The organism is Citreicoccus inhibens (assembly GCF_019039035.1).
GTDB classification, from domain to species: Bacteria; Myxococcota; Myxococcia; order Myxococcales; family Myxococcaceae; genus Citreicoccus; species Citreicoccus inhibens.
Window position 1 is genome coordinate 1 of record NZ_JAHNZT010000041.1, and the last position, 57,671, is coordinate 57,671.

Sequence of the window (57,671 nt, forward strand, 5' to 3'; positions counted from 1 at the left end):
GATGACCGTCGCTACCTCGACATGGCCTTGCTGACTTCAAACCCAGGCACCGCTGAATGATGCCGCCAAGGAGCTTTCCTCCCCCGTACCCCCTCCGAACCGACTACACACGATTCGGGACTTGACCTCAGAAGGCATGTATCGGACGAACGGGGCAATTCCCCCTGGATACCCGAAGTCGGCATAGATCTCCTCGACCTTCTGAAGGGGATCGGAGAATCGCGCCTTGGCGAAGAGCACCCAGGCCAAGGCCAAGTAGAGCCACTTGCCCTGGAGCTCATCGAGCGACTGGCTCGACTCACCGTTGGCGAGTGCCTCCACATGACAACAAGGCGACTCCCTCTTCTCCAAGCCCGCCAAATCGACGAGAGCCCGTGCAGGATTCTCCTCGCTCCCCAGTTGCTCCACCGCCATGTCGACAGGCAGCTCGAAAGCAATGAGCTCGTTGTCCATGCCGAAGAGGACCTCGCGCCAAGTCAGTCGCGTCCTCTCCCGAATGAAGCCATACGAAATGTTGAGCTTCACCAGATCCATGGAAGTCCTCAGACTACGGCAGAGCGTTGAGCGGATCACCAGTCCAGTCTTCGCACGAGGGTGAGCTCCCGTGCGTCACGTCCGACTGGCCTCGGCCAACGTCTCGGCGCTGAGCACTGCCTGCTCGCGGAACCGCAGGTCACGCAACACAACGCGCGTCAGGACCTCCACCACCCGTGCGGGCAGGTCCGTGACACGCACGGGAACCTCTGGCGCCGCGACCAATCGATAGGGGCCTCCGAAGAAATCGGAGTCGAATGCGAACAGGCCCCGCTCCGCCATGAGCCGCCACGAGTTCGTGTACTCGGACGTCAGCGAGGGGGCGAAGCGGGCTGTTGTGGTTGCCGGCGAAGCCTCCAGCGCCTCAATCGTGGCGCCGAAACTCTCCGCATCCGCCAAGAAGCCATCGGGGGCATAGCCACCCCCAGCGGTGCTGAAGAAGCCAACGTGGCCATCGGCGTCCACGGCGAGCCAGTCGTACTCCAGCCCACGAATATCGTCAGCAGTCTTCTGGGTCACGATGCGATTCACAAGTCGATCTTGATACAGAGAATGGAAACGAGAGCAAGGCCCTGCTCGCAGCGGCGCGTCATTAGCGCTTCGTCAATCGAGTCAGCATGGACTCACACGCAACGCGAAGCTGCGCCTCGACTCGCCCAAGATAGGCTTCTTTCAAGCGATCCACTTCTTTGAGCGCCTCCTTGTTCCATTGAGTTCGCACTTCTCCCAGAGGGATATCGTCCGTCTCCGATTCAATCGCGACAATCACCAGGAACTCCGCCGGGGCAATCCGCTCAAGTTCTCTAGCGTGTGCCACCAGAGTCCGACAGCCCTGGAGCAAGTCGAGTTGCCCGGCGAGCATGAGTCCGAGCGTCCTCTCAATCTGGGATGATGCCGTCGCCATGATTCCCCTCTTGGACTTCACCGTCAGCTCAACGACTCGCCCGCGCACTCACGAATGGAGGAGTTCGAGCACGCGATGTCGACTCCACTCTGGGAGCACGATAGCCAGTTCATAGGACCCAAGCGGCTTCCAATCTCCTGCCGCGAACGCGAGCAGGTCTACGTAAGATGAGAGTTCCTCCGACGTGAGCACGGGTAGGGCCTCATGGACCAAGACGATTCGACCTGGAGGGAGCCACGATAGATCTCGCAGACAGTCCGAGAGCGCATCCCAGTTCATGCCAAACCAGTCCGGCATCCGGAGCGCTTCCGCGAGGGCACGCATCAACTGCTCCTTGCCAACAATACCCAGCGGCACTCGACCGATGTGGCTCCCCTCCGGACGGAATTGACCTGGGTCGGCGACAAAGCAGAATTTCATGGGTTGCACAGTCATGGTGTCGCGAAGCTTCGCGGCGAGGCCGCTGACCGCCGAAGAGTCGGGCTCCGCGACCGTTGAGGCCGCAGACATTCCTCAAAAGGTTCAGCCTCTGTCGACCGGGTGCAGTACGAGATCGATGCTGTAATTCCCGGACCTGACCTCTTCAATGGATTTAACCCAGTCAGACCATAGAGCCGGATCCGCCGGCGATCCGTTAGACAGGAGCGCCATCGAGCCAAGCAGTCCGCCAAGCGCGTCGGGCCCCGTGAATTCGTAGAGACGCTCCAGGGAACGGCGCATCGAGGCATGCGCTTCGCGGACTGTGAGCATTTCCTCTGGGTTCATTTCGCGTCCAGGTGCTTGAGCGTCAGCAAGTGGTGTTCAAGTCCGAAACTTCGAACCGCTTCGTGTAGATGCGGATCTCGTCGCCGGTCGAATGGGTGAGAAGCTCAGTCCCAATGCGCAGCAGTGTGTCGCCCAAGTCAAAACCCACTAATTACGGAGAGTCGCAAGTCTTGAGCCCAACAGCGAAACCTTCGAACTCAATCACATCTCCGCTCTGCACTTCGATCTCAAGTCGCTTCCGCCCATTCTCTAGAGAAGAGAGACGAACTTCATTGATTGACACGCTTGGCCCCCAGGGCTGCTCACGGGGGCAGAGCAGGAGCGTCGTCCTCTGATCTGAATTTCGACACTACGCGAAGGGCGCTCGCTCAGCAACACTCGAACCAGCGTCTCACCCGATGCCCACTCAACTGTCACATTCAGAATCGTTGCAATCTGAAGACGCGGCAAATCGCTACTCGCAACATGCATGACATTACCCACGATGCGCGGAACTGATACCTGCGACGACGTTCCCTTCCATATCGCAAGCCAAGTAGCCACTTTTCCACAGACACTGCATGACACCGTGGAGGTCGGTGAGTATGAGCAACCACTCCACTCGCCGCTGATGCAGTTCTTCGTTCCCGTGCATTGGCCGGTTCCGCATGAGGCAGTCTGCCCATCCATGCAGGACGCCATCACATCCGCCGATAACCCCAGGGTGAAAGACAATACTGCCCGGACATTGAAAATGACCTGAAACCCAATCGTCGCATCACCGTATGACCTCCGGGACTCCCCCTCACCGGTTCTGACTCGAAAACGGCAGACGCTAGTGGCGGCATTCTCGGCTGTCCAGCAACCGCGAGCGAACTGCGATTTCCTCGCTGGCTATCCGCTGCGCAAAGGATTCCTTGAGTTTCCTTTGAAGGGCTTCTCTAGCGATGAGGCGTCCTGGTTGCGGTAGAGAGCCCCTACGGCACGGCAACTGCAAATCCTGAAGGACAGAGCAGGCACCGAGGCCAGGCGAGCACTAAGCGACCTCGAACCTCTCAGGTCTCTTTCTCAGGCGACCAGCTCAGCGTCTCCAGCCGCCGATGCTTCGCCTCGGCAGGAAGAGGAGCAACAGGAGGAAGGACAGTGCCCTTCCGATGGACCTCACGGACATGGGGCCGTGGCCCGCCATCCACAGCGCCCCGAGCCCTACCACCACGACCGTGCCCCACCTCACGCGTGGGTCCGGTATCAATGACAACAGCGCGGTCCCCACCGTGGTGTGCTCACCCATCCGACTCCACCGGGAACTCGCTCGCTCCTCCGCGCGCAGCTCGTCCAACATCCGACCGTAGCGCTCAGCCTCCTCGCGCCGCTCGGCGTCCGCTCGCGCCAGTCCTCCCGCTTGCGCCGACGCTCGCTCCGCCTCCCTCGCCTCTCGCTGCGCCTTCCACCGCTCCGTGTTCGCCGCCTGCTGCTCCGGTGAACCCAGGTCCGCGCCGCACACGCCGCACGTGGCGGCGAAGCGCCCGTTCTCGGACTCGCAACGCACGCACCTTGGAAAGTCCAGCGCCGGCTCCTCGTCCGTCAGCGCCAGCGGCTCCTGCCCCTTGAAGCGCTCCAGGTGAGCCTCCGGCACCCCCGTCTCTCCTGCTACCGCCTCTCGCTCCGACAGCGCCTCGAACCGGCCACTGCTCTCCAACGACGACGCCTGTGGCGCCCCTCGCTCGGGACGCTCGCGCTCCAGGTTCAGGAAGCGTGAGAGCCTCGACTTCATGAGCCGCCCTCACCCATGACTCCGTCCGACGCGGGCCGGGTCCTCCCTCGCGCCCAGTCCCTCAAGCGGTCGATCTCCGACTTCATCGTCACCGACAGCGGGAACGTCTCCTGGATGGCTCGCGCCAGGTGCCGCTGCTCCAGCTCCGTTCCCTCCGCGAAGGCTTCGTACAATCCGGCAATCACCGCCTGCTCTATCTCCGCGCCGCTGAAGCCCTCGGTCAGCTCCGCCAGCGCGTCCAATCCAAAGTTCGCGGGGTGCCGCTTCCGGCGCTCCAGGTGGATGCGGAAGATGTCTCGCCGCTCCGCCTGCTCAGGCAGGTCGATGAAGAAGATCTCGTCGAAGCGACCCTTGCGCAGCACCTCGGGCGGCAAGCCATCGATGCGGTTCGCCGTAGCCACCACGAACACCGGCGCGGTCTTCTCCTGGAGCCACGTGAGCAGCGTCCCAAACACTCGCGCGGACACCCCGCTGTCCGCCGTGCTCGACGACGCCACGCCCGACAATCCCTTCTCAATCTCATCCACCCACAGCACCACCGGCGCCACGCTCTCCGCCACGCGGATGGCCTTGCGCAGATTCTCCTCCGACGAGCCAATCAGCCCACTGAAGATTCTCCCCATGTCCAACCGCAAGAGCGGCAGGTTCCAGTGCGCCGACACCGCCTTCGCCGTGAGGCTCTTTCCACACCCCTGCACGCCCAACAGCAACAACCCCCGAGGCTCGGGCAACCCGAACTGCCTCGCGCGCTCTCCAAAGGCAGCCGTGCGCTGGCTCAACCACGCCTTCAGGTTCCGCAAGCCCCCCACGCTCCCCAGGCTCTCCTCCGGCGGGTAATACTCAAGCAACCCGCTCTTGCGAATCACCTGCCGTTTCTCGTCCTGGATGCGCTTGATGTCCTCGGGCCCCAGCTTCCCATCCGCGACGATGGCCTTCGCGAAGGCGTTCTCCGCCTCCGACAACGTCAATCCCAATGCCGCCTTGATGAGCTGATCCGCCGTCTCGCGCGACAGCTCCACCGTCGCCTTGTTGCCCTTGCGCACCAACGCGACAATCTCTTTCAAGAGCCGCAAGAGGTCGTGGTAGTCCGGCAGCGGCACGTCGACGACCGAGACTTCCTTCTCCAGCTCGACCGGGATGTTCAGCGTCGGCGACAGCAGGATGACCGTCGTGAAGGTGCTCTTGAGGAAGTGCGCCAGTTCGCGCAGCGCGCGCACCACGCTTCGGTCCTCGAGGTAGGCATGGAAGTCCTTGAGCACCACCAGCGCGGGCTCGTTCAGCTTCTCGATGGCCGCCAGCGCCTCATGCGGGTCTCGGGTCGCCTCGGGCTGCGCGGGGCTTCGCGCGCCGCCCATGTTGCGCAGCCCTCGCGTGACGGACCAATGGAAGACGGCCTTGCCATGCGAGCGCGCCAGGTCCGCCAGCACCGCCTCCACCCGGTGCTCCTCCCACGACACCAGGTAGAGCAACGGATAGCGGGCCCGGATGAGGATATCGAGCTCCTCCAGCCACGGCGCGGTGGCGGGAGGACGCGGAGCGGGAGCCATGGACACCATGCCCCTGGTATAGCCCGCCCCAGGGCTCCCCGCGTTCCGGGGAGGGTGTTCAAGAAGGCTTCAGCTCTGCAACCAGGGAAGCCGAGAACACGGTTTGACGCACCGCGCATGGCAACCGGTGCACATGCGGGGCGTCCAGTCGTCAACGGGCCGACGTTCGGACGAGCCACGGACTTCCCCACCCCTTCGCGCAGGGTGAGTCTTCGCGCTGCCCATATGCCCACGCGCAACCTCATCCTTCTCGTCGAAGACCATGCCGACAGCAGAGAGATGCTGGAGGAGTTCCTCACGCTCGAGGGCTTCAACGTGGAGGTCGCCTTCAATGGACTCCACGCATGGGAGCGATTGAGGCGCCCGCCTTACCCGGACGTCATGCTGCTCGACTTGATGATGCCGGTGATGAGCGGTTGGGAGCTGATGGAGCGCATCCTCCAGGAGCCGTCCCTGCGCCGCCTGCCCGTCATCGTCGTCTCCGGCGCGGGCGCCACCCGCCCCGCCCCCGACGGCATCCTCGCCTCCATCCCCAAGCCGCTGGACCTGGAGGAGCTGGTGCGCGCGCTGTCTCCCTTCCGGCCGCTGCGCGCGATGGAGGCGTCGTTCTGATACTCAGGACAACGACGAGGGAGGGAATGAGCCCGAGGACTCGGGCATGAGCAGCTCGGTCAATCGCAGCAATCCCTCGCGCTGCTCCAGCCGGTAGCGCACCCGGAAGCCCGAGGCCAGGACGGCCATGCCCGTCCAGCCCGGCTCCAGCGTCTCGCCCACGGGCAGCGTCACGGGGAGCGCCCCCAGCTCCGCTTGGAGTTGCTCCCGCATGGACGCGCTGAAGCCAGACAGCACCCGGAGCACCCGAGCATCGAGTTGGAGACGGAGGGCCATGGTCCGTCACAAGCTGCGCACCTCGGGGTGACTGAACAAGACGGTCCCGTCGTGCAGGGAACGCGTCGGCTTCCCATCCCCGCCGAGTCCAAGAAAGCCAGCAGTGTCCAGCAGCCAACGCTGGGGGTGGGGTTGTCCGTGACAAACCCTTGGCCGCCCCGGGGGGAAGCTGCTCTGCTCCACACAGACATGTCTGGCCAGCAGCATCTGCTCCTCGTCGAGGATGACCGCGAGTGGCGAGAGGGTGTGGGACACGTGGCCCGTGCCGCGGGCTTCTCGGTGTCCCTGGCGACCGACGGTGCCGAGGCGCTCGACTGGTTGGGACGCAATCCGCGCCACCATCATCCGGACCTCATCCTGATGGACATGGTGCCTCCACGCGTGGAGGGCTGGGCCTTGTATGGCCGGCTGCGCACGGACGCGGCGCTGCGCCACCTGCCGCTCATGTTGATGTCCTCCACCGAGGGCCCGCCCGACATGGCGCTGGGCGGCGTGGTGGGCATCCTGCGCCGTCCCGAGCGACCCGAGGCGCTGGCGGGCACGCTCTACCCGCACCTGAGAGACCTGCGCCTTCGCGAGCGCCCCGAGACGCCCGCCCCCTACGCGCTGCGCCTGCCAGATGAGAGTCTCTACGCGCTGCACGCCCTGCCCGCGCCCGTGCGGCACGCGGTGCGCCTGCACCTCTTGCGCGCCGCCGAGCTGGCCGCCACCGAGGCGCCCCGGACGTCCCACTGGCTCATGGCCCTCCCCAGCGCTCAGCCCTCCCTGTTGGTGACCGTGGAGGGGGTCCGCGTGGTGCTGGAAGTGGATGACGCCGCGCGCGCGCTCACCGCCAGCCTGGTCATCATCCCCTCACATCTGCGCGGCGCCTGAGGCGCTCGCCCCCGTCTCCAGCGAAGAAAAAGAGGGAAGAAAACGCCTGCTCACCGTTCCCCCCGGAACCAAGGAGTGGACCGAGCATGCGTTTGAACTGGAATCCCCGGCCCGGGCTGGGGAGGCTGTGTGCACTGGTGTGCGCACTGGCTGCCGTGGCCTGTGGCGACATGGGCGCGCCCGCCCCCGAAGAGACTCCCGACGACACGGTGATGGCCACGGCGCAGCCCTTGGCCTTCTCGTCACCCATGAGCTTCGACGAGCTGCGCGGCCTGCCCCTGGCGCCCTCGACGCTGGACATGACGGTGCAGGACCTGCTGCGCGTGCTGCCCTCGCCGCGCTTCGATGACCTGCGCGGCGTCCTCAGCACCAAGCACCAGCCCGCGGACAAGGTGCGCCTGGTGTCTGCCTATGCCCGGGACTACCCGGTCTTCCTCAAGGGCAATCAGGCCCTGCTGCCCAACGCGGACGGCGTGTTCGCCACGCAGTCCCCCGTCATCACCTGGGACACGCTGGGCGGCGGCGCGTGCAGCACCTCACACGCCTGCGCCAAGCTCTACGAGCCCACCACCGAGCTGCAGGACTACGCCGCCATCGTCATCGTCGCGCCCCGCGTGGAGCTGGCGGGTGCGGTGGAGACGGGCGGGACGAGCCTCATCATCGCGACGGGCGAGTTCGACTCGCATGACTTTCCGCTGCGCACCTCCCCGGGTGTCCGCGACGCGCTCCCGGACCCACCGGACGGCACCGTCGCCCCCTCGGGCCGCAATGGCCGCAACGCGGGCCAGTTCGTCCTCTACGCCAACGTGCTCCGCGGCGTGCGCGTCAACGCCACGGGTGAGAAGGGCGAGGACGGCAAGGATGGCAAGGATGGTCAGGCCTCCGGCATCACGACGACCCTCACCGGCAGCCCCGGCCCCACCCCCACGGTCACGTGCAAGCTGGGCTCGATGGTCAAGCTGCCCCAGAGCGGTGGCAATGGCGGCGCGGCCGGGCGCTCGGGCGACATCATCGTCCGGTACACCGGCATCGTCGGGCGTGGCCTGGTGCGCGAACCCCAGAAGTCCGCGTACGTCACGCCCGAGCAGTGCTTCACCGACTCCAACCTCCACTGCCAGAGCTTGAAGTGCCGGTGGAACCCCTCCATCGCGCTCTGCGACATGCTGACCGAGGCGGACAACGCCCAGTGCTCGGACGGCATCGACAACGACCACAACGGCTACACGGACTGCGACGACTACGCCTGCAGCAAGAACCCCCACGTCACGGTGTGCCCGGAGTCCTCCTGGTCGCAACTCCAGAAGGAGGTCTCCGCCGAGGCGTGCAGTGACGGCGTGGACAACGACGGCGACGGGAAGGTGGACTGCGCGGATCCGCAGTGCAGCGTGCGCTCCATCTGCCAGTCGAGCCACGTCGCCAACGGCGAGTTCTCCGAGCAGGCCTGCTCCAACGGCATCGACGATGACGGCGACGGCTACACGGACTGCCAGGACAACGGCTGCAAGGCTTCCGCGACCAACTGCGGCGGCTCGGGTGAGGGCGGCGAGGACAAGTGCGCCGACGGGCTCGACAACGACAACGACGGCCTGCCGGACTGCGAGGACCCGGGATGCTCCGGCACCGCCACGTGCAACCTCGGACCGGCCATCGCGTTCACCAGCGGCATGGAGGAGTCCACCGAGGCCGCCTGCCAGGATGGCCTGGACAACGACCTGGACGGCGACATCGATTGCGCGGACCGCGAGTGCCAGGTGAATCCGCGCGTCACCTCGTGCGGCAGCGAGCGCACGCTCCAGAACTGCACGGACGGCATCGACAACGACGGCGACGGGAAGGTGGACTGCGCCGACCCGGGCTGCGCGAACAACCCCTACGTGAAGGTGTGCGATGCCCAGTACTACCCCTTCCTCCAGGAGAGCACGACCGCCACGTGCACGGACGGCCTGGACAACGACGGGGACCACTACGTCGATTGCGCGGACTACCAGTGCCTCAACAATCCGCTGGTCGCCGTCAGCGCCTGCGGCATCCAGGAGAACACCTTCGCGGCGTGCAGCGACGGCGTGGACAACGACGGCGACGGGAAGGTGGACTGCGCGGACGACAACTGCGCCTACAACCCCTTCTACGGGGACCTGCTCTGCCGCTCGACGGTGCAGACAGGCCATGACGTGTCGCTGAGCTCGCCATACAACGGCCACTTCACGGACCTGGCCGCGGAGTTCATCAACCCCGCGCCCGCCGTCGGCCGCTACGGCAAGCGCGGCAACCGCGCGAGCATCACGGTGCCCGTCATCGTGCAGGAGGCCCCCACGGGCTCGTGCGAGTTCTATGACGACTACCTCTGTCAGCCGCACAACGAGACCCGCACTTGCTACGTCGGCCCCTCGGCCAACAACGGCACGGCGGGCGCCACTGGCACGCCGGGCGCGCAGAAGACCCTGCGCGTGGCGCGCCGGGACGTGGACATGCTGCGCGCGCTCCTCGCGCCGCAGACGTGGCGGGTGAGCGCCGCGCACGGCAACGCGCTCTTCAAGCGCGGCGAGCTGCCGTCGGCCTCGTTCCAGTACACCCAGGCGGTCATGGAGATGAGCGGCATCCTGTCCCAGGCCAAGCTGGACTGCGACGTGGCGCCCACCGGCAAGCCCTTCCCGGACGTGTACCTGCACGGCGCGCTGTGCCCCATCCTCCGGCACGACGTGACGAAGCTCAGCTACATCCAATCGCAGCGCAACTTCTTCGGGTTGGCCAAGGACATGCCGCTCAACCCCCACGTGCGCTACGAGCAGCGCCGCACGCAGTTCAACACGCTGTACAGCGTGCTCGACAGCTCCGTGTCCAAGTGGTTGACCCTGTCCAACAGCTTGCAGCTGACGGCGTGGATGACGCAGCACCAGGGCGAGCTGAACAACGAGGTCATCGCCCTGGCCGCGGACCTCGCCACCGCGGACCAGCGCGTCACCGTGGCGTCCGAATCCGCCAACGCGCTCCAGACGGCCATCGCCAACCGCAAGGCGGCCATTGACTTGCTGACGACGGACATCCAGACGACGGATGCGCGCATCAAGGAGAAGTACGCGGCGCAGACGAAGGGCTTCGGCGACTTCCTGCTGGACCTGGTGGGCTCGGTGGCCTCCGCCTACGGCGGCCAGTTCCTCGCGGCCGTGGCGGGCAAGGCCGCGGATGCCCTGTGGAACGAGGTGAAGAACAGCTTCAAGTCCGAGTCGAGCAGCACGCCCGTGCCCGGTTCGGGCCCCGCGAGCCATGACGACAACTCGCTCCTGTCCGGCCTCTGGGACGCGCTCTCCGGCGCCGCCGCCGACGCGGCCAAGAGCAAGCCCTTCAAGGACAAGCTGAAGACGGGCGGCACGCAGCTGTGGGACATCATCAGCGGCAACCAGAAGACGGCGCCTCGGAGCGTCATCTCGGACGAGGTGAAGAAGGAGATCCTCAGCCAGTCGCAGGTGGAGATGACCCTGGACCTGCTGGACCTCCAGGCCCAGGTCACCAAGGCCCAGGCCGAGTACAAGCTGGCGATGATGGAGCGGGACACGGTGCTGCTGCGTCAGCGCAACGCGGTGGCGGCGCGCGACGCGCTCCAGAGCATCGTGGACTTCGGCACCGGCACCGAGCTGCGCGGGTTTGACCAACTCCTGGTGGGTCAGCAGGTGTACTCCACCGCGACGCGCACGCTGGACGAGCTCATCTACCGTTACTGGGAGCTCATCCGCGTGGCCGAGTACCAGTACCTGCCCTTCGACCCTGCCACGGGCGACAGCGCCATCCCGACGGGCTTCCTCACGACGTATGACTTCAACCTGCTGACCTATCCGGACATGCAGACGAAGCTGGTGGCCCTGGACGACCTGCCCACGCACACCGTGCAGAGCCAGACGCTGTACTACCGCCGCGTGCCCGCGACGTCCTTCCACGCGCTCACGGTGGATGAGACGACGCGCATGAAGGACCTGGGCTCGCTCACCACCGCGCATCCCACCCTGGTGGGCGCGCGCTTCCAGGTGACGACCTCGGACCTGGCCGCCACGCCCGCGCTCGCGGCGCGCAACGGGCACCGCGTGCGCAACGTGCGCGTCAACCTGGTGACGGACACGGGCGCGCCGGTCTCCGTGGATGCCTTCCTGGTGCGCGACACCGTGGATGCGTTCCAGATGGGCACGTACGTGGCGGAGTTCGAGCTGGTGGACGTGGACCGCTTCCCCAATGGCAACCCACGCTCGGTCCTGCACTACATTCCGTTCACCGCGTGCGTCTCCACGCCGCCGGTGTGCAACGTGGCGGATCCAAGCTGCGCGACGCCCTTCCAGAACGCGGCCTTCTCCGACACGTGCAGCGTGGCGCCCAGCGGCTCCACGCCGGACAACAACTCGTTCTATGACCGAAGCCTGCTCGGGGAGTGGATGCTGGTGATGGACGCCTCCAGCTACACCGCGCTGGGCACGGTGCGCGCGGCGGAGGTCGTGTTCCAGGCCACGGGCACTCCCATCTAACCCCTCGCTTCACGAGACACTCCGGACGGGCACGCGCGGAGGCGTGCCCGTCTGGAGAGCCCCCCGCTTCAGCGAACGGGAACGCGCGACAACGCGCCGGTCTGGAGATTCAGCCAGACCACCCGCCCCAGTTCGTCGAAGCAGACGAGCGCGTCCGCGCTCAGGCGCACCCGGACCCGCTCGGCGCCCTCGAAGGACAGCCACGCGCACACGCGTCCGCGCAGGTTGGTGAGGCGCACCTGGGTCTCCTGCGCGGAGAGGTCGAGCTGCTCCGCCCGCCAGTTCGTTCCCAGCCACAAGGCCGAGAGCTTCGGCGAGAACTGCGAAGGGCTCCGCAATGAACGCCCCTGCGCCGGGGCCACCCAGGCCGGCGTCGACGAGCCCACGCAGTGGATGCTGCCCTCTCCATCCGGGGTGAGGGAGACGACGAGGGGTGGCTCCTGGAGGGCCATCTCCGTGCGCGCGCGCAGCGTGGGCCCCGCCGCGAGGGCGTAGCTCCATCTCGACGGACGCTCCCCCGAGGCGATGAACGACATGCGCTCGGCATCCGCCTCCAGCCCCAGCACGCGACCGCCCACGTCCGTGACCCGCCAGAGGGCGCGCGGCGCGTCCGCCAGCGCGTCCAGCATCAGCACGGTGTCCGCCACGGCGACGAACCACCGGTCGCCGTCATAGAGCGAGGACCAGGCGTGGAGTTGCGTGTCGCACCACGTGCTCGCCTGACGGCGGGACAGGTCCACGCGAGACACGCGCATCAAGTCCCCGCGCCGAGCCAACGCCAACGCTCGGTGTCCCTGCAACGCGACCACGAGACGGGAGGCCGGCACGTCGAAGTGCGCGAGCCGCTGGCCCGTGCGGTCCACCAGGCGCACGCCGGCCTCGCCCAGCGCGAGGAGGAGGCGATTGCCAGGCAGCACCGCCACGTCATGAACGGGATACAACCCACGCTCCCGCTCCGTCACCCGCAGCGTTCGCGACGCCACCGTCGCGGCGTCGAACCAAGGAGAGGACGAAGTCGAGCCCTCGCGCAGCCGCGGCAGGTCGGTGCGCATCGCCACCAGCGCGCGCTCCTCGAGCAGGCTGTTCACGACGGCGACCGCGGCCCCGCTCGGGCCGGGGGCGCGCTCACGCAGCAGCGCGCGCACGGTGGGCCCGAGCAACGCGTCACGCATCTCCGAGGCCGGCCCCGCATCCTCCAGCGCGGAGGCGAAGGCGAGCCGCTCCCAAGCCCGGTCGGGGTCCTCGTCCTCCAACAGCGCGCGCACCCGCTCTCGCGTCCGCTCGAAGTCCTCCAGGGAGAAGACCGCGCGCAGGGCCAGCAGCCGCGCTCCGGGCGGGCCTCCCAGGTCCGAGCCCAGCTCCAGCCATCGCGCAACCAAGGCGCGTGCATCAGGCAGGAACCGAGCGACGCGAATGGCCTGCTCCCAATCTCCAGACTCGGCGAGCGAATCCGCCCAGAGCAGTCGCAGCGACTCGGACTCTGCGGGGTGGGTGCGGCCCAATCGCATCACCGCGTCCCCAAACGCCCCGGAGCGTCGCGCCACGGCCACCGCGCGCGTCAGGTCCTTCGCCAGGAACCACTGACGCACCACGAGCCCTGGAGCCAGTTGGTGCCCCTCGGCCACCTCCGCCGCGAGCTTGAATCGGCCGTGCCGCTCCAGGAAGGACACGGCTTCTTCATGCGCGCTCAGCAGTTCGGTCAGGACGAACGCTGCTTCCTCGATGCGGCCCTCGCGTTCCAGTCGCGTGAAGGCTTCTCGATAGCGCTGCTTGAGCAGCGCGTGGAGCTCGGGACCACCGCCGAAGTCCTGCCCGCTGCCCGTATCGGGCTTCGGCTGGATGCGCAGGTCGGCCCGCGGCGCGGGCGTCCCCAGCGAGAGCGGCACGGGCTGCTTCGACTCCCCACCCAAGGGGATGGCGTAGCGCAAGGCTTCATCGAGCTGCCCGGACTCGAACAGCCCAAGGAGGTTGCGCACATACGCGGCCTTGCGCTCGCCCAGCAGCGGCCCGAGCGGGGTATGGCGCATCAACCAGTCCGAAATCCGCTCGAACCAGCGGATGCGCGGCACGGCGGTGACGTCGCCCGGCGGCGTCGGCTCCACCTCGGTGACAGAGCGCTTCGGCCCCGTGGCGGCGCCGCGCTGAGGCGCGCCTTTCCGGTCGCCCGCCCGCAGCGCCTGACGGCCCGCCTGGGCGCCACGTGGACCTTGCGCCAGGGCCCGCTTCGCGCGGACCCACCGCGTCCCGCGCGTCAGCCCGCGGAGCAGCCCGGCCATCGCGCCCCAGAAGGCGCGACGCGCGACCGAGCCCGCTCCGGCCCCGTTCGTCCGAGCCAACGTCCCCGCGTGAGCGGTCGGTGTCCCTCGCGTCCCCGCCAGCAGTTGCTCCGCTTCCTTCGCGAGCCCAGGCAGCCCCGGGCCGAAGGACTCACGGGTGGGCGCGGGACGCAGCTCCAGATGAGGCACTTGGGGAGGTGGCGCGCCCAAGCCCTCCACCGCCATCTGCTGCCACCCGGCGACGTCGAGCCACTCGGCGGGCTGCACGAGCCGCGCCTCTGACAGGGCATGCACGTTCGCGACGCCGGCGCTCGCGAGCACCACGGCCTCCGAGGAAACGCGCAGGCTCGCGCGCTCCTGGGGAAGCAGCGGCAGGGACAGGAGCACGCCCTCCTCCCACGTCAGCGGCAGCCCCAGCGCCTGCGCACAGTCCATGGTGCGCGAGGTCTCCCACTGAAGCAGATATCCCTCCGCGACCTGGAGCACGACCGCGCCGGGCTCCCAGACAGCCAGCACCCGGCGGCGGGCTTCGGCCTCGCCCAGGAGCCGCGGATCGAACCAGAGCGCCCGCGCGCTCACGGTGCCGCGATGCAGGTGCGCCCGAGGGCGAAGCCCCGTCTGCGCCGAGCCCCTCACGCAAGCTCCTGGGTCAGCCGCAGCAGGACCTGTCGCGTGTTCAAGTCCCACATCACCAGCTCGCCGTCCTCCGTCCGCCAGCTCAACACCGGCATGCCGTGGCTCACCTCCGCCTGCACCACGCGACCCGCCGCGTCCGCGCAGCGCTCCAAGCGCCCCTCGGCGCCCACGAGCGAGAAGCTTCGCCGGGCGGCATCCAGGGTGATCAGCCGGGGCGCGTCATCGGTCGCGTCGACATAGACGCCCACCACACGCGACTCTTTCGGCACCGAGATGGGCTGAAGCTTCTGACCGAAGCCCACGCGCCAGGTGTCTCGCAGCGCCTGGACCGCGATGAGCGGTCCCGCCGCCTTGTGAAGCGCGGGACTCCATCCGAAGAAGGCCGGCCCTCCCTCGACGTTCAAGGGCGGCGCGCGAAGCCCGTCACGGCCCCACTTCAGCAGGGCCAGGGTCCAGGTCGTGTTCGGACGCCAGCCCTCCTCCTGGCAGGTCAGGAGCATCGCCTGTTCCCGCGCGGCACACGCGCTCGCGACCACCGCCCCCATCCCCACGGGCTCCAAGGTCAAGGCAGCCTCTCCAGGGAAGCTCTTCGTCCTGAACGCTCTGCCTTTCGCGTCCACCACGACCACGTGCTCCTGGCCCTCCGTGTCCCTGAAGGGCAACACCCGCCCCGGGAGCTGATTGGACCCTGGCGCGCATGGCAACAGGTCATCCGCCTGACTCGGCTTGAGGATGACCCGCTCCAACTCGCGACACGGACTGTGAAGCTGACCACGCAGGTTCAGCTCACCCTTCGCGGTTCGCGTCAGCAAGAGGAGCCCCCCACGGCCACGCCAACCCGCCGCCAGCAGGGTCTCTCCCGGCAAGGGCGCCAGGCGACGAGGCTTGGGCGTGGTCGCGTTCGGAGAGTTGGGGATGATCTGGGCCAGGACCGAGCCGTCGTCCCGGAACAACACCATCCGGTGACCATCCCCTGAGTAGGCAAACCCGCGCAGCCGCGTGCCCGTCGTCACGGGCTTGGGCGCACGCCCTTGCACCGGCGAGCGCAGCAACCGCACGCACAGCTCCGGGGCGGGCAGCTCCAACACGAGCCGCTGTGCCGAGCGCGTCGGAGGCCTCACGTCGACATGCAGCACTCGCGCGCCCAGCGACATCGGCTCGCCGATCTCCACCCGGAACGCGCCTCGCGCCTCGGGCAACTGCCCCAGCCGCGACGAGCCCACGAGCCACAGCTCATCGGACCCGAGCGCCAGGGCCTCGCGCCATTCCGCGAGCCGCGAGGACCTCGGCGCGTCGAGGGTGCGGGCGTCGCACCAGGCTCGCAACGACTCCTCGGTCACCGCCTCGAACGGCGCGGCTCGCGGGGTGTGCTGTAGCACGGCCCACGCAAAGGTCACCCCCGCCGCCTCGGCGCGACGGGCCAACGTGAGGAGCACCGCGAGTTGGGCGAGACGCGGGAGGCCCAGTTGCTCGGGGCCCGCGTCCAACAAGACCACCGAGCGGCGCGTGCGCCTGGGTTGTCGGAAGGACCGCTGGAGGAACGCCAGCTCGCCCATGGCCGCGCGGCGCACCAGCTCATCGGGCGCCTCCAGGGCCCAGAGCCACTCGGTGGTCAACACACGCTCGAGCGGCCCACGGCGCGTCAGGCCGTCATAGCCCTCGGGCTCGCCGCCCGGCACGACCTCACCCGTCGCTCCCACCGGGCCTATCGCGGCGGACAACCGCATCAGCCACCGCCCCAGCGGCGCGCTGGCGTCATCGGGCAGCAGCGCGAGCTGGCGCGCCCACGGGCGCAGCGCGGGAGGCAACGCGCTCACCGGTCCCCCCAGGCCTGGAGCGTGGCGCGGTGCACGGGCCGCGCGGGGCCCAGGGGCACCAGCCACCGCGCATCCGGAATCACCGCGAGCGGCGTGCTCCCCCGTGGCACCTGCGCCACCAGCGCGCGCTCCCACAAGGGGAGCGGCACCTCGGGGCGCAAGGCACATGGCAGCACCAGTGAAGGCGCCAGGGGGTCGCGCCCCAGATAGAGCGCGCCATCCACCCACGGCAGCGTCTCGGCGTCTCCGAGCAACACGAGCACGCCTGCGCCCGCCACACCGCGCCATCGCGCGAGCTGGGCATCCGCGGCCTCCAGCCCGCGACGCTTCAGCGCGAGCGCGACGGGGCCCACGCCCACCACCGCGAGGGGCGTGAGTGGAATCGGACGGGGAAACCAGCGGGGCGCGACCGAGCCCACTGGCCCCACGGCTCGCGACGTCATGTGGGGCCCGCCAGAGGGCACGCGGTGTCGAGCCTCGGTGGCGCGCTCACGCGACGCGGACCTCGGAGTCGACGTTGCCTTGGGCTGGTGCGGCCTGGAGCGCGGCCATCAACGACTCGCGCAGGACTCGCAGCGAGTCAGGACGGGCCTCCGGCGCGAAGCCCGCGTCCATCTCGCGCGCCACGCCCTCGAGCTTGAGTCGCCAGGACGCGAGCGCCTCGACCTCGGAGTCGAGCGGGCGCGCGGCCAGCAAGGCACGCCCCGCCTCGGCGATGCGCTGGGCTCGGGCCAGGGGGCCCGCGCTGGCCTCCAAGGCCGCCGCGGCCAGCGTCGCGCTCTCCGAGGCCGCGAGCTGCTCGCGCAGCACCTCACGCGCGAGCGCCTGCGCGTCTTGCGTCGGCACCGCGTAGACGAGCGGCCACAGGTCCGCCGCGGTGGGCTCGCGACGTCCGGCCAGCACGGCGGCGGCGGCGATCAACCGCTGCGTCTTCACCACGCGCCGGTCCGTCAGCGCGATGCCCGCGCCACGCAGCGTGCGCAGCGCGTGTGCCAGGTGGGGCCTCACGCGCCCCAGCTCCACCGCGCGCGCGGCCTGGGTGAGCACATCCAGCGACGCCAGCGAGGCCACGCGCGGCTCCGAGGCGGACCACAGCCGCGCTCCCCCCGACAGCAAATCCTCCAGCCGCGCGTCGGGCACGGGCTCGATGAAGATGCGCGCGAGGAAGCGGTCCGCGAAGGCCGCCAGCGCTGGCTCCTCGGGCAACGCGTTGGCCGCGCCCACGCACACCCTCAAGGGACAGCGCATCCGCGTGTGGCCCCGCCGGAACGTGCGCTCGTTGAGCAGCCCGAGCAGCGTGTTGAGGATGGCGGTGGAGCCGAGGAAGACCTCGTCGAGGAAGGCCACCTCCGCCTCGGGCAACATGCCCGTGGTCTCCGTCTCCACGGTGCCCTCACGCAGCTTGCGCAGGTCCACCGGGCCGAACAGCTCGGAGGGCTCGGTGAAGCGCCCCAGGAGGTATTCGAAGTAGGAGCCCCCCAGTCCCCGCGCCGTGCGGCGCACGGCCTCGCTCTTGGCGGTGCCTGGAGGACCGATGACGAGCAGGTGCTCCTCCGCCACGGCGGACAGCGCGACGAGCTCCACCATGGCCTCGCGCTCGACGAGCCCCTGCCCCGCATCGACGAGGGCCTCGCGAAGGGAAGCGACCGCGGCTTCGAAAGTGACCGACATGCGCGCCAGCCTAGCCGCCGCTCTTCGGCGGGGCGAAGAGGACCAGGAGCACCAGCCGCTCCGTGATGTCGTGGAAGCGATGCGGCACGTGCCTGGCCACGAAGACGAAGTGGCCGGGCGCGATGTCCTGGACCGCGTCGCCCACGGTGAGCCGCGCGCGCCCCGAGACGGCGTAATACACCTCGTCCTCCGCGTGCGGACGCTGACGGTCCTCCGCGCCCGCTTCGAGCACGTACAGACCTCCGCTCATCGAGGCCCTGCGCAAGAACTCCAGAAAGGGCTTCTCGCCCTGTTGCTGTTGCGCCAGCAGCGCGTCCAGGGTGAAGGCGGCGAACGACTCGGAGGAAGTGCTCACCGCTCCTTCATGCCACACCCGCGCCCGAAGCGGAGCCCCGGCCCTCGCACCATGAGCCCGGCCGAGGATGGACGGGTGACAGTCCGACTGTGCGCCCCTGGGCGTCTTGCGCGCGAGCGGCCTCGCAGTGTCGCGTGGCCGCTACTGAGCCCTGTCGGCGGGACAGATGGGAACCCGCGCCGGCTCGGGTATGTGAGCCGGGCCCAAAGGAGGCCCAGTGAAACGGATTGGAATGGCGCTGCTGTTCGCCACCGTCGTCGTGACGTATGTCGGGGCATGCGGTCAGGCCCCCGAGAGCAAAGAGGCCGAGAAGGGAGCCCCAATCCCTGTCACCGCGAGCCAGTGCATCCGAGGCCACTGGAGCTGCCAGGCGGATGGCGCCGCGTTCGACTACACGTCGCTGGCCTGTGAGGCGGAGCTGCGCGCGCGGTCCGATGCGAAGCTGGCCTGCGAGGGACACTGCACCACGAACTGCACGGACTCCGGCTGGCAGGACTCTCGCTCCGCGCCACCCGCCGAGACCGACGGCGCGCTCGCACCCGGGCCCTGTCAGCAGGACTGTCTGGAGGCCTATCGTGCCTGCTCGGAATCGTGCCTCGACGACTCCGGCCCCGACGATGGGGGCGTGGGCGATCAGGAGGAATGCATTCGCCACTGCCTGCTCACGCGGCTGGTCTGTCTGAGCCGCTGCCGCACCCGTTACTGAGGGTCCCACCCGCGTCGCACCAGTCGTCTAGACTGGCGCCATGAACGAGTGGTCGAGGCGAGTCGTGGTGCTGGTCGCGCTGGGGCTGGGAACGGAGGCGGTCGCGGAGGGCTGGCATGGCTATGCATCCCTCGGCGCGGGCGTCACGCTGGACGCCCTGAGTGAGTGGCGGGCCAAGGGTCCCGCGCTGCAAGGGTATCTGGGCGTGGAGGCGCCCCCCGGACTGTCCCTCGGGGTCATCCTCGAGGGCGCGGAGACGTGGGGAAAGGAATTCAGCCTGGCGGAGGACCCCTCCCAGCGCGGGCGCGTGCAGCTCGATTACAAGGCATTGGGTCTGGAGGCGCGCCTGCGCTTCTTCCGCGACAAGCCCATCAACCCGTGGCTGGGCGTGCGCCTGGCCCGCAGCTGGGCGAAGCCGCTCACCCCGGACGACCTGGGGCGCTTGCGCCGCGAGAAGTTCGAGGTCACCAGCATGGCCTTCCGCCTGGGCGTGGATGGCTGGGTGGGAGACCACTGGGGCCTCTCCCTGGCGGCGGCCATGCAATGGTGTGACGTGAAGTTCACCAAGAGCGTCTTCTCCGAGTGCACCAAGCCCTTGCAGACCGTGGTCGTGGGGCCGGTGGCGCGCTTCTGAGGCACCGCGCGGCTGTTCACTCGACCCAACGCAGGCTCCGCTGACTTGTCCAGACATCCCAGGGGGCGGTTAAGGTCGCGGGAATGAACCGCGAATACCACCGCTGGTACAGCGAGCGCCTGCAGCGCGACATGGAAGTGCTGCTGTTTGGCCACTCGGGCGAGCCCGTGCTCTTGCTGCCCACGAGCAAGGGGCGCTTCTATCAGGCGGAGGACTTCGGCTTGATTGGCGCCATCGCGGACCGCATCCAGTCAGGCCGGTACCTGGTCGTCTGCGCGGACTCGGTGGATGAGGAGTCCTGGTTCAATGCCTCACTCCACCCGCATGACCGCGTCATGCGCCACGCCCGGTGGGAGGACTACCTGCTGAATGAGGTCGTCCCGCTCGTCACCGGGCGGAGCAGCGGCGGACGCCTGACGCTCGCCGGGTGCAGCTTCGGCGGCTTCCACGCGTACAACATCGGGCTGCGGCACCCGCACGTCTTCTCGCGCCTGCTCTCCATGGGCGGCAAGTTCGAGACCGACGAGTTCCTCGACGGGCACAGCGACTCGGACGTGTACTTCCACTCGTGCACGCAATGGCTGCCCAACCTGACGGACCCCGCGCGCCTCGCCGCCCTCCAGCGCGTGGAGATGGTGCTCGCGGTGGGCGAGCATGACTTCTGCCGTCCCTCCAACGAGCACCTCTCCAGCATCCTGTGGAAGAAGGACATCGGCCACCAGCTCGCCATCTGGCATGGCGAGAACCACGACTGGCCCGTGTGGCGGCAGATGATTCAGCAGTACCTGCCCTGGTAGCGCCTCACGGCGAGGGCTTGAGGATGTCCACCTGGAAGGACACGCCCTCGTCGCGCGCGTACACGCTCGCGCCCGGAGCGGCCCGCGAGGGCGCCACCTCTCCCGAGGACTGGAGCGTCCCCACGCGCACGCGACGCGAGTCCGCGTTGACGCGCTGGGCGAGCCGCTCCAACCACGCCTCGGACGAGAGCGGCGCCTCCAGCAGCAGCGGGTGGCTCTCCACGTCGTGACCCTCGCGGTCGAAGACGCGCAACGTCACCGTGCTGCGCGCGGGCAGCGCCTCACGGGCCTGCACCTGTCCCAGCTCCTTCCAAGGCGCGACGAGCCCGAGCCCCGTGCCGAACGTCACGTCGCTGCACGAGTAGAACGCCTCCGGGCTGTCCGAGCGCTGCCAGATGGCATAGACGACATGCGAGCCCGTCTTGTTGCGCGGCAGCGGGCAGTTGATGCGGAAGCGATTGTTCTGCGCCGTGATGCTCGTCACCGCGCAGAACGGCGCCGCCTCCAGGTCCGACCACTTCAGCGGCTGCGCGGGGTTGTAGCCATCGCGCGTCACGTAGAGCTGGAAGTAGGCGGTGGCGTGCACCGCGGTGGCATAGAAGACGAACTCGAAGTTGCCCGAGGCGTCTGGCGTCAGCACGCGGGACACCCAGTCCGTCCGCGCGAGGTCCAACCCCTTGTGGCTTTCATTGCCACCGCTGCACAGCTTCCCGTCCGGGATGAGCGCACGGTGGTTGCCGTTGGCGTTGCCCTGGCGCACGCCGTTCCAGTCATACAGCGCCTGCGTGCCACCCACTTGAATCGCGGCCTTGCACGCGGCGGACTTCGGGCTCTCGGGTCCCTCCTTGTAGCATTGGTAGACACGGCTGATGGGCACCTCCATGGAGCCGTGGGCCAGGGCCTGGCCCGCCAGCAGGGAGGACAACAACACCAGCGGCGCGACTGCACTCAGGTTCTTGGTCTGCATGTCTCACTCGGGCAGGTTGGAGTCGGGGTGGGACTCGAACAACCCACCCCATGCGCAGAGAGAGTGCGCGCGCCCAATCCGGGTCAACGCCATGCGCCATCTGGCGGAAACTCACGACACGCCGACAGGTGCGCTAGCCTTGTGAATCGTGACGGACACGCCCGCGACCGCTTTCGGCAAATATGAGCTGCTGGAGCGCCTGGGGGCGGGCGGAATGGCCGTTGTCTATCGCGCACGCTTCACCCCCGGGCCGGGCGTGGTGAAGTCCGTGGTCATCAAGCGGGTCCTGAGTGACTACGCGGAGAACCCAGCGTTCTGCGAGATGTTCCTCAATGAGGCCCGCATCTCGGTGAGCCTCAATCACGGCAACATCGTGCAGGTGTTTGATTTCGGACAAGTGGGGTCCGAGTACTTCCTGGCGATGGAGTGGGTGGATGGCCAGGCGCTCTCCAAGCTGCTCAAGCGCGCCCGCGTCCAGGGGTTGAAGGTGCTGCCGGCGCCGCTGGCGGCGGGCATCGCCATCGAGATGTGCAAGGGCTTGCACCACGCGCACACGCGCACGGATGCGCAAGGTCGCCCGTTGAAGCTCGTCCACCGGGACATCTCGCCGGACAACGTGCTGGTGAGCTACGAAGGCGAGGTCAAGATCTCCGACTTCGGCATCGCCAAGGCACGCCACACGAGCGGGCCGGAGACAGCGGTGGGCGTGGTGAAGGGCAAACACCCGTACGTGTCTCCCGAGCAGGCGCGGGCTCGTGAACTCGACGCGCGCTCGGATGTGTACTCCGTGGGCGTGGTGCTGTTCCAAATGCTCAGCGGACGTCTGCCAGCGGAAGGCACGCAGATGGAGGTGTTGGAGAAGACCATCCACGGACGCCTCACGCCCCTGAACTCGCTGGTGCCCGAGCTGGACGCGGGGATGCAAGCGATTGTCCAGCGCGCGCTGGCCACCTCGCGCGAGCACCGCTATCCCCACGCGGAGGCCCTTCAGCTCGCGCTGTCCGAGTGGCTCAGCTCGCGCGCGCCCCTGTTCGCGCCGGACGCGCGCAAGCAGCTCATGACATGGCTCTTCCACGCGGAGCTGGCGTTGCGGCATCGCCCGGGTCGCCTGTCCGACTCGTTCATCCGGCAGCTCGAACTCTGGGGCGCCGCGCCTGCGTCGGAGCGCTCCACCGACCCCGCTGGGTTCCTCGTGCCCACGGAGGAGGAAGTCGCCTCACGCGCTTCGCAGCCGAGCGCGCCGGCCCTGCCCACCCTCACACCCGCGGAGTCCGCGCCGGCCCCGCCCGAGGGGGGACGCTCCACCTGGGCATGGGCGCTGGGGGTGCTGGGCCTCCTCATGGTGGCGGGCGGCGGGGTGCATTGGGGAATGACGCGTGGGACCGCGCCCACCTTTCGTGTGGAGTCCCAGCCCGCCGGAGCCCAGGTGCGGTTGAACGGCGTGTTGATGGGGGACACGCCCGTCACCGTGACCGAGGTGCCCAATCAGCAGGAGAACCGGCTGGAGGTGACTGCGTTCGGCCACCTGCCGTGGGTGCGCACGTTCGCGGACGGAGCCACCCCGTCCAAGGTCTTCGCGAAGCTGGAGCCCCGTCCGGACCCATCCGCCCTGGTGGCCAACGCGACGCCATCGTCGACTCCAGGCGCCGCGGCCCGCGACGAGTCCCCGCCCGCGCGCGCCTCCCTCAACGGACGCGGCGGAGTGGAGGAAGACATCCCCTCTGAGGCCTTGATTGCCTATCAGGTGGGGCGAAACATGCTCGCGGCCAAGTCCTTCGGCGCGGCCCGGGAGCAGTTCTGGCATTGCCTGGAGGTGGCCCCCCGCGCCGCGCGCTGCCACCTGGAGCTGGGCCGCCTGAGTCTGCGACAGCAGAACCGCCAGGAAGCCACCGAGCACTACCGTCGCTATCTGGAGCTCGCGCCGCGAGGCCCTGGCGCGAGCGAGGCTCGCAAGTTCCTCTCGCCCAGCCGCAAGCGCTGACTCACCCGCGCGGGTGAGCCACCGGGTCCATCAGCGAGGCAGCGAGAAGTCGACGCCCCCGCGCACACGGTCAATGACACCTCCGCACAGGCGCACGCCCGCGGGGGCTCCTGTCATGTCCAGCACCAGCGAGCCCGCGAGCCGCCCATCCTGAACGGCGTGCAGCCGCAACGTCCCCTGGAGCTGCTGCACCACCGGCGTACTCCAGACGTCGGCGAAGCAACGCTGCGAAACCCAGGCAGCCACCACGGCGGACGAGTGCGTGTCACCAGCCTCCCAGGACACCTCGGGCGCGCTGGGAAGCGCGGGCCGCACCGTCGCTCGGCCATCCAGGTTCAGCACGGCGGGTGACTTCACCGCGGTGAGCCAATCCCGGTCCAGGCGGACATGAAGACAGACACTGCTGTCGCCATCCACCGCGCGGAGGTCGGGATGGAGCGAGCCACACGCGGAGAACTCTCCCGGGGCATTGCTCTCCCAGAACGCGCTGACGTCTCGGTAGTCAGTCCAATCCGAACCCTCCCAGGCTCGGATTTCCGAGGACCCACACGCCGATAACGCAGCCACCGCGACGACACACCCGCGGGCCTTCTGACCTCGCGCCACGGACCTCGCGAACCCCAGCATTCAAACACCTCCGGGATGCACGCCGTCTGCAAGCACGAGACCGGTCGGCTACGCTTCGATCGGAGCCGGTCGGCTACGCCTCCACCGGTACCAGCGTGCCCGCGCTCACGCGGTTGAAGCGCCACAGCAGCGCCAGCGCCACGAACACGAGGCCCGCGCACAGCCCCCACCAGATGCCCCACAACCCCAGGCCCAGGTGGAACCCCAGGAGCAAGGTCAGCGGCAGCCCGATGAAGTAGTGCCCCACCATGTTGGCGATGAAGGTGAAGCGCGTCTCGCCCGCGCCACGCAGCACGCCCGCGCCCACGCCCTGGATGCCATCGAAGACCTGGAACACGGCGCTCACCACGAGCAGCGGCATGAGCAAGGTCAGGACCTCGGGCGGCGCGCCCGACAACGCGCCCAACTGCTCCGGGAACACCGCGAACCCCAACCCCATCAACGACATGAAGGCGGCGCCGCTCGCGAAGGCCACGAAACCACTGAGGCGCGCCTGGGGCGTGTCGCGCGCGCCAACCGCCCATCCCACCCGGACGCTCCCCGCGTTGCCCACCCCCACGGCCACGGTGAAGGTGAGGCTGGCGTAGGAGATGGCAATCTGATGCGCGCCCACCTCCGCCTTGCCCAAGGTGGCGGCCAGGAGGCTCGCCAGGGAGAAGACCCCCACCTCCGCCGCGATGTGCAGGCCGATGGGCGTCCCGAGCTTCCCGCCCTGGAAGATGTCTGCCCAGACGGGCTTCCACGATGCGCGCGTCCCCGGCGGAACCTGCATGCGCCGCACCGCCGCCATGATGATGAGGAGCTGCACCCCCGTGCAGAGCAACGTGGCGAGCGCCGCGCCCTCCACGCCCATGGCCGGAATGCGCCGCAGCGGACCACACCACTCCGGCAGCCGCGCGCCGCCAAAGACGAGCAGCAGGTCGAACAAGAAGTTGCAGATGTTGGCCACCACGGTGGCCACCACCAGCGGCCGGGGGTTCGCGTTCGCCTGGAGATAGGAACGCGCCGCCATGAAGGCCAGCATCAAGGGGACGCCCGGGGCGCGCCAGAGCATGTACGCCCGAACCTGCTCGATGACCTGGGGCTCCATGCGGGGAATCCAGTGGAGTGCGTCCGGCACCCACCACAGCAAGGCGCACAGCGCCATCCCCGCGAACAGCGCCATCCACGCCGCTTGCCGCAGCAGCTCCCGCGCGCGGCCGGGGTTCCCCGCCCCCAGCGCCTGGGACAGCAATGGGTCAAAGCCCATCATCAGCCCCATCCCGAAGCTGCTGACGGCGAAGTAGAGGTTGTTGCCCAACCCCGCCGCCGCCAGCGCTTCCGTGCCGGCACGCCCCACCACCAGCGTGTCGACCAGCCCCATCATCGCCTGCCCGGCTTGGGCGATGGCGATGGGGAACGCCAGCCGCCAGAGCTGGCGCACTTCATTCGAGAACCGGGAGGGGGCGGGCGTGACCGAGGCGTCAAACGGCATGACAGGGGCCTATAACGTTTTCACGGTGGAAATGCGCGAACCCGCCGTCGACGTTCAGCCCCTCCCTCGCCTGACCTGTCCGGTCCCCGCTCCGCCCCTCGCCGCGCTACGGCAAGGTGAGCCGCGGGAACGACGTGGTGATGAGCGGCGACTGGAGGCTGTCCACCTTCGCCACGCGCATGCCCGCGTCCGTAATGGCATACACGTAGTCGTCCGCCATCACGCTGCGTCGCACGTTGGGCGTCCAGTACCACGTCCAGTCATGGTCCTGCTGCATCACGTACACGTCCGACATGGACAGCGCGCCCTTGGACGTGAAGCCCGTCGCGGGGTCCACGGAGAAGACGCGCAGCTCCGAGCGGAAGCCGCTCCAGTAGTCCCACGCGTTCGAGTAGTCCGTGAAGGGAATGGCCAGCAACTTCTTGGCCGGGAAGTAGTTGAAGGCCTTGTGCTCGTAGACGGCCTCGCTCCAGCCATAGGCCGTGCCCACCAGCTGCGTGAAGGCCTCCACCGGGTGCGCCATGTCGCTCACGTCGAACAGCGAGAGCTTGAGCGCCCGACTGCGCCAGTCCCCGTTCTCCGGGACGTACTCGCCCAGGGCGAGCAGGTGCGTCTCGTCCATCGGGTGCAGGTACGTGGAGAAGCCCGGCACCTTCAGCTCGCCCACCTTGCGCGGATGCGCCGGGTCGCTGAGGTCAAAGGTGAAGAGCGGATCCACCTGCCGGAAGGTGACGACGTAGCCCCGCGTGCCCACGAAGCGAGCGCTGAAGATGCTCTCGCCCGGCGCCAGGTCCTCGCTGCGGCCCACTTCCACCAGGTTCCCGTCGCCCTCGCGCCACGTGGACACGCGGTTGGACGTCTCCACCCGGCCCCACCACCAGTCGGAATGCTCGGGGTCCACGACGCGGCTGCGCAGCGTGGTGGCCACGCGCAGCACGCCCTCGTGCTCATCCATGGCGAACTGGTTGATGAGGTGCCCTTCCACCGTGCCCGTGCCCACGTAGCTGACCGCGCTCGGGTTCTGGAGGTCGAACTTGTGGATGTAGACGTAGTCCTTCTGGCCCGGCTCCGACCACCACCACCAGTGATTGGTCGCCAGGTAGAGCGAGTCCTTCGAGGCGTACACCTCGCCCGGCTCGGCGATGAGCTGGGTGCGGCCGGGCGGAGCCAGCGGCGTGTCGAGGTTCAGCGACGCCACCGTCACGAAGCCCAGCCCCGAGGGCGCGTTGGTCCGCGAGAAGTCCGAGCACGAATACGTCAGCGGCATCGTCTGCCCCAGGCCGTCCACGTGGCGGCCCTTCGGCATCCACTGCTCCAGCGTCTGGTCGCGGATGAGCTTCTCGTTCTTCACGATGAGCTCGTCGATGGCCTTCTCCAGCCGACTCTTGTTGTCGTAGAGGTCCTTCGAGTAGTCCACCCCCCAGCGCACGTCCCGAGGCCAGCGGAAGCTGTCGGAGAGCACCAGCCGCACCGACGCGCCCACGCGCCGCGAGTTGGCGTAGCTGCCAGGCAGGTAGAGCTGATCCACCACCTTGGGATGCGCCACGTCCGTCACATCCAGCGTCGTCACCTTCACGGTGTCGCCGAAGCCAGGGCCACAGCCGATGCCGCGTCCCAGGCAGTAGGCCATCCCCACGGGGGCCACGTCGGCGACGCCAATCGACCTGCCGGCATAGAACACGGTGCCCGGCCGCTCCTCGTAGACGCTGGAGACGACGACCAGTCGGCCGTGCTCCTCCAACAGCATCTCCTGCGGCCAACCCTCCAGTTGCGTGGAGGACGCGAGCGTCAGCTGCTCCGCCGGCCATGAGCGGTGGGCGTTCAGCCGATTGCCGGACAAGACGAAGATGTGCGTGCCGTCGTTCTGCACGAAGTCCGCTTCGTTCACCCCGGCCACCTGGTTGTTGGTGCCCGTGTAGTCATTGGGGCCCTGGCTGCCACCCGCCGTCGACGGCGCGCTCGGCATGGGCCCCGCGTCCTCGAGCACGCCCCGCCCGTCGGTCTGCGGCCAGTAACTCGGCTTCTGCATCTCCAGGTACGAGCGCATCTGCCTGACCGCGTTGTCCTCGATGTACTGCTCGAGGCCGTTGCAGTCCGAGAAGCCCTCCAGCCGCGCCTTCATCTGCACCGGCTCGTTGTTGAAGGGCGGGTGCTTGGACTCGCTCCCGCACCCCGCCAGCAACACCGCGAACGCGAAACCGCCATGGCGCATCCACCGCATGAAACACTCCTCCCTGATTCGTCGTCGGCCCCATCGGGATGCACGCGAGCTCTTCGCCATGCGCCCTGACGGCTTCGGCACGGCCTCTTGCCACCCTCATGCCACGGAGGGCGCGGCGCGGAGGCATCGGGAATGCGCGGGGTTGCGAGAATGCGGGTCCGTCCGAGTGCTCTCAGAAAGTTGAGAGGCGGCTCGCGGCGGCGGGCAGAAAACCGAGGCTGCGCGGAACGAAGCGCACGAACTGCTGCGCGAGCTGCGAGTCCATGCGCTCCAATCGCAGCCCCATGCCCACCGGTGCATGGAACGGGCTGCCCAGGCGCGGCGGATTGGCCCAGGCCACCGTCGCCTCCGCGACACTGGGCGTCCGCTGACCCGCCATCAGGAGCTTGAGCGCCAGACGCGAGCCTTCGCGCGCGGGCGTGAGGGTGCGCACGAAGAGCGCCTCGGGGCTGGCGTCGTGGCTGAAGCCGCTGTGAGTCATGCCGCCCGCGGACAGGTACTCCACCACCGTGAAGAAGGGCACGCGCTCGGCGGCCCGCAACGGTGAGCCTCCGGGAACGAGCCGCCCCAGCACGCGCGACAGCAGCTCGTCCGCGCCCAGGTTGCGCTTCACGAGCAACGGAGCGCCGCACAGCGCCTGCGAGCGCACCAGCACATCCAGCGGCTCCTCCGCGCGAGACAGCAACACCAGCGGCTTGCGCGGATGGACCTCGCGCAGCCGCGCGGCCAGCGAGAGGACCTCGCGCGGCAGACGCGACACGTCCAGCACGAACCCATCCAGGCGACTGCCGTGCGCGTCCGCCAACGCCATGGCCTCGTCCAGGTCGCGCGCGTAGAGCACGTGCATGCCCTCGTGCTCCAGCGCTCCGCCCAGGAAGGTGTGCAGGAAGCGTCCGCCTTCCACGAGCAGCACGCCGCGCCCGCGCGGAGGCCGGTCATACGCGCGCTCGCGAGACAGGCGCATGGCGGCGACCTTCGCGGTGAGGGCCTCGGCGGACACGGGCTTGGGGAGGAAGTCGTCCGCGCCCGCACGGCCACAGTGCATCACCTCGTGCGGCTCGCCCGCGGTGGTGAGCATGATGACGGGCACGTTGCGTCCCGCCGCGTGGTTCTTCACCGCGCGGCACGCCTCGTCGCCCTGCGTGCGCTCCAGCCGCAGGTCCATGAGGATGAAGGCGGGGACGCGCCGCTCCAGCTCCGCCATGCACGCATCCGCGCCCTCCAACGGGACGACGTCACAGCCGAGCCGCGTCAGGTGCAGGCGCAGGACGTCCCGGGCGGTCCGAGAGTCGTCCACCACGAACACGGTGTCGCGCCCGGTCGGCGCTCCGTCGGCGGAATTCATTCGCGCGAGATAGGGAGCCCCTCCTCGCGCGACCACGCGCCCCCGAGGGCAACGTGCGCTGGTGGACGGGTCCGATGTGCGGCGTTGGACGTCAGCCGCGCGACTCGGACCGTCCAGACAGCAACTGCGTGAGCTGGCGAGCAATCCGCGCGCACTGCGCCGTGTCTCCGGCATCCAGCGCGGTGCGCCCACCCTCCAACAGCCGCTGCACATTGCCCACCGCGGCCTCGGCCTCGGGGCTGGGATTCTCCTGGGCGCTGCGCTGCAACAGCCGCGACAGCTTCTCGCCGCGCTCCAACAGCTTGCGGAACATCTCCGCCGCGCGCTGCGCGTCCACCACGCCCTGCTCCTGCGCGTAGCTGGCCTGCTCGGCGCCCAGCTTCTCCACCTCGCCGTGCGGCAGGCTGGGGCGCGCCTCCAGGCGCACCGCCTCCATGTTGCCCGTCGTCAGCTCGGTGGCCTTCACCGCGAGGATGCCCTCGCTGGACAGCTCGAAGACGACCTCCAGCGGCGTCTCGCCGCGCGCGGCCACGTGCAGGTTCTTGAGCACCACCTCGCCCAGCTTGTGGTTCTCGTCCTGGAACTCGCTCTCGCCCTGGTACACCGGGATGCGCGCCTCGGACTGGCCCGCGGTGCCCGGGAAGAAGATGTCGCGCGCCACCACGGGCACGCCCGTGTTCTTCGCGATGAGCCGCTTCACGCGCCCGCCCAGGACGCCCACGCCGAGGCTCTGGCTGGCCACGTCCAACAGCAGCGCCTGCCCCGACTGGCGCACCAGCTCATCCGCCTGCACCGCGGCGCCCAGCGCCACGGCCTCATCCGGGTGCACGTCCGTGGACGGCTGCCGGCCGAAGAAGTCCGCCACCAACCGGCGCACCAGCGGCACGCGCGTCATGCCGCCCACCAGCAGCACCACGTCCACCGTGCGCGGATCCATGCGCGCCTCGGCCATCACCGACTGGCAGACCTCCAGGCAGCGGCGGGAGAGCGGCTCGGACAGCGCCTCGAAGAAGTCGCGCGTGAGCGCGGTCTCCACATCGGTGAAGCGGCGCGAGCCCGCGTGGTCCCCCAACCCCGTCACGGAGATGGTGGCCTCGGCGAACTCGGTCAGCTCGCGCTTGGCGGCCTCGGCCGCGACCTTCAGGCGCCGCAACGAGGTGGGGTCTCGGGACACCGCGTCGCGGTAGCTGTCGTCCACCTGCGCCAGCAGCCACTGCACGATGCGCTGGTCGAAGTCCTCTCCCCCCAGCGAGTGGTCGCCGCCCGTGGCGCGCACCTCGAAGACGCCGTTCTTCACGTCCAGGATGGAGACATCGAACGTGCCGCCGCCCAGGTCGAACACCAGCGCGCTGCCCTCGAAGCCGCGCGACAGGCCGTACGCGAGCGCCGCGGCGGTGGGCTCGTTCACCAGCCGCACCACCTCCAGCCCGGCGATGCCCGCGGCCTCGCGCGTGGCGTTGCGCTGGTTGTCATCGAAGTTGGCCGGAACGGTGATGACGCACTTGTGGACCTCGCGACCGAAGTGCGCCTGGGCGTCCAGCTTCAACTCGCCCAGGATCATCGCGGACACCTGGGTGATGGGCAGCACGCGCCCCGCCAGCTTCACCCGCACGTCTCCGGTGGGACCGGCCACCACGGGATAGGGCACGAGCGAGCGGGCCTGCTGCATCAGCTCGGGCGTGTAGCGGCGCCCCAGGAAGCGCTTGGTGGCCCACACCACCGCGTCGGGCTGCTCCTCCGCGAGCACCTGCGCGGCCTGCCCCACCACGCGGTCGCCATTCCGGTTGAGGCCCACGACCGAGGGCGTGAGACGGCCCCCCGCGCGTGACGGGATGAGCCGCGGGCGACCATCCTCCACGGTGGCCACGGCGCTGTTGGTGGTACCCAGGTCAATGCCGATGACGGGTTCTTGCATGGGAAACGGGACGTTGGCCCCCACGCTACGGGTGTCCGGGCCGATCCGCCAAGTCCCGACCCAAGGACCTGTCACCGAGCGAGCCTCGGAGCTTGTCCGCCCGCCGGCCGGGCCCGGCGTCGGGGAGCGGACGGGGTGACAGACGCCTCGGCCGTTGCCGCAGCCAGAACACCATGCTAAGGGCGCGCCGCCATGGTGAACGTCTCGATCGCCCGCCGCTACGCTCGCGCCCTCCTCGACGTTGCCTCGGAGGCCGGCCGCACCGATGCCGTCGCCGAGCAACTCACCTCCCTCGCTCGCCTCTTCTCGGCGAACGCGGAGCTGACGGACGTGCTCCTCAACCCGGCCTACACCGCGGAGCAGCGCGGCCGTGTGGTCGAGGCCGTCCTCAAGACGCAGTCCGGTCTGGAGCCCTCCCTGGTCAACGGCCTGCGCCTCCTGGTGGACCGCAGCCGCCTGGCGTACCTGCCCGACATCGCCCGCCTCTACCGCGACATGGCGGATGCCAAGGCCGGCCGCGTCCGGGGCCAGGTCACCAGCGCCGTCCCGCTCGCGCCCGAGGCCCTCGCCCAGCTCAAGACGACGCTGGCCAAGCTCACCGAGCGCGACGTCGTCCTGGAGACCCGCGTGGACCCCTCGCTGCTCGGCGGCGTGGCGGCCCAGGTCGGCGGCACCCTCTACGACGGCAGCCTCCGCACCCAGCTCGCGCAGATGCGCCGCGAGCTGAAGTAGCCACTCCAGGTTACCCGGGGCGTCCCGGACGCCCCAGGTCGTTCCAGTCCAGGCAGTTCAGGGCAAACCCGCATTTCCCGTTCCACCCGGGAGCAGGTATAGTCCCTCCTAGCGCGGACAAACCCGCGCTTTCTGGACGACCTTGCCCATGCCGCAGTCTGTGTTTCACCGGCTCTCGGGAGGCATTCCGCCAGCGGCGGTGCCCGAGGAGGCCCGGCCATTTCTTGGCGCGCTGATGAATGCCCCGGGCTGGGGCGTGGCGCTGCTGGACCCCGAGCCCCGGCTGGTGTGGGTGAACGACGCGCTGGCCTCGCTGTGCGAGCTGCCGCCGTCCGTCCTGGTGGGGCGCAGGCCCTCCGAGGTGTGGCCCTCCCTGGCGCCCGCCCTGTCCTCGCTGCTGAGCCGCGCGCTCGCCGGGGAGCAGGTGAACGACGTGCCGTTGACGGAGGTCCTGGGGCCGGGGGACGCGCCCCGGCATCTGTCCGTGAGCATGGTGCCGGCGGCGCACGGGGGCGTACCGGCGGGCGTGGTCCTGGTGGTGCGCGACGACACGGAGCGCACGCTGGCGGAGGCGGCGCTGCGCGAGCGCGAGGAGCACATGCGCAGCATCGCGGACATCTCCTGTGACGGGTACTTCATCCACGACCGGGGCGTGTGCGTGGACGCCAACCGCGCGCTGGCGCACCTCATCGGGATGACGGAGCCGGCGGAGCTGCTCGGGCGCAACGTGCTGGAGTGGGTGGCGCCGGAGTTCCGCGCCTCGGCCCGCGAGGTGATGGAGCGCGAGGTGGAGGCGCCCTATGAGGTCGCGGCGCTCCACCGCGATGGCCGGCGCATCCCCGTGGAGGTGCTGGCGCGCACCGTCACGCTGCAAGGGCGGCCCGTGCGGCTGGCGGCGGTGTGGGACGTGAGCAGCCGCAAGGCCTCCGAGGAGCGCACGGCGCGCACGGAGCACTTCCGGGACCAGTTCCTGGGCGTGGTGGGCAATGACCTGCGGGCGCCGCTCCAGGCCATCCAATTGGGCACGGGCGCGCTGCAGCGGGTGGGCGGGCTGGACGACTCCCAGGGTCGGCTGGTGCGGCATGTGGCGCACGCGGCGCGGCGGCTGGAGCGGATGATCCACGAGCTCCTGGACTTCACCCGCGCGCGTCTGGCGGGCGGCCTGGCCGTCCACCCGGTGCCCACCGAAATGGAGCACGTGGTGGAGCGGGTGGCGGACGAGCGCCGGCGCTCCCACCCCGGCCGCATCCTGGAGGTGGTGACCCGCGGGGACACCCGGGGCCACTGGGACGAGGACCGGGTGGCGCAGCTGGTGGACAACCTGCTGGGCAACGCGCTCCGGCTGGGGCCCGAGGGCACCCCCGTGGGCCTGAAGCTGGCGGGCACCGTGGATGGCGTCACGCTCCAGGTCCACCACGAGGGCCCGCCCTTGCCGGTGGACGACCCGGCCACCCTGTTCGAGCCGTTCCGCCGGGATGGCGGCGGCGGGGGCGCGGACGGGCTGGGGCTGTCGCTGTACCTGTCCCGGCAGATTGTCCTGGCCCACGCCGGGCGCATCTCGGTGGAGTCCGGCTCCCCGGCGGGCACCCGCTTCACCGTCTGGCTGCCCCGCGAGAGCCCCACCCCACTCGGGCGCTGAGCGCGGGCCGGACCTTACCGCGGCGATAATCCACCCGCAGTGCGACTCCGCGTCCGCGTTGCGGTGGAGTGGGAGGGCGTGATAGGGGGCACCCGGCTTTCAAGGTTCCGGGTGGCCCTCCCCGTTCTGGCCGCCCCCTCAGTTCAAGGACGCTAGACGCTCATGGAAATCCGCGCCGACGAGATCAGCAGAATCATCCGGGAGCAGATCAAGGACTACGGCAAGAAGGTCACCGTCGCCGAGACCGGCACCGTGCTGTCCGTGGGCGATGGTATCGCCCGCGTGTACGGTCTGGAGGGCGCGCTGTCGGGTGAGCTGGTGGAGTTCTCCACCGGGGTTCAGGGCCTCGTGCTCAACCTCGAGGAGGACAACGTCGGTATCGCCATCATGGGCGAGTTCAAGGACATCCGCGAGGGTGACTCCGTGAAGCGCACGGGGCAGATCGCCTCGGTGCCCGTGGGCAAGGGCCTGCTGGGCCGCGTGGTGAACGCGCTCGGTCAGCCGCTGGACGGCAAGGGCCCCATCCAGGCCACGGAGACCCGCCGCCTGGAGGTGAAGGCGCCCGGCATCGTGAAGCGCAAGAGCGTGCACGAGCCGCTGCAGACGGGCATCAAGGCCCTGGACGCGCTGGTGCCGGTGGGTCGCGGTCAGCGCGAGCTCATCATCGGTGACCGCCAGACGGGCAAGACGGCCGTCGCGGTGGACGCCATCATCAACCAGAAGGGCCTGGGCGTTTACTGCATCTACGTGGCCATCGGGCAGAAGCAGTCCACGGTGGCGCAGGTGGTGGAGAAGCTGACCCGCTACGGCGCCATGGAGTACACCACGGTCGTGACGGCGAGCGCCTCCGACCCGGCGCCCATGCAGTTCTTCGCCCCGTACGCGGGCGTGGCCATCGGCGAGTACTTCCGCGACAACAAGATGCACGGCCTCATCGTGTACGACGACCTGTCCAAGCAGGCCGTGGCGTACCGCCAGCTGTCGCTGCTGCTCCGTCGTCCGCCGGGCCGTGAGGCGTACCCGGGCGACGTGTTCTTCATCCACAGCCGCCTGCTGGAGCGCGCCGCCAAGCTGTCTGACGAGGAGGGCGCGGGCTCGCTCACCGCGCTGCCCATCATCGAGACGCAGGCCGGCGACGTGTCCGCCTACATCCCGACGAACGTCATCTCCATCACCGACGGGCAGATCTTCCTGGAGACGGACCTCTTCTTCTCCGGCGTCCGTCCGGCCATCAACGTCGGCCTCTCCGTGTCCCGCGTCGGTTCCTCGGCGCAGATCAAGGCCATGAAGCAGGTCGCCGGTTCCATGAAGCTGGAGCTGGCCCAGTACCGCGAGCTGGCGGCGTTCGCCCAGTTCGGCTCGGACCTGGACAAGGCCACCCAGGAGACTCTGGCGCGCGGCGCCCGCATGGTGGAGCTGCTCAAGCAGGGCCAGTACGAGCCGCTCTCCGTCGAGCGTCAGGTCATGCAGATCTACGCGGCCACCAACAAGGACGACGCGAACAAGCGCGGCTGGATTCGCAATGTCCCGGTGAGCGACGTGGTGCGCTGGATGAAGGAGTTCCTGGAGTTCGCGGACGGCAAGTACCCGAACATCGCCCAGGACATCAGCGCCAAGCGCGAGCTGACCAACGACATCAAGGCGACGCTGAACAAGTGCCTGGCCGAGTTCAACGAGGTCTTCCAGCCCACGCCGGGCGCGAAGGTCTAGTCCTCCCTCGGGAGACTCGCTGCACGTGAAGCCCCGCGCTCCCCTCACCGGGAGGCGGGGCTTCGCACGTTGCGGGGCAGGCTCACGGCACGGGCGTGGGCGCGCGCACCTCGCGCGTCTGCGTGCCCTCCGGCTCCTCCTTCGCCCCGGTGGTCATCACGGGCACGTGGAAGGAGCCCTTGGGCAGCGGCCCCTCGGGCGACTCGGGCGCGGGGGCTTCGGGGGGCGGAGGTGGCGGCACGTCCGTGTAGGCGATGAACCACGCCTGGTACTCGCGCGCGGCGCCTCGGCCCAGGCGGCGCTCGGCGGGGCGGCCCAGCAACACGGCGTCCGCGCCGGACTCGCAGACCGTCTCGCGCAGCGCGTCCTTGCGCCCCTTGAGGCCCAGCCACTCGTTGGCGGTGAAGGGCAGGCCACCCACCACCGTGAACGGCCGCGGCGGCTCCCGCTCCTCCCACACCTCGAACTCACAGCCTGACGCGCGCGGAGGCCGAGACGTGAAGACGAACTCCCGCGCGGGAGTGGGCGCCGCGGTGGCGCAGGCGAGCGCCCCGGCCCCCAGCAGCAGCACTCCCATCCACGGGGAGAACACGGACACCGCCATGGCTGCGCCTCCGGTGCTTGGCGCCTCGTCGCGCCGGGTGTCCCGGAATTCAGCCATGGCGTGCGGCACGCGCGCCAGCCCCTGAGCGCTTCAGCGAAGGCGGGGCAACAGGGCGCGCAGGCTGCGATCCACGCCGCCGCGCGCCCCCAGGCGCTCCACCGCGGCGCGCTCGTAGGGCAGCACGTTGTCGCGCGCCACCAGTTGCACGCTGGCGCCCAGCGCGGCGGGCAGGGCCAGGTCCAGTTCGTAGATGTCGCCCGCCACCAGCGTGGACTCGGGGCTGGTGCCCGTGGTCTCCCAGATGCGCCGCAGCGCCGCGTAGTACCGGCCGCGCCGCAGGTACACCGGCCGCCCCAGCACCCCCTCCAGCACCTGCGACTCGGGCAGCGCCGCGAAGCGCGCGTCCATGGGGTCCGCGTCCTCCAGTTGGAACTTGCGCGCGTCGCCGAAGACCTTCAGCCGCTCACGGCCGCGCGGCGCCAGCCGGTCCAGCTTCGCCTCCACCATGTCCGTGTGCGCGTTCGTCACCACCGACACCGGCATCCCCGTGGCGAGCAGCGCCTCCAGCACCTCCTTCGCCTCGGGCTTGAAGGCCGTGGCCGAGTGCACGTAGGCCTCGCGGTAGAGCGTCTGCACCGCGTCCGTGCGCGGCCCTTCCTCCGGGAGCACCCCGAAGCGCTGGAACAGCCGGTGCGCCACGCACGTCGCCGTCAGGTACGGGTCCGCGACGGCCGGCGCCACGATGCGCCCCGCCATCTCCCAGCCGTACGAGTCCACCCCGTTGCGCAGCACGGCCACTTCCTCGTCCCAGGCCGCCCCCAGCTCCCGCCCCACCAGCCGCTCCAACCCCGCCCGGAAGTGCGCCTGGAAGGGCGCGCCCTCCGCCACCACGTCCGTGAACGTCCCGTCGAAGTCCAGCACTACACACGCAATCGCCATCCGTACGTCCTCGGCTTCCGCTCGGAAAAAGCCCCGATGACGCCCTGCCCGCCCGCGCGAATCAAGCCCCTCGCGGACGTGTCGGAAATTTTCTGAGTATCATCCGATTCACCGGAAAACCAATTTCCCAAGAATGAAGTCGCCCGCCGCGGGCCATCGCCGCACGGGGGGCGCCAGCGCGTTCATGTCCGTCATGTCCCTGCCCCATCCCATCGCGGCCGTCCTCGCCGAGCGCGAGCGACTGCATGCCGTCCTGCCCATGCTGCCCGTCGGCGTGCACCTGGTGGATGCCCAGGGCGGCCTGCTGGAACAGAACGACGCGGCCTCCCGAATCTGGGGCGCGCCGGCCCCTCGCATCGAGCGCGTGGAGGACTACGAGCGCTTCGAGGGGTACTGGCCGGACACCGGCAAGCGCCTGAGCGGCGACGAGTGGGCCCTGGCCAGGACGCTGCGCACGGGCGAGGCCATCCTCAACGAGGAGGTGGACATCATCGCCTTCGACGGCGTGCGGCGCACGGTGCTGCACTCCACCTCGCCGCTGCGCGCGCAGGATGGGGCGCTCTCGGGCGCGGTGTGCATCCTCGTGGACATCACCGCGCGCAAGGTGGCCGAGCGCGCCGAGGCCTTCCTCAGCGCCTCCAGCCGCCTCCTGGCCGAGTCGCTGGAATGGGAGACGACGCTGAAGGCCGTGGCGCGGCTGGCCACGCGCGAGTGGGCCGACTACTGCATGGTGGACATGCTGGGCGATGACGGCGCGCTGCACCGGCTGGCCCTCACCGCCCGAGACCCCTCGCGGCAGGCGCTCCTGGACGAGGCCCTGCCCTTCCCGCCCCTGGTGGGCGCGGGCACCCCGCTGGCGCGCGCCTTCACCGAGGGCAGGCCCGCGTTGGTGGCGGAGATTGATGGCGCGTGGATGAACTCGCAGGCGCGCTCGGAGGAGCACCGCCGCGTGCTGGAGGACCTCGCCCCGCGCTCCGCCATGCTCCTGCCCCTGGCGGTGGGTGAGCGGCGCTTCGGCCTCATCAACCTGGCGTCCGCTTCACCCGCGCGGCGCTACACCGAGCAGGATCTCGCCTACGCGGCGGAGTTCGCCCGGCGCGCGGCGCTGGCGGTGGAGAGCGCGCGCCTGTACCGCGAGGCCCGGCTCGCGCTGCGCGACCGGGACGCGTCGCTGGCCATGCTCGAGTCCTTCCTGGCCGCCTCGCCCATGGGCATGGGCTTCGTGGACCGCGAGCTGCGCTACCTGCGCATCAACCCCATGCTGGCCGAGTTCAACGGCGTGTCGATGGAGGCCCACCTGGGCCGCACCGTCCCGCAGGTGCTGGGCTCCGCGCGCACGCCCCCGGTGGAGCCGCTGCTCCAGCACGTGCTCCAGACGCAGGAGCCGCTCGTGGACCAACCGCTCATGCGTCAGGACGGGCGCGAGCCGCGCCACTTCCTGGGCACCTTCTTCCCCGTCACCACCGGCGCGGAGCTCTTGGGCGTGGGCGCCACGGTGATGGAGGTGACGGACAAGAAGCGCGTGGAGGAGCGCCTGCGCTTCCTCGCCGAGGCCACCACGCGCCTGTCCACCTCGCTGGACTGGCGCACCACGCTGCACACCGTGGCGCGGCTGGTGGTGGAGCAGCTCGCGGACTACTGCCTGGTGGACGTCATCAACGATGATGGCCAGCGGTTGGAGCGCGTGGAGCGGCTGGCCAAGGACCCCGCCTACCAGTCCCTGCTGGAGCAGACGCTCGCCTTCGCCGCGCCGCCGGGCTCGCGCTCGCCGGTGCGCCGCGCGCTGGAGACCGGACAATCGCAGCTCATCGCGCGGATGGACGACTCGTGGATGGAGCAGCTCGCGGTGAGCCCCGAGCACCGCCGCCTGTTGGATCAGCTCACGCCGTGCTCCATCATGGTCGTCCCGCTGGTGGCGCGCGGCCGAACCCTGGGCGTGCTCAGCGCGGTGTCCAACGAAGCGGGGCGCGCCTTCGCGCCGGGGGACCTGGCCTTCCTGGAGGACCTGGCCCAACGCGCCGCGCTCGCGGTGGACAACGCGCGGCTGTATCGCAAGGTCGAGCAGGCGGTGGCCGCGCGCGATGAGTTCGTCGCCATCGCCACGCACGAGCTGCGCACGCCCTTGTCCGCGCTGCACCTGCAGCTCACCTCGCTTCAGCGCTCGCTGGACCGCCCCACGCCGGACCTCCCCGAGCGGCTGGAGCAAGGGCTGGCGGGCGCGCTGCGGCAGGCGGACCGGCTCACCCGGCTCGTCGCCCACCTGTTCGACGTGGCGCGCATCAGCGCCGGCCGCATGGAGCTGGAGACCGACGCGGTGGAGCTGACCACCCTGGTGCACCAGTTGGTGGCGCGCATGGAGGAAGCGCTCGCGGTGGCGGGGTGCGCCGCGGTGGTGCACGCCAACACGCCCGTGGTGGCGCGCGCGGACCGGCCCCGCGTGGAGCAGGTGCTGATGAACCTGCTGTCCAACGCGATGAAGTACGCCAGTGGCCTGCCCGTGGAGCTGTCCGTGGAGTGCGACCACGACGTGGCCATCGTCGCCGTGCGCGACTGGGGCTCGGGGATTCCGCCCGCGGCGCGCCAGCGCATCTTCGAGCGCTTTGCTCGCGCCAGCACCGAGCACGCCCGCGCCAGCCTGGGCCTGGGCCTCTACATCTCCCGGCAGATTGCCCGCGCGCACGGCGGCGAGCTGGATGTAGAGGACGCCCCGGACGGCCCCGGCGCCCGCTTCGTGCTGCGCCTGCCCCTCTGGAAGAAGCCCGCGCTGGAGTGAGCGCCCGGGTGCGCCGAGACCTGGGGTCCGAAATCCGAGCGCTGTCGCACGGTGCGCGCCTTGCCGCCCACATCCGAGGGCCCGCTACGCTTCGGCGCGCATGGACGAAGCCCGGAGCAACGTGGCGCGCGCGCGACGGGGGTGGCTGCCCTGGGGCCTGCTGGCGATCGCCGCGCTGGCGGCCATCGCGGGCGCTCAAGTGGCGGGGCGCTCCATCACCGCGCTGATGGCGCGCGCGGCGCAACTGGAGCATGACGCCGCCGAGTCCGAGGCGCGCGTGTCCGAGCTGCGCACGCTGCGCGAGGCCATGGAGCGCAGGCTCCGAGTCCTGGAGCGCCAGCAGCAGGCCGCGGACCTGGGCAGCGCCGCCGCCGCGCTCCAAGCACAAGGCGCGGAGGCCCAGCGCGTGCGGCGCGAGGAGGTCCTGGCCTCGCTCGGTCCCGTGCTGGAGGCGGAGCGGACCGCGGGCACCGCCTTCCTCGAGCTCGGCGGCGAGTCGCTGAAGGTGGAGCTGTCCGAGCGGCTCCTCTTCGAGCCCGGCGCCACTCCCCTGACGCCCTCGGGCGCGCGGCTGCTCGCGCGCCTCGCCGCGGTGCTGGCGCCGTTGAGCGACCACCGCGTCGAGGTGGCGGACCACACGGACGAGTCGTCTCACGCGTCACCGTCCACGACGAGCTGGGAGCTGTCCGCCGCGCGCGCCGTCGCCGTGGTGCGCGCCCTGGGGGCCTCCGGCGCGATTTCGCCCGAACGGCTCAGCGCCACGGGCCAGGCCGCGTTCCGCCCCGTGGTGCCCGCGGACAGCCCGCAGAACCGCGAGCGCAACCGGCGCGTGGAGCTGCGCGTGACGCCCGCCCCCGTGGCCCCCGAAGCCGTCGCGGCCGCGCGCACCGAGCCGCCGCCCCGTCCCCCCGCGCGAGCGCCCACCCGCCCCAAGGCGAAGACCAAGAAGGTCGCGAGGCGATGAGGACCGGGCGTCCACAACGCCCCCGCCTGTAGCCGCCCAGACAACACCGCGCGGTCGTTCATCCAGGCCCAAGTGCGCGGAAGCACGGGCGCCCGGGGCTCGGCCCGGCGCGTGCTAGGGGCGAACCCATTCCGTCCTGACTCCGAGGTCCGCCGCCCATGTCGCCCTTTCCTCCGCCCGTCCACTCGCGCGCCCCACTCCTGTCCGGCGTGCTCGCGTGTCTGTGCGCCCTGCTTGTTCTCCCGGGCACCGCCCGCGCGGCCGCCGACGACGAGGCCGGCGTCCGCATCCTCAACTCGCTGGACACGCGGCACCTGCTCTTCAACGCGCTCACCACCAACCGCGCCGCGGTGACGGCGCTCATCCAGACGCCGCTCACGACGAGGACGTTCGCGGTCCAGGCCTCGCTGAAGAACCAGTTGGAGGACCCCGCCGCGCGCGAGGTGATGAAGTACCTGGTGAGCTGCGCGCTCCCGCCCGGCCAGGAAGTGAAGTGGGTGGACCACGCGGGCACGAGCTACACCTTCCCGGGCGAGGCCAACCTCTGTCCCGAATGGGTGAAGGACAAGCCCAGCGCCACGTGTCTGGGCCTGGTGACCTCGTGCCTGCTGGCGCGCAACAACGCCTATGACATGGTCGTGTCGCTGTCCCTGCGCGGCGAGGACCCGCGCGACCCATGGCGCTTCAATCCCCTGCGCGTCACCGAGGCCTGGAGCTCCGAGTTCCTGCCCTGCGAGGACGGCAAGGCCACGGGCCTGGATGCCACCTGCGGCTGGGTGGGCGAGGGCGTGGGCAAGTGCACGCCCGGCATGGAGGTGACGGTCGGCGCCGGCGCGCCCTACCCCAAGTACTGCACCGGCAAGCTGGGCGACACCGGCGGTGACCGCGTGCTGCGCATCTGCGAGGACCCTCGCGGCTGCACCCGCGACATGGAGCTGGCGGAGACGGACCGCAACGACTGCGGCGGCATCGAGCCCAGCGTCTCCTTCATGTGCCCCAAGACCGGCGCCTACAGCATCATGTCCGCGCCGTGGGACCGCACCGCGGCCCCTGGCACATGGGTGCGCCCCGCCGCCTCCAACCGCAGGTACCCCACCGACCGCTTCGGCGCGTACACGTTCCGCGAGGGCGCCTTCTACGGGAACCTGTTCGCTCCCGAGGCCCTCAAGGTGGAGGTCGTGCTCGATGAGAAGTTCCAGCCCCACCTCACCAAGCCCGGCTTCAAGGGCGTCGTCTACGGCAAGGCCTACGCGTGCCACGGACGTGATTGGGTGGAGGGGGATCCACACCTCAACCTGCGCGTCTGCGCCAACGCCACCATCGACGCTCGCGTCGCCTCCGCCTGCGCGGCCCGCACCGTGGGGCCGTGCGAGCCGGGCGGCACCAGCCCCCAGCCCGCGCGCTGCGCGGTGCGCGACGGCTCGCTCCTGAAGAGCGACGGCGACTACGAGTCCTGCCAGGCCGACGACGGCACCGTCTACGAGCAGCCCCTCACCGTGTTCCTGCGCAGCCCGTGCGATCTGCTGGAGCCCGTGAAGCAGACCTACAAGGCCACCGACTGCACGCCGCTCCAGGAGTGCGCCATCATCACCGGTCCCACCCCGGCCAGCATCTGCCTGCTGCCCAACGCCCAGCCTCCCGTTCCCGGCCCCTGAGGCAAGGCCCCCCGGTTCCGAACCCACGGGAGGCTTGAATAGACTCGCGCGACGAGACGTCAGGGAGCAAGGGCCGGCTCCCTGACTCCTTTGCACGAGGTGCCTCTCGTGTTTCCCATTCGCTCCGCACTGTGCGCGGCCCTCTGCGTGGGCCTGCTGTCCGCGACTCCCGCCGAGGCGCGCTTCGGCAAGCACTCCAACACGGACTCCAGCCAGTCCGACTCGCGCGACGACGACCACGACGCCGCTCCCGACGACCGGGACACCCACGCCGCCACCGCCATCGGCACCGATGAGCCCGAGCCGCGACGGGAAGAGCGCCACCACCGCGACGGCCCCCACGGGGTCCGCGTGGTGGACCCCGGTATCTCCTTCTGGCACCTGCTCTTCGGCTGGGGCAGCCACGACGCTCCGCGCTACCTGGTGGACGATGACGTGCCCGAGGAGTCCCTGAGCCTGCGCCGTCACGCGGCGCCGCTCTCCCTGCGCATGGGCTTGCAGGGAGGCCCGATGGGCGGCGGCGGCGTGGGAGACGCGTTCCTCGGCTTCGACGCGCAGCGCTTCGGCTTCGTCGTGCAGGCCACCGGCCTCGTGCTGCCCACGGATGACGGCAGCCCCGGCACCGACTCCATCACCTTGCTGGAGGGCCACCTCACCTACGCGCTCGTGGCGCTGGAGCCGGTGCGGCTGCGCCTGGAGGCCGGCCTCAGCACGGCCACGGCGCCGGACATCCGCTTCGTGGGGCTGAGCTTCGGGCTGTCCATGGAGGCGTGCATCGTGGGGCCCGTGGACTTCGAGGCGCGGGTGCAGGCCACGCCGTTCCCGTATCGCCAGGTGGACGCCAGCGCGGCGCTCGCGCTGCACCTGGGCGCGGTGGTGGTGCGCGGCGGCGTGCGCGGCCTCGTGCTCGATGACGCCGGCGAGGTGGACGGCGTGCAACACATCGACTCGTTCGGGGGTCCGTTCCTCGGCGTCGGGCTCGCGTTCTAGCGAGGCGAGCCCACGCGCTCGCGCAGGGTCCAAGGCAGATGTCTCGGGCCGCACAGCGCGGGCTGGACGACGACACTCCCCATCCCAGGGACCATGGGCGCGGAAGGCTCCCGGGCGTTTCATGCGCGCCCCGGCCATCCCCGTGGCCGCCCCTGGAAGGAGTGGATCGTGGCCACCATGTGGAAGGTGCTGTGCACCGCGCTCGCGGCGGGCGCGTGCCTGGCCTCGTCGCGCGCGGAAGCGCATGTCGGCGGGCATGCACCCCGTCTGGAGCCGACCGCGACCGCCACCCCCAGGCCCCCTGACGACGCGGGCGAGCCCCCCGAGGACGCCCCGGTGCGCGTGCGCATCCGAGGACCCATGGGCGCCATCAGCGCGACGCTCCGCATGCGGGCACCGCGCCGCGAGCGCCGGGGCCCGCCCTCCCGCGCCGAGAACGCCCCCGACGACACGCGCGCGCCGCTCCTGGTGCGCATGGGCGTGCAGGGCGCGCGCATGGGCGACGGCGGCGCGCTGGGCCTCTTCTTGACGCTGGATGGGATGAAGGCCGGCATCGACCTGCGCGTCACCGGGCTGACGTTTCCGGTGGATGACGGGACGAACTCGCTCGACCATCTCACCGTGCTGGGCACGCACCTGACGGTGGCGCTCGTCTCCACCGAGCGGGGCCGCCTGCGCGTGGAGGCCGGCGTGGCCAGCGCGCATGCGCCGGGCGTGCTGTTCGTGGGCCCCAGCTTCGCCGCCTCGGGCGAGGCCTGCATCGGAGAGTCGCGCTGGGACGTGGAGGGACGCGTGCAAGCCACGCCGTTCCCCTACCGCCAGGTGGAGGCACAGGCGGGCGTCGCCCTGCACCTGGGCGCCTTCAACCTGCGCGGCGGCTGGCACGGCCTCTACCTGGACGACACGGGCCTGCTGCCGGGCATCGAGCACCAGGACGCGCTCGCAGGCCCGTACTTCGGGATGGGCTTCGCGTTCTAGCCCGGGACGCGCGGGCCCCCTTCAACGAAGGGCGGCCCGGCTCCCGGGAGGGCTACTCGTCGGAAGCCGCCGCCAGGGGCGCCGAGGCGCTGGCGATGTCCGCCACCGTCGTCGTGGTGGGCCCCATGCGCTTGGTGCCGCGCCGCTTGGGCGGAGGCGCCAGCCGGGGCGGCCCACCGAAGAGCCGCTCGTACGTCTCCGGCGTGTTGATGTTCACCACCACGCCTGGATCCTTCACCGCCACGCGCCGAGGCTTCAACGTGGCGAGCACCGGCTCCAGCTGCGAGCCCTCGGCCGCGAGCACCCGCTGGGCCGCGGAGCGCGAGAGCACCAGGGGCCAGCCCGGAGCGCCCTCGAACTCGGGGCGCAGCGGCTCCTCCGACTCCGCCATCATCTTCAGGAGCGACTTGAGCGTGGAGGCGCGGACCGCGGGCATGTCCACCGGGTGCAGCATCACCACGTCCGCCCCCGCCTCCAGCGCCGCGTCGAGCCCCGTGCGGATGGACGCGAGCGGCCCCTCCTGCCAGCGCTCGCTGTCCACCAACTCCAGGCCCGGGTGCTGCTCGCGCACGGCCTCCGCGTCCTTGCCCAGCACGGCCATCACCATGCAGCCCGCCTTGCCGAACGTGGACGCCAGCGATTGAAGGAAGCTCTTGCCTCCCTCGTGCTCGATGAGCGCCTTGGGGTAGGACATCCGCCGGGCTTCGCCCGCCGCCAGGATTATCGCCACGGCCTTCATACCCTCGCCTCCTCCGCCCCCCACGGAATGCCGGGGGCCACCCCCACAGGCTGTGGCCGGGCGGTGGGATTGCAGCCCGCCCGCGGGTGCGAGCCGTCAGCCACCCGCGCGTCACTGTTGAAACAGTCGCGACGACAGCGCCCCCTCGCTTGCGCCAGCTTGGTCGCGATACACCCGTGACACGCGCATCCGCGCGGGGGGGTGTACGCCATGCGACTCGATATCTTCTCGGAGATGCAGCACCCGAAGGAGCGGTGGAGCGGTCCCGACCACGAGCACGACCTCATCCAGGAGACACTCGCGCAAGCGAAGCTGGCGGATGAGATGGGGTACGGCGTGTGGTGGCAGGTCGAGCACCACACCGCGGTGGAGTTCAGCTACAGCTCGGCGCCCGAGTGCATGCTCACCGCCATCGCGATGAGCACGCGCAACCTGCACGTCGGCCACGCGTCCGTGCTCGCGCCCGGACGCTTCAACCACCCCATCCGCATCGCCGAGCGCGCCGCCTTCCTCGACCACCTGAGCGGCGGGCGCTTCCAGCTCGGCCTGGCGCGCAGCACGCTGCCCGAGTGGCGCGTCTTCAACATCGACCCGGACCGCACGCGCGACCAGCTCCAGCAAGCCTTCCAGATGGTCCCCAAGATGTGGACACAGGAGCGCTTCTCCTGGGAGAGCCAGGACTACCAACTGCGCGACGTGCGCGTCATCCCCAAGCCCTACCGCAAGCCGCACCCGCCGCTGTGGCAGGCGTGCTCCAGCCCCGCCTCGTTCGAGCAGGCGGGCCGCAACGGCGTGGGCGCGCTCGGAGTGACGCTGTGGGCGTCGCCCGAGGAAGTGGCCGAGATGATCCACTTGTATCGCGAGGCGCTGCGCACGCGCTGCGAGCCGGTGGGCGAGTTCGTCAACGACCAGGTCGCTTTCTTCACCTTCGTGCACTGCGCGGACAGCGAGCGCGAGGCCATGGAGAACGGCGCCGCCCGCGCCGCGGCCTGGTACACCACGGGCTCCTTCACCTTCTTCGAAGCCAAGGACCTCTTCATCCGCACCGCCGCGGAGCTGGAGACGCTGGCCAAGGACCCCGCGGGGGGCGGCCTCACGGGCCAGTACCTGCGCAAGAAGGATCCGCACGCGCCCCAGTCCCAGGCCCAGCGGCTGCTCGGCCGGGTCATGTCCGGAGAGAAGGTGCCGGACGAAGAAATCTGGAACGTGTTGAGCGCGCAGGAGTCCCTGCTCGTGGGCACGAAGGACCAGGTGCGCAAGCGGCTGCGGCACTATGAAGGGCTGGGCATCGACGCGCTCATGACCTTCCATCAGGTGGGAGCGCTGCCCCACGACGCGGTGATGAAGAGCATCCGCCTCACGGGCGAGCTCATCCCGGAGTTCCACACACCCGCGCGTCCGTAGCCGCGCGCGCCTCAGTGCCACCCCACCGAGGAGGAGTCCCCCGCGCGGTCCTCCTCCTCGGCGTCGGTCGTTTCTTCCCGCACGGCGCGCGCCTTCGCGGTCAGAATTTCAGCCATCCGCGTGAGCGGCATTCGTCGCGACAGCCGGTGCAGCTCGTCCAGCGTCACCTCGCCCAACAGCTCGCCTCGCGTCCCATCCACCACGGGCAGCACCCGCGCCCCGTGGCGATACATCAGCTGGAGCGCTCCCAGGACGGTGTCCTCGGGAAAGAGCGTCACGGCACGAGACACATAGGCATCCAGCTCGGGACTGCTGCACATCGACACGGATTTCCTCCAGGGTGAGCGCAGGGAGCGCTGGCGCCCACCGAAGCAAGGTGCTTGCCGCGCGCTCGGGCGCGAGCGACGCGGACACGGAGGACTGTGCGCCGTGAAACAGCGGCCGTGCGCTCCAGGTGCAACGTTGAACTTCGAGATACCTCCGCGCACCCGCACAGCCTTGAGGCGCACCCCCGCGCTCCCGCTAGGGTGTTGGGCACCCATCCCCCCTGAGAGGTCGAGACATGGAGGAGCATGCCCAGCAGTACCCCCTGCCGTCCGAGCGTGGACGCGCGTGGGTGCCCTGGCTCGTGACGGCGCTCGTGGTCCTGCTGGGAGGCGTGACGCTGTGGCTGTCGCACCGGTCCTCCAAGGACGCGCAGGCGCACGCGGAGACCGCGGAGGCCGAGGCCCGCGTGGCGCATGATCGCGCGCAGGCCGCCGACAAGGCCCGCGAGGAGCTGACGCAGAAGCTGGCCTCGCTGGAGTCCGAGCACACCAAGCTGTCCGCCGAGAAGGACCAGCTCACCAAGACGGTGGAGGAGCAGGAGGCGGAGCTGGCCAAGCTCAAGGCCACCTATGAAGACCTGGAGGACAAGATGAAGAAGGAGATCGCCAACGGGGAGATTCGCGTCTCCCAGGCCGGCGGTCGCATCCAGGTGGACCTGGTGGACAAGATTCTCTTCGACTCGGGTGACGCGAGCATCAGCAAGCGCGGCGGCGAGGTGCTCACGCGCCTGGGCGCGGTGCTGGCGAAGGTGGAGGACAAGGTCATCCAGGTGTCGGGACACACGGATGACTCGCCGCCCTCGGAGAAGCTGAAGGCCACGTTCCCCACCAACTGGGAGCTGTCCGTGGCGCGCGCGGTGACGGTGGTGCGCGCGCTCCAGGAGTCCGGCGGCGTGCCCGCGCGCCGGCTGGTGGCCGCGGGCTACGGCGAGATGAGCCCGGTGGCCACCAACGCCACGCCCCAGGGGCGCGCGCGCAACCGCCGCATCGAGATCCTCCTGATGCCGGACCTGTCCAAGAAGCCCGCGCCCGCCGCGCTGAAGAAGGCAGCGGCCCAGGCGCCCGCGACGCATGCGGTGCTCAAGCCCGTGAAGGGCACCACGCCCGCGAAGAAGCGCTGAGCAAAACAGCGCCGAGCCCACCAGCGCCGAGCCCGTCCGCGACTACTTCTTCGCGGACTTCACCGACTCGACCAGCTTGCGGAAGCCCTTCTCCGCGGCGGCCACCGACTTCTCCGGGCCGGTGAGCTTGAAGAACAGCGGCCCCTCCGCGCCCTCGACGATGGCCCCCAAGAGCCGGTAGCCCGGCTTCGGCGCGGAGGGCCCCATCATGGGGCCGCCCCCCGCGTACGTGCCCTTCACATCCACCGTGGTGACGTTCAGACCGTTCACCTTCTCCGTCTTCGTCTTCGCGTCCTTCTCCACCGACGTGCCGTCCGGCCGCTGGAACTGCCCCAGCCACCGCTTCACGTTGTCCCCCACCGCGCCCCCCTGACCGGCGCCGAAGTAGAACACCGCCAGCTCCGCCCCCTCCGCGTCACCCTTCGCCGCGGGCAATTTGTACGTCGCCGCCCGCATGGGCCGAGCCGGCTGGACCGCCCACTCCGAGGGCGCACTCCAGGTAAGCCCGCCCGCCTCTTCCGCGTGGACGAGCGACGCCGTCATCAGCACCACGACACTCAGCAGATGTTTCATGCGCATGCGCGCGAGCGTAACCGGCCCCGCCGTCACTCGCGCGATCCGCACCCGCACGTGCCGCGCGAGCGACCGGCGCGGTAGCAACACGCCTGACTCGGCGCGTCAAGTCCCTTCGCTTTCGGCGTACGTCGGGACGTGGTACGCAACAACTTGTTTCCAGCAGTTCACCTTGGAGGGGAACTCCTACCATGAAAAAGCTGTTGTTCGTCGGGGCCCTGGCCCTGGGCGCCGCGGCCTGTGACCCTGAGGTTGCTCAGGATCCAGCGCCTGAAGCCGTTGGCCTGGCAGAGTTCAATCCGGCTGCATCGCCGGCCATCGTTCCATCCCCCAATGACCTGGCGATCGACCAGAAGACCGGACTGGTCAACGCGCCCATCGACCCCAAGGCTCCGGCGGCGCAGCAGGAGTTCACGCGGGACTACCTGAACACGCTGAACGGCTTCCCGCCGACGGCGATCGCCAACACCAAGGTGGCGAACCTCGATCCCTTCTCGGTGAACGCCAACACCGTGAAGATCATCGACCTCTACAAGGGGACGGAGCTCGAGACGGCGGCCATCGACCCGCTCATCGGGTACAACCCGGACACGGGCTACATCAACATCATCCCGCAGGACGCCAAGACCAAGGCCAACGCCTGGCCCAAGGGCGGCCGCTACGCGGTGGCGCTCATCGGCGGCGACCACGGCCTGAAGACGCTGGACGGCAAGAACGTCATCGCCTCCAGCACCTGGGCATTTGTCAGCTCGCCCAAGCCGCTGGTCACGTGTGAGGACCTGACCTCGCCGGACTGCGGTCCCGCCACGGAGATCATCCCGTCCACCAAGACCGACCCGGCCGAGAAGCTGGCCGACCAGACCGCGAGCGCGCTGAAGCTGGAGCAGATCCGCCGCGCCTACGCGAAGCCCATCGGCGCGCTGGTGGCCCAGGGCGTCAAGCGCGAGGACATCGTCCTGCTCTGGACGTTCACCATCACCAACCAGCCCGAGGCGACGTTCGACCCGACGGCCAGCATCATCCCCTTCCCGAACGACCTGGTTCGCACGCCGGCCGACCCCAAGACGGGCGCGCCCGCGCACCTGAACCTGCCGGTCCCCCCGGGCACGGGCCTGCAGTCGCAGCTGGTGCAGGGCCTCAACACCCTGGACGGCTTCTCCACGACCAGCCCCCTCATCTCCGAGAACAGCGACACCAAGGGCGCCATCGACCTGGGCGCGCTGGACGAGGGCACGCTGAAGGATAACGTGATGGTCCTGAAGCTGACCAACACGGACAAGGGCTCCAACCCCAAGGTCACCCCGTGCATCAACTGCGCGAGCAGCAAGCCCGCCTCCGGCACGTCCACCGCGCCGCAGCAGCTGCAGCTCGTTCCCCAGGTGCCGCTGGATGAGGCCACCCAGTACGGGGCGGTGCTCACCACTGGCCTGAAGAACACGCTCGGCCGCCGCGTGGCCCCCGCCGGCGCCTTCGCGCTGATGCGTCTGGCCAACCCGGTCTACGTCAACGGCAAGAGCCAGGTGAACGGCATCCCGGACGAGAGCGCCAAGGCCGTGGAGCCCCTGCGCCAGGCCTTCAAGCCCCTGTTCGACAACCTGGAGAAGGCGGGCATCAAGCGCTCGCAGATCGCCCTGGCCTGGACGTTCACCACGCAGAGCATCAACAGCGTGGCCCAGCAGCTCCACACGCTGCCCGCGTCCATCCCGCCCGCGCAGCTGCCCAACGTTCCGCTCGCGCTCCAGCTGGCGCCCAACCCGCCGGCCGGCCTCACCGCGCGCCTCTACGCGGGCGAGCTCATCCTCCCGAACCTGCTGACGGATCCGCGCGGCACGTTCAACCCGGACCCCAGCAAGCTGCGCGGTGAGTTCGCGCCGTTCTACCTGTCGCTGCCCCCCGCGGGCGCCGCGATGCCGGCCAACGGCTGGCCCGTGGTCATCTTCGCCCACGGCCTGACGGGCAACCGCGAGTCCATGAAGGCCCTCGCGGGCAGCCTGGGCGCCGCGGGCTACGCGAGCATCGCCATCGACGCTCCGTTCCACGGCGACCGCGCCTCGTGCATCGGCTTCACCGTGCCCGGCACCACCACCCCCGCGCCGGACTACGCCTGCGCCGACCCGGCCACCCAGAAGTGCGACACCTCCGGCAGCTACGCCACCAACCCGAGCTACGGCCGCTGCATCGCGCGGACCCAGTCGGATGTCTGCGACCCGACCCCGGGCGTGGGCGACATGATGTGCTCGGGCGCCAACAAGGGCCGCTGCATCGCGCAGCGCGACAACACGGGCGCCGTCACCGGCGGCCTGTGCGAGGGCGGTACGTTCAACCCGGCCATCTCGGGCTGGAACTTCCTGGACACGGTGAACCTGTTCGCCACGCGTGACCACTTCCGCCAGCACATCATCGACATGGGCCAGGTGATTCGCATCCTCCAGGCCACCAGCCCGGGCAACATCAACCAGCGCGTGACCGCCCTCACCGGCGCGGAAAAGCTGGACGGCTCGCAGATCCACTTCGTGGGTCAGAGCCTCGGCGGCATCATGGGCACGATGTCCACGGCCTCCTCCCCGAACATCCAGCACGCGGTGCTGAACGTGGCGGGCGGCGACCTGGTCAACATCCTGATGACCTCGCCGAGCTTCGATAGCGTGAAGACCAGCTTCATCGGCCTGCTGCACGGCCAGGGCATCGATCCGGGCACGCCCGCGTTCGATCAGTTCATCGTCCTGGCCAACACCATCCTGGACCCGGCCGACGCGCGCAACTACGCCTACGCCCTGCGGAACGCGCCGAACGCGCACGCCAACCGCGCGGTGCTGGTGCAGACCATCAAGGGCGACATGACCATTCCGAACGAGGCGTCCCTCGCGCTGGTGAACGCGGCGAACCGCACGGACAACACCCGCACGGTGGCGTCCTACATGTTCGACCCGGCCAACTACTCGGACATCCCGGCCAACAGCCAGACGAAGTACCACGGGTTCCTGCTGCGGCCGGACCTCGGGTCCATCACCGTCAAGGCGCAGACCCAGGTCATCGGCTTCCTGAACACGGGCACTGTGGCGGCTCCGCAGTAGCGGCGCACGCGAGAGAGGAATCACACCACCATGAAGAAAGCACTCTCCCTCGTCACCCTGCTCGCGGCTGGCGCCAGCCAGGCGGCGGGTTTTCAGATCGACACCCACAGCGCCCGCGCCACGGGCATGGGCTCGGCGGCGACCGCGTGGCTGGATGACTCGTCCGCCATCTACAGCAACGCGGCGAACATCGTCGGCGTGAACAAGCTGGACATCACGCTGGGCGACACGGGCATCCTGCCCAGCATCAACTTCACCCCGGTGGGCGCGTCCGCCAGCCAGGGCCAGAAGACGACGCTGTCGCCGCCGCCGCACCTGTTCATCGTGGCCAAGCCGTTTGACCGGGCCGCGTTCGGCGTGGGCGTCTTCACGCCCTACGGCGCGCGCAGCCGCTGGGTGGATGACTTCGTGGGCCGCTTCCGCGGCCACGAGTCCGCCCTGGCCACGTACTACATCAACCCCACGTTCGCGTATGAGCTGCACCCGCGCTTCCGCTTCGGTGTGGGCCTCGACATCGCTCGGGCCACCATCGACCTGCGCCGCCAGCTGAACTTCGTGAACAGCGAGGGCACCATCCACCTGGGTGGCGCGGACTGGGGCTCCGGCTTCAACGTCGGCGTGCAGGCCAGCATCCTGGACAACTTGAAGATGGGTCTTCAGTACCGCAGCGCGGTGAAGATTGGCTTCAAGGGCAAGGCGGACTTCCAGAACATCCCCACGGAGTTCCAGTCCCTGCTGCAGGACCAGAAGGCCACGGCGGACGTGACGCTGCCGTCCACGGTGACGGCGGGCCTGGCCTATTCGCCCATGGACCGGCTGCTCATCGCGGCGGACGCGAGCTGGGTGGACTGGTCCACCTTCTCCGAGCTGGCCATCCACTTCGAGAACCCGGCCATCGACAACCCGGTGCCGAAGAAGTGGCGGGCGCGGTGGAAGTACAGCATCGGTGGCGAGTACGGCGTGACGCCGGACCTCCAGGTTCGCCTGGGCTTCGTCTACGACCCGTCGCCGAGCCCCAACAGCACGCTGACGCCGGACCTGCCGGACGCCAACCGCCTGAAGGTGACGGCGGGCGTGGGCTACCAGTTCAAGCCCTTCCGCGCGGACCTCGGCTACCAGTTCGTCGCGCTCTCCGACAAGCAGAGCACGTCCCCGGGCATGAGCGGCACGTACTCCGGTACCGCGCACGTGTTCGGTCTGACGCTCGGCTACTCGATGTAATCGCGGGGCGAGTCTCGCCCGCGTGAAGTCCCGGCGCCCGGGCTCCTCCTCGCGAGGGGCCCGGGCGTCCGCTTTCTGGCGACAGGGCCGCGCTGGCCGAGACGCGGGGGCGCGCGGGGCGCTACGGTGCGCCGCCGTGAGCTCCACCAAGCCCGGTCGCAACGACCCATGCCCCTGCGGCAGCGGCAAGAAGTACAAGGCCTGCCACGCCGCCGAGGACCGCGCCAAGGCCGCGCCGCCTCCGCCCGCCGCCTCCAGTCCCCTCTCCGATGACCTCCAGGGCGCGCTCGCGCTGCTGGCGGACCCGGACGTGTCCAAGCTGTCCGCCGCGCTGGAGCGGCTGGGCGCGCTGCTCGCGGACGCGGGCCCCGTGGCCGGGCTGCGCTTCGAGGCGAAGGACTTCGACGCGCACGTGGGCCAGGAGCTGGCCCGCTTGGCGGAGCGCGCGAACCAGGACGCCGCCGCGGCCCGGCACGAGCTGTCCGTGGGCACCCTGCGCGCGCTGGGCACCCGCGCGTTCCAGGAGAAGCTGGGCGCCGTGCTGCTCACGCGGGCCGCGCGAGCCTCCACGCCCGAGGAGCGTCAGGCGCTGAGCGTGGGCGCGCTGCTCGCCACCGCCGCGAAGAAGACGGGCCGCGTGCGCCCGGAGAACAACCCCGTTCTGGACGTGGTGTTCGACGTGCAGTTCCGCGAGTGGTGCGTGCGGCACGCCGAGCTGGCGCGCAAGTACGAGGCGCTCGCCGGCGCGATGGACGACTCGCACGTGGAAGCGCTGGTGGAGCAGGTGCAGGCGGATCCCGCCCTGTCCGAGCGCATCGCCCGCGAGGCGAAGGAGCGCTCCGCCCGCGTGGAAGCGCGGCTGCGCGAGCCGACGTCGCCCTCCGTCTTCGCCCCCGAGGAGGAGCTCTGGCTCACCTGCGTCCTCTGGGAGCCCCTGCGCGCCATGAAGTCCCCGCCCACGAACCCCGAGGGCCGGCGCGAGGTGGTGGCCGCGCTGCTGCGCGCGGTGAAGGGGGCCGTGGACGAGGACTTCCTCCAGCACCTGGTGGACCGCCTGCACGCCGAGGCGAAGAACCCGGCCGCGGACGAGGCCACGCGCGCGGCGTTCAGCGACGCGGCCATCGCCTTCGAGGCCGAGCCCGCGCGCATGGTGCTCGCCGCGCTGCTCACCGCGCGCCAGGAGGCCCGGGGCCGCACCGCCGAGGAGCTGGTGGCGCTGGCGGACCTCAAGGCGCTGCCCGCGTGGACCGTGGAGAGTCTGGAGCCCTACCGCGCGCTGCTGGAGACACAAGGGCGCGCCGCCGCCGCGGACCGCGTGCGACGCGCGCAGGAGTGGCTGCGCGCGCATCCCATTCGCCTGGACGACAGCGCCACGCCCTGAGGCTCGGCGTCGCGCGGCGTCACACGCGCAGGTCACCCTCCAGCAGCTCGCGGCCGGACAACAGCCGCGCGGTGCGCTGGAGGCGCTCGGTGCCCATGCGCATCAGCATGCCCTTCATGCCCGGCTGACTGAGGATGTGCCGCTCGAAGGCACCTCGGTCCAACCGCAGCAGGACGCACTCGGACTCGGTGCGCACCGTGGCGGACACGGGCTTGTCGAGCAGCAGCGAGATTTCACCGAAGACGTCCCCCTCGCGCAGGTCCGGCAGCGCCACCTTCTTGCCGCTGGCCTGCTCCAGGTACGGCCGGCACTGGCCGCGCAGCAGGAGGTAGAAGGCATCGCCCGGCTGGCCTTGTGTGAGGAGCACCTGCCGCGCGGGCACGGCGCGCAGGTCGAACTCGCGCGCCACCGCCTGCTTCTGCGCGGGCGACAGCGGGCTGAGCAGCGGGCTGCTGCGCAAGAGGTTCTCCACCAAGCGGCGCCGGAAGAAGGTCTGCACGGCGGTGGCCACCGTGGGGTGCCGCACGGCGGCGGCCTCCATCCGCGCGCGCGTCAACTCCAGCAGCACCGCGCGCGAGGTGGCCACGACGCTGGCCAGCCGAGGCCCCTCGGATACGAGCGCCAGCTCGCCGAAGAAGTCACCCGCCGACACGGTGCCCACCACCTTGCGCTCACCGCCCTCCAGGGCGCGCGCCACCTCCGCGGTGCCGTCCACCAGGGCGAACATCGAGTCGCCCGCCGCGCCCTCGGTCACCACCGCGCGGCCGGGCGTGAAGGCGCGCACCTCCAGCGCCTCCAGCAGCGCCACGAAGGCCTCGCGGTCCAGCCAGGACAGGATGGGCACGGCTGACGCCGCGCTCGCGTCGGGCACGAGCCCCGGCTCGCTGGGCGCCGAGCCAGGCGGCAGGGCGAAGCGCTCCGCCACCACGCGCGCCGTCCTCGCCGCGTCGCCGCCCAGCCGCCGCAGCGACACCCACGCGGCCGCCGCGCGCAGGAGCGCACCTTCCTTCACCCAGGCGCGCAGCGCGGACTCGAACGCCGCGGTCGCCTCCGCGTGACGCCCGAGCGCCTCCAGTGACTCCGCCTCACGCTGAAGCCGAGACGCCTCCATGGGTCCTCCGGCGAGCGCCGCGTCCATGCGGGCCTCACTGGCCAGGGGCACCGCTTGCAGCGTCCTCGGGTCCGCGCGGGGAGGGGTATCCGCCATGCGGGCCTCTGTAGCTCAGGCGCTCAGCGCACGCACGCGCTCCGCGAGGTTCTGCGTGAAGAGTCGATAGATGCGCAGCGCCGCCGCGGGATGGGTGTCCAGGTAGGATTGGAAGTCCAGATGCGTCACCCGCAGGGCGCGCACCGCGGTCCTCGCGCGGACCTGCGCCGAGGTGGGCCCATCCAGGATGAGGGAAATCTCCCCCAGGTACGCCCCCTGCCCCAGCGTGTTGAGCCGGCGCGCGTCCGGGCCCGGGCCCGCATACACGTCCACGATGCCCTCCAGCAGCACCAGGAGCCCCGTGCCGCGCGCGCCCTTCTCCATGACGACGACGCCCTCGGGCACCACCACGGGCCGGGCCACGCGGTAGAGGTCCTTCATGTCCTCCAGGGGCAGCTCGCCGAAGATGGGGATGGCCTTGAGGTACTCGTAGCCGTCGGGCGGAGCCGGGGTGCGCTCGGCGGCCACCGCGCCCTCGGCCGGCGAGGCGAGTCCCAATTGCCTCAGCAGCCGCGCCTGCTCCGCGTGAAGCTCCGCGTCGGGGGACTCGCGCACGGCGTCGGCCAGCAGCACCAACGCGCGCCAGGTATCGCCCCGCGCATCGAGCAGCGCGCTCATCCGCAGCACCGTGTCCCGGCGGCCCGCGTCCTCCGCGGCCACGGCGCGCAGCGACTCCAGCTCCGCGTGGGTGTTGCCCAAGGCGCGATACACCAACGCCGCCTCGCCCGGACGACGCAGGCGGGTGAGCACCCGGGCCACCGACTCCAGCGCCTGCTGTGACTGGTACAACTCCAGCGCCAGCTCCAGCACGCCGCCGCGCTCGAACGCCGCCGCCGCGCGCGCATGCTCACCGGCGCGCAGCCACGCCTCGGCGGCGGGACGCAGCTCACCGGCCTGCTCGTAGAGGGGCGCCGCCGCCACGTCATCTCCCCGAGACTCCAGCAACCGCGCCGCGCCCGCGAAGTCACGGGCGCTCCGCATCACCTCCACCAACGTCGCGCGGGACGCGGCCGAGGCCAACAGGGCCTCCTCCCGCACGCGCTCCCGCTGCGCGCTCGCCAGGGACTCATAGGCGCGCGTGGCCTGCTCGACCACGCCCTGCACCACGGGCTCCCACACGACGCGGGTGCCCGCCGAGCCCACGACATCCACCTCACGAATCCCCAGGCCCGTCCCGGCCCGGTTGGATTCCACCGCGGTTGCCGCCATGTCGCTCCCCCCTGAGGAACTGAATCGTTGTCACCGCCGCGAGAAGACCAGGAAGTACTGCTCGGGCAGGAAGTCGAAGGACCGCACCTGCTGATAGCCCGCGGACTCCAGCTCCGCGCGCACCGCGTCCGGCGCGAGCTTGTGCTCGGCGGGCGGCCCCCGCGACGAGTCCAAGCGATAGTCGATGATGGCGAGCCGCCCCTGCGCGGACAGGCCATGCTCCGCGAGGTGGCGGAAGTACGCGGGCCGGTCGGAGATGTGGTGGTACGTGTCCACCACCAGCACCAGGTCCACGGGCGCGGGCAGCTTCGGGTCATCCGGCGTGGCGACCACGGGCGTGAGGTTCGTCAGGCCCTCGCGCTCGGCTCGCGCGCCCAGGTAGCGCGCCATGTCCGGCTCGATGTCCACGCCATACACACGGCCCTGGGGCACCGCGCGCGCCAGCCGCACGGAGAAGTAGCCCGTCGCCGAGCCCACGTCCGCCACCTTCGCGTCCCCAGGCAGCGCGAGCGCCGTCACCACCGCGTCCGGCTGCTGCCACGCATCGCGCGCCGGGTCGTCGAAGCGCGCGGCCCAGGCGTTCGCGTCCTCGAAGCGGTGCGGCATCTGCGAGCCGTGCGCCTGCTCCGCGTGATGCGGATGCGTGCACGCGCCCAACAGCAAGGTGCCTCCCAGCAGGGCGTGGTGCGGGAAGGAGGAGTGGCGATGGGACATGGCGGGCTCCTAGGACATGGGGAACGGGCGCATCAGGGCTCCCGGAAGATGAGGAGGCCGCGCGCCGTATCGACCGTATAGAGGTATCCGTCGCCCGGCGCACTCACGGCCACGAGCCCATCCACGAAGCCATGGCCCGCGCCCGGGTGCTCCGCGGCGAACGAGTTGAACCACGCCCGCTCCCTCGGACGCTCGGGCTCGGACACGTCCAGCACGCGCACCCCGTCCTGATGGTGGGCCACGAAGAGCGTCGTCCCGCGCAGCTCCAGCGCGCCGATGGAGACAGGCGTCCGCAGCCGGTACTCCCCTACCAATGACACCTGCGCGGGGTTCGTCACATCCAGCACGCGCAGGTGCGCGGCCCAATCTTGTCCACCCTCGAAGGCGATGACCCGCGAGCCGAACCGCCCCACGCGCACGGCATGGCTGGTGGCCCCGGGATAGGTGTAGTGCCCCAGCTCATCGAGCGGCGAAGCACCGGCCTCGTCGTGGATGCGCAATCCCTCGCGACCATGACTGACATA

The 57,671-nt window shown here is 70.1% G+C and carries 47 protein-coding genes (1 of these 47 running past the window's edge); 20 read left to right on the top strand and 27 right to left on the bottom strand.

Annotated elements, in window-relative coordinates; genetic code table 11:
• Positions 1-36: 36 nt before the first annotated feature.
• The 6 genes from KRR26_RS31385 to KRR26_RS31410 form a co-directional block, all read right to left on the bottom strand.
• Positions 37-534, bottom strand: coding sequence for a DUF2247 family protein (locus tag KRR26_RS31385; protein ID WP_217081603.1), 498 nt, complete (start codon positions 532-534; stop codon positions 37-39).
• Positions 535-609: 75 nt separating this feature from the next.
• The gene (locus KRR26_RS31390) at positions 610-1,053 is read right to left on the bottom strand and encodes a hypothetical protein (RefSeq protein WP_217081604.1); all 444 of its coding nucleotides are present in this window, start codon (positions 1,051-1,053) and stop codon (positions 610-612) included.
• 73 nt (positions 1,054-1,126) lie between these two features.
• On the bottom strand, positions 1,127-1,438 hold the full coding sequence (locus tag KRR26_RS31395) for a hypothetical protein (protein WP_147422957.1): 312 nt from the start codon (positions 1,436-1,438) through the stop codon (positions 1,127-1,129).
• Between the two features lie 48 nt (positions 1,439-1,486).
• A complete protein-coding gene (locus KRR26_RS37875) occupies positions 1,487-1,948 on the bottom strand; it encodes a barstar family protein (RefSeq protein ID WP_199723779.1) in 462 nt (153 codons plus the stop codon).
• 1,315 nt (positions 1,949-3,263) lie between these two features.
• Positions 3,264-3,956, bottom strand: a complete 693-nt coding sequence (locus tag KRR26_RS31405) for a hypothetical protein (protein WP_217081605.1) — start codon at positions 3,954-3,956, stop codon at positions 3,264-3,266.
• Complete coding sequence (locus KRR26_RS31410; RefSeq protein ID WP_233576903.1) at positions 3,953-5,503, bottom strand: AAA family ATPase; 1,551 nt, start codon at positions 5,501-5,503, stop codon at positions 3,953-3,955. The genes KRR26_RS31405 and KRR26_RS31410 overlap by 4 nt, the downstream gene beginning before the upstream one ends.
• Before the next feature lie 225 nt (positions 5,504-5,728).
• On the opposite strand from KRR26_RS31410, the gene KRR26_RS31415 reads away from it, so the two are divergent.
• Positions 5,729-6,115: a response regulator gene (locus KRR26_RS31415; protein WP_217081606.1), complete on the top strand. Its 387-nt coding sequence runs from the start codon at positions 5,729-5,731 to the stop codon at positions 6,113-6,115.
• Positions 6,116-6,118: 3 nt separating this feature from the next.
• On the opposite strand, the gene KRR26_RS31420 is transcribed toward KRR26_RS31415, so the two are convergent.
• The gene (locus KRR26_RS31420; protein WP_120206210.1) at positions 6,119-6,391 is read right to left on the bottom strand and encodes a hypothetical protein; all 273 of its coding nucleotides are present in this window, start codon (positions 6,389-6,391) and stop codon (positions 6,119-6,121) included.
• 189 nt (positions 6,392-6,580) lie between these two features.
• Between KRR26_RS31420 and KRR26_RS31425 the strand changes: the two genes are divergently transcribed.
• Both KRR26_RS31425 and KRR26_RS31430 read left to right on the top strand, forming a co-directional pair.
• Entirely contained in the window at positions 6,581-7,264 is a 684-nt protein-coding gene (locus tag KRR26_RS31425) for a response regulator (protein ID WP_120206211.1), read from the top strand.
• Positions 7,265-7,350: 86 nt separating this feature from the next.
• Complete coding sequence (locus tag KRR26_RS31430; RefSeq protein ID WP_217081607.1) at positions 7,351-11,772, top strand: hypothetical protein; 4,422 nt, start codon at positions 7,351-7,353, stop codon at positions 11,770-11,772.
• 68 nt (positions 11,773-11,840) lie between these two features.
• Here the strand turns inward: KRR26_RS31430 and KRR26_RS31435 are convergent, their stop codons facing one another.
• The 5 genes from KRR26_RS31435 to KRR26_RS31455 are packed head-to-tail and all read right to left on the bottom strand — an operon-like array spanning position 11,841 to position 18,527.
• Positions 11,841-14,684, bottom strand: a complete 2,844-nt coding sequence (locus KRR26_RS31435; RefSeq protein ID WP_217081608.1) for a bpX6 domain-containing protein — start codon at positions 14,682-14,684, stop codon at positions 11,841-11,843.
• The gene (locus tag KRR26_RS31440; protein WP_217081609.1) at positions 14,681-16,501 is read right to left on the bottom strand and encodes a hypothetical protein; all 1,821 of its coding nucleotides are present in this window, start codon (positions 16,499-16,501) and stop codon (positions 14,681-14,683) included. Before KRR26_RS31440 ends, KRR26_RS31435 begins: the two co-directional genes overlap by 4 nt.
• Positions 16,498-16,944: a bpX5 domain-containing protein gene (locus KRR26_RS31445; RefSeq protein WP_120206215.1), complete on the bottom strand. Its 447-nt coding sequence runs from the start codon at positions 16,942-16,944 to the stop codon at positions 16,498-16,500. Before KRR26_RS31445 ends, KRR26_RS31440 begins: the two co-directional genes overlap by 4 nt.
• A 46-nt stretch (positions 16,945-16,990) precedes the next feature.
• Positions 16,991-18,172: an AAA family ATPase gene (locus tag KRR26_RS31450; RefSeq protein WP_217081610.1), complete on the bottom strand. Its 1,182-nt coding sequence runs from the start codon at positions 18,170-18,172 to the stop codon at positions 16,991-16,993.
• A 10-nt stretch (positions 18,173-18,182) separates the two neighbouring features.
• Positions 18,183-18,527, bottom strand: a complete 345-nt coding sequence (locus KRR26_RS31455) for a cupin domain-containing protein (RefSeq protein ID WP_199723780.1) — start codon at positions 18,525-18,527, stop codon at positions 18,183-18,185.
• A gap of 217 nt (positions 18,528-18,744) precedes the next feature.
• Here KRR26_RS31455 and KRR26_RS31460 point away from each other — a divergent pair, with 217 nt between their 5' ends.
• From KRR26_RS31460 to KRR26_RS31470, 3 genes are all read left to right on the top strand, one after another.
• A complete protein-coding gene (locus KRR26_RS31460; RefSeq protein ID WP_147422959.1) occupies positions 18,745-19,233 on the top strand; it encodes a hypothetical protein in 489 nt (162 codons plus the stop codon).
• Positions 19,234-19,273: 40 nt separating this feature from the next.
• Positions 19,274-19,867: a hypothetical protein gene (locus KRR26_RS31465; protein WP_120206218.1), complete on the top strand. Its 594-nt coding sequence runs from the start codon at positions 19,274-19,276 to the stop codon at positions 19,865-19,867.
• Between the two features lie 83 nt (positions 19,868-19,950).
• Positions 19,951-20,664, top strand: coding sequence for an esterase family protein (locus KRR26_RS31470; RefSeq protein ID WP_120206219.1), 714 nt, complete (start codon positions 19,951-19,953; stop codon positions 20,662-20,664).
• A gap of 4 nt (positions 20,665-20,668) precedes the next feature.
• On the opposite strand, the gene KRR26_RS31475 is transcribed toward KRR26_RS31470, so the two are convergent.
• Entirely contained in the window at positions 20,669-21,631 is a 963-nt protein-coding gene (locus KRR26_RS31475; RefSeq protein WP_217081611.1) for a lytic polysaccharide monooxygenase, read from the bottom strand.
• Positions 21,632-21,779: 148 nt separating this feature from the next.
• Between KRR26_RS31475 and KRR26_RS31480 the strand changes: the two genes are divergently transcribed.
• Entirely contained in the window at positions 21,780-23,612 is a 1,833-nt protein-coding gene (locus KRR26_RS31480) for a serine/threonine-protein kinase (protein WP_120206221.1), read from the top strand.
• Between the two features lie 30 nt (positions 23,613-23,642).
• On the opposite strand, the gene KRR26_RS31485 is transcribed toward KRR26_RS31480, so the two are convergent.
• The 5 genes from KRR26_RS31485 to KRR26_RS31505 form a co-directional block, all read right to left on the bottom strand.
• Entirely contained in the window at positions 23,643-24,239 is a 597-nt protein-coding gene (locus KRR26_RS31485; RefSeq protein WP_217081612.1) for a hypothetical protein, read from the bottom strand.
• Positions 24,240-24,312: 73 nt separating this feature from the next.
• The gene (locus tag KRR26_RS31490) at positions 24,313-25,713 is read right to left on the bottom strand and encodes an MATE family efflux transporter (RefSeq protein WP_120206223.1); all 1,401 of its coding nucleotides are present in this window, start codon (positions 25,711-25,713) and stop codon (positions 24,313-24,315) included.
• 106 nt (positions 25,714-25,819) lie between these two features.
• Complete coding sequence (locus tag KRR26_RS31495) at positions 25,820-27,934, bottom strand: beta-propeller domain-containing protein (RefSeq protein ID WP_120206224.1); 2,115 nt, start codon at positions 27,932-27,934, stop codon at positions 25,820-25,822.
• A gap of 172 nt (positions 27,935-28,106) precedes the next feature.
• The gene (locus KRR26_RS31500; protein ID WP_120206225.1) at positions 28,107-29,279 is read right to left on the bottom strand and encodes a TIGR02266 family protein; all 1,173 of its coding nucleotides are present in this window, start codon (positions 29,277-29,279) and stop codon (positions 28,107-28,109) included.
• A 91-nt stretch (positions 29,280-29,370) separates the two neighbouring features.
• Positions 29,371-31,194 carry an Hsp70 family protein gene (locus tag KRR26_RS31505; RefSeq protein WP_120206226.1) on the bottom strand — a complete coding sequence of 608 codons (1,824 nt, stop codon included), beginning with the start codon at positions 31,192-31,194 and terminating at the stop codon, positions 29,371-29,373.
• Between the two features lie 192 nt (positions 31,195-31,386).
• Between KRR26_RS31505 and atpH the strand changes: the two genes are divergently transcribed.
• From atpH to atpA, 3 genes are all read left to right on the top strand, one after another.
• Entirely contained in the window at positions 31,387-31,926 is a 540-nt protein-coding gene (atpH, locus tag KRR26_RS31510; protein WP_120206227.1) for an ATP synthase F1 subunit delta, read from the top strand.
• 148 nt (positions 31,927-32,074) lie between these two features.
• Positions 32,075-33,565: a PAS domain-containing sensor histidine kinase gene (locus KRR26_RS31515; RefSeq protein WP_120206228.1), complete on the top strand. Its 1,491-nt coding sequence runs from the start codon at positions 32,075-32,077 to the stop codon at positions 33,563-33,565.
• Between the two features lie 162 nt (positions 33,566-33,727).
• Positions 33,728-35,275 (top strand): F0F1 ATP synthase subunit alpha, encoded by a 1,548-nt coding sequence (gene atpA / locus KRR26_RS31520; RefSeq protein WP_120206229.1) that lies wholly within the window; start codon positions 33,728-33,730, stop codon positions 35,273-35,275.
• A gap of 82 nt (positions 35,276-35,357) precedes the next feature.
• Here the strand turns inward: atpA and KRR26_RS31525 are convergent, their stop codons facing one another.
• Entirely contained in the window at positions 35,358-35,879 is a 522-nt protein-coding gene (locus KRR26_RS31525; protein WP_217081613.1) for a hypothetical protein, read from the bottom strand.
• Positions 35,880-35,969: 90 nt separating this feature from the next.
• Entirely contained in the window at positions 35,970-36,818 is an 849-nt protein-coding gene (locus KRR26_RS31530; RefSeq protein ID WP_120206231.1) for an HAD family hydrolase, read from the bottom strand.
• A 133-nt stretch (positions 36,819-36,951) separates the two neighbouring features.
• On the opposite strand from KRR26_RS31530, the gene KRR26_RS31535 reads away from it, so the two are divergent.
• The 5 genes from KRR26_RS31535 (at position 36,952) to KRR26_RS31555 (ending at position 44,178) form a co-directional block, all read left to right on the top strand.
• On the top strand, positions 36,952-39,591 hold the full coding sequence (locus KRR26_RS31535) for a GAF domain-containing protein (RefSeq protein WP_217081614.1): 2,640 nt from the start codon (positions 36,952-36,954) through the stop codon (positions 39,589-39,591).
• A gap of 100 nt (positions 39,592-39,691) precedes the next feature.
• Complete coding sequence (locus KRR26_RS31540) at positions 39,692-40,555, top strand: OmpA/MotB family protein (protein WP_120206233.1); 864 nt, start codon at positions 39,692-39,694, stop codon at positions 40,553-40,555.
• Positions 40,556-40,713: 158 nt separating this feature from the next.
• Positions 40,714-42,210 (top strand): hypothetical protein, encoded by a 1,497-nt coding sequence (locus KRR26_RS31545; RefSeq protein WP_120206234.1) that lies wholly within the window; start codon positions 40,714-40,716, stop codon positions 42,208-42,210.
• Positions 42,211-42,318: 108 nt separating this feature from the next.
• Complete coding sequence (locus KRR26_RS31550; protein WP_217081615.1) at positions 42,319-43,200, top strand: hypothetical protein; 882 nt, start codon at positions 42,319-42,321, stop codon at positions 43,198-43,200.
• A 177-nt stretch (positions 43,201-43,377) separates the two neighbouring features.
• Positions 43,378-44,178 (top strand): hypothetical protein, encoded by an 801-nt coding sequence (locus KRR26_RS31555; RefSeq protein ID WP_233576949.1) that lies wholly within the window; start codon positions 43,378-43,380, stop codon positions 44,176-44,178.
• A 52-nt stretch (positions 44,179-44,230) separates the two neighbouring features.
• Here the strand turns inward: KRR26_RS31555 and KRR26_RS31560 are convergent, their stop codons facing one another.
• Positions 44,231-44,917, bottom strand: a complete 687-nt coding sequence (locus tag KRR26_RS31560) for a nucleotidyltransferase family protein (RefSeq protein WP_120206236.1) — start codon at positions 44,915-44,917, stop codon at positions 44,231-44,233.
• Positions 44,918-45,127: 210 nt separating this feature from the next.
• Here KRR26_RS31560 and KRR26_RS31565 point away from each other — a divergent pair, with 210 nt between their 5' ends.
• Positions 45,128-46,321: an LLM class flavin-dependent oxidoreductase gene (locus KRR26_RS31565; protein ID WP_120206450.1), complete on the top strand. Its 1,194-nt coding sequence runs from the start codon at positions 45,128-45,130 to the stop codon at positions 46,319-46,321.
• An 11-nt stretch (positions 46,322-46,332) separates the two neighbouring features.
• Here KRR26_RS31565 and KRR26_RS31570 read toward each other — a convergent pair whose 3' ends face one another.
• A complete protein-coding gene (locus tag KRR26_RS31570; protein ID WP_217081621.1) occupies positions 46,333-46,641 on the bottom strand; it encodes a CBS domain-containing protein in 309 nt (102 codons plus the stop codon).
• 242 nt (positions 46,642-46,883) lie between these two features.
• Between KRR26_RS31570 and KRR26_RS31575 the strand changes: the two genes are divergently transcribed.
• On the top strand, positions 46,884-47,768 hold the full coding sequence (locus KRR26_RS31575) for an OmpA/MotB family protein (RefSeq protein WP_217081616.1): 885 nt from the start codon (positions 46,884-46,886) through the stop codon (positions 47,766-47,768).
• Positions 47,769-47,810: 42 nt separating this feature from the next.
• On the opposite strand, the gene KRR26_RS31580 is transcribed toward KRR26_RS31575, so the two are convergent.
• Positions 47,811-48,347 carry a hypothetical protein gene (locus tag KRR26_RS31580; RefSeq protein ID WP_236069378.1) on the bottom strand — a complete coding sequence of 179 codons (537 nt, stop codon included), beginning with the start codon at positions 48,345-48,347 and terminating at the stop codon, positions 47,811-47,813.
• Positions 48,348-48,532: 185 nt separating this feature from the next.
• Here KRR26_RS31580 and KRR26_RS31585 point away from each other — a divergent pair, with 185 nt between their 5' ends.
• From KRR26_RS31585 to KRR26_RS31595, 3 genes are all read left to right on the top strand, one after another.
• Positions 48,533-51,415 (top strand): hypothetical protein, encoded by a 2,883-nt coding sequence (locus tag KRR26_RS31585; protein ID WP_217081617.1) that lies wholly within the window; start codon positions 48,533-48,535, stop codon positions 51,413-51,415.
• Between the two features lie 30 nt (positions 51,416-51,445).
• Positions 51,446-52,636, top strand: coding sequence for an OmpP1/FadL family transporter (locus tag KRR26_RS31590; RefSeq protein ID WP_120206240.1), 1,191 nt, complete (start codon positions 51,446-51,448; stop codon positions 52,634-52,636).
• A gap of 136 nt (positions 52,637-52,772) precedes the next feature.
• On the top strand, positions 52,773-54,017 hold the full coding sequence (locus KRR26_RS31595) for a YecA family protein (protein WP_217081618.1): 1,245 nt from the start codon (positions 52,773-52,775) through the stop codon (positions 54,015-54,017).
• A 19-nt stretch (positions 54,018-54,036) separates the two neighbouring features.
• Here the strand turns inward: KRR26_RS31595 and KRR26_RS31600 are convergent, their stop codons facing one another.
• The 4 genes in view from KRR26_RS31600 to KRR26_RS31615 are tightly spaced (at most 32 nt apart) and all read right to left on the bottom strand, a layout consistent with a single transcriptional unit that may run on beyond the window.
• A complete protein-coding gene (locus KRR26_RS31600) occupies positions 54,037-55,224 on the bottom strand; it encodes a cyclic nucleotide-binding domain-containing protein (RefSeq protein ID WP_120206242.1) in 1,188 nt (395 codons plus the stop codon).
• 15 nt (positions 55,225-55,239) lie between these two features.
• Entirely contained in the window at positions 55,240-56,433 is a 1,194-nt protein-coding gene (locus KRR26_RS31605; RefSeq protein WP_120206243.1) for a cyclic nucleotide-binding domain-containing protein, read from the bottom strand.
• Positions 56,434-56,463: 30 nt separating this feature from the next.
• On the bottom strand, positions 56,464-57,147 hold the full coding sequence (locus KRR26_RS31610; RefSeq protein WP_120206244.1) for a class I SAM-dependent methyltransferase: 684 nt from the start codon (positions 57,145-57,147) through the stop codon (positions 56,464-56,466).
• A 32-nt stretch (positions 57,148-57,179) separates the two neighbouring features.
• Positions 57,180-57,671 carry the 3' portion of an LVIVD repeat-containing protein gene (locus KRR26_RS31615; protein ID WP_158611469.1) on the bottom strand. It continues 1,155 nt past the right edge of the window, so the window shows 492 of its 1,647 coding nt (coding positions 1,156-1,647); its start codon lies off the right edge, out of view; its stop codon occupies positions 57,180-57,182.

Bases quoted from the DNA above. Each gene is read 5' to 3' on its own strand.
- KRR26_RS31600 (WP_120206242.1), bottom strand. From the start codon at position 55,224: ATGGCGGATACCCCTCCCCGCGCGGACCCGAGGACGCTGCAAGCGGTG.
- KRR26_RS31575 (WP_217081616.1), top strand. From the start codon at position 46,884: ATGGAGGAGCATGCCCAGCAGTACCCCCTGCCGTCCGAGCGTGGACGC.
- KRR26_RS37875 (WP_199723779.1), bottom strand. From the start codon at position 1,948: ATGTCTGCGGCCTCAACGGTCGCGGAGCCCGACTCTTCGGCGGTCAGC.
- KRR26_RS31565 (WP_120206450.1), top strand. From the start codon at position 45,128: ATGCGACTCGATATCTTCTCGGAGATGCAGCACCCGAAGGAGCGGTGG.
- KRR26_RS31430 (WP_217081607.1), top strand. From the start codon at position 7,351: ATGCGTTTGAACTGGAATCCCCGGCCCGGGCTGGGGAGGCTGTGTGCA.
- KRR26_RS31545 (WP_120206234.1), top strand. From the start codon at position 40,714: ATGTCGCCCTTTCCTCCGCCCGTCCACTCGCGCGCCCCACTCCTGTCC.
- KRR26_RS31585 (WP_217081617.1), top strand. From the start codon at position 48,533: ATGAAAAAGCTGTTGTTCGTCGGGGCCCTGGCCCTGGGCGCCGCGGCC.
- KRR26_RS31500 (WP_120206225.1), bottom strand. From the start codon at position 29,279: ATGAATTCCGCCGACGGAGCGCCGACCGGGCGCGACACCGTGTTCGTG.
- KRR26_RS31535 (WP_217081614.1), top strand. From the start codon at position 36,952: ATGAAGTCGCCCGCCGCGGGCCATCGCCGCACGGGGGGCGCCAGCGCG.
- KRR26_RS31470 (WP_120206219.1), top strand. From the start codon at position 19,951: ATGAACCGCGAATACCACCGCTGGTACAGCGAGCGCCTGCAGCGCGAC.
- KRR26_RS31445 (WP_120206215.1), bottom strand. From the start codon at position 16,944: ATGACGTCGCGAGCCGTGGGGCCAGTGGGCTCGGTCGCGCCCCGCTGG.
- KRR26_RS31490 (WP_120206223.1), bottom strand. From the start codon at position 25,713: ATGCCGTTTGACGCCTCGGTCACGCCCGCCCCCTCCCGGTTCTCGAAT.
- KRR26_RS31465 (WP_120206218.1), top strand. From the start codon at position 19,274: ATGAACGAGTGGTCGAGGCGAGTCGTGGTGCTGGTCGCGCTGGGGCTG.
- KRR26_RS31560 (WP_120206236.1), bottom strand. From the start codon at position 44,917: ATGAAGGCCGTGGCGATAATCCTGGCGGCGGGCGAAGCCCGGCGGATG.
- KRR26_RS31420 (WP_120206210.1), bottom strand. From the start codon at position 6,391: ATGGCCCTCCGTCTCCAACTCGATGCTCGGGTGCTCCGGGTGCTGTCT.
- KRR26_RS31515 (WP_120206228.1), top strand. From the start codon at position 32,075: ATGCCGCAGTCTGTGTTTCACCGGCTCTCGGGAGGCATTCCGCCAGCG.
- atpH (WP_120206227.1), top strand. From the start codon at position 31,387: ATGGTGAACGTCTCGATCGCCCGCCGCTACGCTCGCGCCCTCCTCGAC.
- KRR26_RS31410 (WP_233576903.1), bottom strand. From the start codon at position 5,503: ATGGCTCCCGCTCCGCGTCCTCCCGCCACCGCGCCGTGGCTGGAGGAG.
- KRR26_RS31415 (WP_217081606.1), top strand. From the start codon at position 5,729: ATGCCCACGCGCAACCTCATCCTTCTCGTCGAAGACCATGCCGACAGC.
- KRR26_RS31450 (WP_217081610.1), bottom strand. From the start codon at position 18,172: ATGTCGGTCACTTTCGAAGCCGCGGTCGCTTCCCTTCGCGAGGCCCTC.
- KRR26_RS31475 (WP_217081611.1), bottom strand. From the start codon at position 21,631: ATGCAGACCAAGAACCTGAGTGCAGTCGCGCCGCTGGTGTTGTTGTCC.
- KRR26_RS31540 (WP_120206233.1), top strand. From the start codon at position 39,692: ATGGACGAAGCCCGGAGCAACGTGGCGCGCGCGCGACGGGGGTGGCTG.
- KRR26_RS31485 (WP_217081612.1), bottom strand. From the start codon at position 24,239: ATGCTGGGGTTCGCGAGGTCCGTGGCGCGAGGTCAGAAGGCCCGCGGG.
- KRR26_RS31530 (WP_120206231.1), bottom strand. From the start codon at position 36,818: ATGGCGATTGCGTGTGTAGTGCTGGACTTCGACGGGACGTTCACGGAC.
- KRR26_RS31505 (WP_120206226.1), bottom strand. From the start codon at position 31,194: ATGCAAGAACCCGTCATCGGCATTGACCTGGGTACCACCAACAGCGCC.
- atpA (WP_120206229.1), top strand. From the start codon at position 33,728: ATGGAAATCCGCGCCGACGAGATCAGCAGAATCATCCGGGAGCAGATC.
- KRR26_RS31385 (WP_217081603.1), bottom strand. From the start codon at position 534: ATGGATCTGGTGAAGCTCAACATTTCGTATGGCTTCATTCGGGAGAGG.
- KRR26_RS31580 (WP_236069378.1), bottom strand. From the start codon at position 48,347: ATGCGCATGAAACATCTGCTGAGTGTCGTGGTGCTGATGACGGCGTCG.
- KRR26_RS31425 (WP_120206211.1), top strand. From the start codon at position 6,581: ATGTCTGGCCAGCAGCATCTGCTCCTCGTCGAGGATGACCGCGAGTGG.
- KRR26_RS31555 (WP_233576949.1), top strand. From the start codon at position 43,378: ATGTGGAAGGTGCTGTGCACCGCGCTCGCGGCGGGCGCGTGCCTGGCC.
- KRR26_RS31570 (WP_217081621.1), bottom strand. From the start codon at position 46,641: ATGTGCAGCAGTCCCGAGCTGGATGCCTATGTGTCTCGTGCCGTGACG.
- KRR26_RS31525 (WP_217081613.1), bottom strand. From the start codon at position 35,879: ATGGCGGTGTCCGTGTTCTCCCCGTGGATGGGAGTGCTGCTGCTGGGG.
- KRR26_RS31605 (WP_120206243.1), bottom strand. From the start codon at position 56,433: ATGGCGGCAACCGCGGTGGAATCCAACCGGGCCGGGACGGGCCTGGGG.
- KRR26_RS31590 (WP_120206240.1), top strand. From the start codon at position 51,446: ATGAAGAAAGCACTCTCCCTCGTCACCCTGCTCGCGGCTGGCGCCAGC.
- KRR26_RS31395 (WP_147422957.1), bottom strand. From the start codon at position 1,438: ATGGCGACGGCATCATCCCAGATTGAGAGGACGCTCGGACTCATGCTC.
- KRR26_RS31405 (WP_217081605.1), bottom strand. From the start codon at position 3,956: ATGAAGTCGAGGCTCTCACGCTTCCTGAACCTGGAGCGCGAGCGTCCC.
- KRR26_RS31610 (WP_120206244.1), bottom strand. From the start codon at position 57,147: ATGTCCCATCGCCACTCCTCCTTCCCGCACCACGCCCTGCTGGGAGGC.
- KRR26_RS31495 (WP_120206224.1), bottom strand. From the start codon at position 27,934: ATGCGGTGGATGCGCCATGGCGGTTTCGCGTTCGCGGTGTTGCTGGCG.